The sequence below is a fragment of the Pseudomonas sp. 8(2025) genome (genome assembly GCF_052665325.1).
This window is the reverse complement of record NZ_JBQOIE010000009.1, coordinates 222,708-277,510: the sequence shown is the minus strand read 5'-3', so window position 1 is coordinate 277,510 and position 54,803 is coordinate 222,708. Positions and strand designations below refer to the sequence as shown.

Annotated in this window: 57 protein-coding genes (2 of these 57 cut by a window edge); 28 read left to right on the top strand and 29 right to left on the bottom strand. The window is 62.4% G+C overall.

Features of this window, described 5'->3' with window-relative positions:
- Together ACUXVH_RS19065 and grxD are read left to right on the top strand one after the other, a co-directional pair.
- A protein-coding gene (locus ACUXVH_RS19065; RefSeq protein WP_065365279.1) for a molybdopterin oxidoreductase family protein crosses the window boundary here: on the top strand, window positions 1-1,010 show its final stretch. 1,099 nt of this gene lie to the left of the window's left edge; only the last 1,010 of its 2,109 coding nucleotides appear in the window; its start codon lies beyond the left edge, outside the window; it ends in the stop codon at window positions 1,008-1,010.
- A 96-nt stretch (window positions 1,011-1,106) separates the two neighbouring features.
- On the top strand, window positions 1,107-1,445 hold the full coding sequence (gene grxD, locus ACUXVH_RS19060) for a Grx4 family monothiol glutaredoxin (RefSeq protein WP_011063114.1): 339 nt from the start codon (window positions 1,107-1,109) through the stop codon (window positions 1,443-1,445).
- Between the two features lie 176 nt (window positions 1,446-1,621).
- On the opposite strand, the gene bfr is transcribed toward grxD, so the two are convergent.
- Together bfr and ACUXVH_RS19050 are read right to left on the bottom strand one after the other, a co-directional pair.
- On the bottom strand, window positions 1,622-2,095 hold the full coding sequence (gene bfr, locus ACUXVH_RS19055) for a bacterioferritin (RefSeq protein WP_011063113.1): 474 nt from the start codon (window positions 2,093-2,095) through the stop codon (window positions 1,622-1,624).
- Between the two features lie 212 nt (window positions 2,096-2,307).
- Window positions 2,308-2,526, bottom strand: coding sequence for a bacterioferritin-associated ferredoxin (locus ACUXVH_RS19050; protein WP_011063112.1), 219 nt, complete (start codon window positions 2,524-2,526; stop codon window positions 2,308-2,310).
- A gap of 324 nt (window positions 2,527-2,850) precedes the next feature.
- Here ACUXVH_RS19050 and ACUXVH_RS19045 point away from each other — a divergent pair, with 324 nt between their 5' ends.
- Entirely contained in the window at window positions 2,851-3,453 is a 603-nt protein-coding gene (locus tag ACUXVH_RS19045) for a peroxiredoxin (protein WP_011063111.1), read from the top strand.
- Between the two features lie 71 nt (window positions 3,454-3,524).
- Here the strand turns inward: ACUXVH_RS19045 and rnt are convergent, their stop codons facing one another.
- Together rnt and pyrC are read right to left on the bottom strand one after the other, a co-directional pair.
- Entirely contained in the window at window positions 3,525-4,196 is a 672-nt protein-coding gene (rnt, locus tag ACUXVH_RS19040) for a ribonuclease T (RefSeq protein WP_011063110.1), read from the bottom strand.
- Window positions 4,193-5,239: a dihydroorotase gene (pyrC, locus tag ACUXVH_RS19035; protein ID WP_011063109.1), complete on the bottom strand. Its 1,047-nt coding sequence runs from the start codon at window positions 5,237-5,239 to the stop codon at window positions 4,193-4,195. Before pyrC ends, rnt begins: the two co-directional genes overlap by 4 nt.
- 156 nt (window positions 5,240-5,395) lie before the next feature.
- Between pyrC and ACUXVH_RS19030 the strand changes: the two genes are divergently transcribed.
- The 3 genes from ACUXVH_RS19030 to ACUXVH_RS19020 all read left to right on the top strand — a co-directional run bounded on the left by ACUXVH_RS19030 (window position 5,396) and on the right by ACUXVH_RS19020 (window position 8,669).
- Entirely contained in the window at window positions 5,396-6,310 is a 915-nt protein-coding gene (locus tag ACUXVH_RS19030; RefSeq protein WP_011063108.1) for a flagellar protein MotY, read from the top strand.
- Window positions 6,311-6,439: 129 nt separating this feature from the next.
- The gene (locus ACUXVH_RS19025) at window positions 6,440-7,657 is read left to right on the top strand and encodes an argininosuccinate synthase (RefSeq protein ID WP_011063107.1); all 1,218 of its coding nucleotides are present in this window, start codon (window positions 6,440-6,442) and stop codon (window positions 7,655-7,657) included.
- A gap of 385 nt (window positions 7,658-8,042) precedes the next feature.
- Entirely contained in the window at window positions 8,043-8,669 is a 627-nt protein-coding gene (locus ACUXVH_RS19020) for a response regulator transcription factor (protein WP_011063106.1), read from the top strand.
- A 147-nt stretch (window positions 8,670-8,816) separates the two neighbouring features.
- Here the strand turns inward: ACUXVH_RS19020 and ACUXVH_RS19015 are convergent, their stop codons facing one another.
- From ACUXVH_RS19015 to metG, 8 genes are all read right to left on the bottom strand, one after another.
- Window positions 8,817-8,996, bottom strand: a complete 180-nt coding sequence (locus ACUXVH_RS19015) for a PA3496 family putative envelope integrity protein (RefSeq protein WP_011063105.1) — start codon at window positions 8,994-8,996, stop codon at window positions 8,817-8,819.
- Between the two features lie 107 nt (window positions 8,997-9,103).
- The gene (gene nth, locus ACUXVH_RS19010; RefSeq protein ID WP_015636814.1) at window positions 9,104-9,742 is read right to left on the bottom strand and encodes an endonuclease III; all 639 of its coding nucleotides are present in this window, start codon (window positions 9,740-9,742) and stop codon (window positions 9,104-9,106) included.
- A gap of 7 nt (window positions 9,743-9,749) precedes the next feature.
- Complete coding sequence (locus ACUXVH_RS19005) at window positions 9,750-10,346, bottom strand: Rnf-Nqr domain containing protein (protein ID WP_041119686.1); 597 nt, start codon at window positions 10,344-10,346, stop codon at window positions 9,750-9,752.
- Window positions 10,339-10,950, bottom strand: coding sequence for an RnfABCDGE type electron transport complex subunit G (locus ACUXVH_RS19000; RefSeq protein WP_065365280.1), 612 nt, complete (start codon window positions 10,948-10,950; stop codon window positions 10,339-10,341). The genes ACUXVH_RS19005 and ACUXVH_RS19000 overlap by 8 nt, the downstream gene beginning before the upstream one ends.
- Window positions 10,947-11,939 (bottom strand): RnfABCDGE type electron transport complex subunit D, encoded by a 993-nt coding sequence (locus tag ACUXVH_RS18995; protein WP_065365281.1) that lies wholly within the window; start codon window positions 11,937-11,939, stop codon window positions 10,947-10,949. The genes ACUXVH_RS19000 and ACUXVH_RS18995 overlap by 4 nt, the downstream gene beginning before the upstream one ends.
- A complete protein-coding gene (locus tag ACUXVH_RS18990; protein ID WP_065365282.1) occupies window positions 11,926-13,131 on the bottom strand; it encodes an RnfABCDGE type electron transport complex subunit B in 1,206 nt (401 codons plus the stop codon). The genes ACUXVH_RS18995 and ACUXVH_RS18990 overlap by 14 nt, the downstream gene beginning before the upstream one ends.
- A complete protein-coding gene (locus ACUXVH_RS18985; protein ID WP_065365516.1) occupies window positions 13,128-13,709 on the bottom strand; it encodes an Rnf-Nqr domain containing protein in 582 nt (193 codons plus the stop codon). Before ACUXVH_RS18985 ends, ACUXVH_RS18990 begins: the two co-directional genes overlap by 4 nt.
- A gap of 130 nt (window positions 13,710-13,839) precedes the next feature.
- On the bottom strand, window positions 13,840-15,885 hold the full coding sequence (gene metG / locus ACUXVH_RS18980; protein WP_015636808.1) for a methionine--tRNA ligase: 2,046 nt from the start codon (window positions 15,883-15,885) through the stop codon (window positions 13,840-13,842).
- 162 nt (window positions 15,886-16,047) lie between these two features.
- Here metG and apbC point away from each other — a divergent pair, with 162 nt between their 5' ends.
- Entirely contained in the window at window positions 16,048-17,142 is a 1,095-nt protein-coding gene (gene apbC / locus ACUXVH_RS18975; protein ID WP_011063097.1) for an iron-sulfur cluster carrier protein ApbC, read from the top strand.
- A gap of 102 nt (window positions 17,143-17,244) precedes the next feature.
- On the opposite strand, the gene ACUXVH_RS18970 is transcribed toward apbC, so the two are convergent.
- The gene (locus ACUXVH_RS18970; protein ID WP_011063096.1) at window positions 17,245-18,003 is read right to left on the bottom strand and encodes an SDR family oxidoreductase; all 759 of its coding nucleotides are present in this window, start codon (window positions 18,001-18,003) and stop codon (window positions 17,245-17,247) included.
- 164 nt (window positions 18,004-18,167) lie between these two features.
- On the opposite strand from ACUXVH_RS18970, the gene ACUXVH_RS18965 reads away from it, so the two are divergent.
- The 4 genes from ACUXVH_RS18965 to groL all read left to right on the top strand — a co-directional run bounded on the left by ACUXVH_RS18965 (window position 18,168) and on the right by groL (window position 21,681).
- On the top strand, window positions 18,168-18,899 hold the full coding sequence (locus ACUXVH_RS18965; protein WP_047337666.1) for a HugZ family pyridoxamine 5'-phosphate oxidase: 732 nt from the start codon (window positions 18,168-18,170) through the stop codon (window positions 18,897-18,899).
- Window positions 18,900-18,965: 66 nt separating this feature from the next.
- The gene (locus tag ACUXVH_RS18960) at window positions 18,966-19,442 is read left to right on the top strand and encodes an FxsA family protein (protein WP_011063094.1); all 477 of its coding nucleotides are present in this window, start codon (window positions 18,966-18,968) and stop codon (window positions 19,440-19,442) included.
- A 252-nt stretch (window positions 19,443-19,694) separates the two neighbouring features.
- Window positions 19,695-19,988: a co-chaperone GroES gene (locus tag ACUXVH_RS18955; protein ID WP_011063093.1), complete on the top strand. Its 294-nt coding sequence runs from the start codon at window positions 19,695-19,697 to the stop codon at window positions 19,986-19,988.
- A gap of 49 nt (window positions 19,989-20,037) precedes the next feature.
- Window positions 20,038-21,681 (top strand): chaperonin GroEL, encoded by a 1,644-nt coding sequence (gene groL / locus ACUXVH_RS18950; protein ID WP_011063092.1) that lies wholly within the window; start codon window positions 20,038-20,040, stop codon window positions 21,679-21,681.
- A 149-nt stretch (window positions 21,682-21,830) separates the two neighbouring features.
- Here the strand turns inward: groL and ACUXVH_RS18945 are convergent, their stop codons facing one another.
- Window positions 21,831-23,780: an LTA synthase family protein gene (locus tag ACUXVH_RS18945; protein ID WP_065365283.1), complete on the bottom strand. Its 1,950-nt coding sequence runs from the start codon at window positions 23,778-23,780 to the stop codon at window positions 21,831-21,833.
- 204 nt (window positions 23,781-23,984) lie between these two features.
- On the opposite strand from ACUXVH_RS18945, the gene colR reads away from it, so the two are divergent.
- The 5 genes from colR (at window position 23,985) to ACUXVH_RS18920 (ending at window position 27,762) form a co-directional block, all read left to right on the top strand.
- Window positions 23,985-24,668, top strand: coding sequence for a two-component system response regulator ColR (colR, locus tag ACUXVH_RS18940; RefSeq protein WP_011063090.1), 684 nt, complete (start codon window positions 23,985-23,987; stop codon window positions 24,666-24,668).
- On the top strand, window positions 24,658-25,938 hold the full coding sequence (locus ACUXVH_RS18935; RefSeq protein ID WP_065365284.1) for a sensor histidine kinase: 1,281 nt from the start codon (window positions 24,658-24,660) through the stop codon (window positions 25,936-25,938). Before colR ends, ACUXVH_RS18935 begins: the two co-directional genes overlap by 11 nt.
- 198 nt (window positions 25,939-26,136) lie before the next feature.
- Entirely contained in the window at window positions 26,137-26,817 is a 681-nt protein-coding gene (locus tag ACUXVH_RS18930) for a class I SAM-dependent methyltransferase (protein WP_065365517.1), read from the top strand.
- 4 nt (window positions 26,818-26,821) lie between these two features.
- Window positions 26,822-27,535, top strand: coding sequence for a lipopolysaccharide kinase InaA family protein (locus tag ACUXVH_RS18925; RefSeq protein ID WP_011063087.1), 714 nt, complete (start codon window positions 26,822-26,824; stop codon window positions 27,533-27,535).
- 2 nt (window positions 27,536-27,537) lie between these two features.
- A complete protein-coding gene (locus ACUXVH_RS18920; RefSeq protein ID WP_041119677.1) occupies window positions 27,538-27,762 on the top strand; it encodes a hypothetical protein in 225 nt (74 codons plus the stop codon).
- 62 nt (window positions 27,763-27,824) lie between these two features.
- On the opposite strand, the gene ACUXVH_RS18915 is transcribed toward ACUXVH_RS18920, so the two are convergent.
- From ACUXVH_RS18915 to ACUXVH_RS18880, 8 genes are all read right to left on the bottom strand, one after another.
- Window positions 27,825-28,922 (bottom strand): DUF1513 domain-containing protein, encoded by a 1,098-nt coding sequence (locus ACUXVH_RS18915; protein ID WP_015636803.1) that lies wholly within the window; start codon window positions 28,920-28,922, stop codon window positions 27,825-27,827.
- Between the two features lie 2 nt (window positions 28,923-28,924).
- The gene (locus ACUXVH_RS18910) at window positions 28,925-29,989 is read right to left on the bottom strand and encodes an imelysin family protein (RefSeq protein ID WP_011063084.1); all 1,065 of its coding nucleotides are present in this window, start codon (window positions 29,987-29,989) and stop codon (window positions 28,925-28,927) included.
- Window positions 29,990-30,032: 43 nt separating this feature from the next.
- Window positions 30,033-31,454, bottom strand: a complete 1,422-nt coding sequence (locus tag ACUXVH_RS18905; protein ID WP_065365285.1) for a di-heme oxidoreductase family protein — start codon at window positions 31,452-31,454, stop codon at window positions 30,033-30,035.
- A 200-nt stretch (window positions 31,455-31,654) separates the two neighbouring features.
- Window positions 31,655-32,995, bottom strand: coding sequence for an imelysin family protein (locus ACUXVH_RS18900; RefSeq protein WP_011063082.1), 1,341 nt, complete (start codon window positions 32,993-32,995; stop codon window positions 31,655-31,657).
- Window positions 32,996-33,157: 162 nt separating this feature from the next.
- On the bottom strand, window positions 33,158-35,209 hold the full coding sequence (locus ACUXVH_RS18895) for a putative bifunctional diguanylate cyclase/phosphodiesterase (protein WP_011063081.1): 2,052 nt from the start codon (window positions 35,207-35,209) through the stop codon (window positions 33,158-33,160).
- Between the two features lie 303 nt (window positions 35,210-35,512).
- A complete protein-coding gene (locus ACUXVH_RS18890) occupies window positions 35,513-36,109 on the bottom strand; it encodes a superoxide dismutase (protein WP_011063080.1) in 597 nt (198 codons plus the stop codon).
- 176 nt (window positions 36,110-36,285) lie between these two features.
- On the bottom strand, window positions 36,286-36,888 hold the full coding sequence (locus ACUXVH_RS18885) for a LysE/ArgO family amino acid transporter (RefSeq protein ID WP_011063079.1): 603 nt from the start codon (window positions 36,886-36,888) through the stop codon (window positions 36,286-36,288).
- Between the two features lie 2 nt (window positions 36,889-36,890).
- A complete protein-coding gene (locus ACUXVH_RS18880; protein ID WP_011063078.1) occupies window positions 36,891-37,295 on the bottom strand; it encodes an ACT domain-containing protein in 405 nt (134 codons plus the stop codon).
- Between the two features lie 110 nt (window positions 37,296-37,405).
- Between ACUXVH_RS18880 and ACUXVH_RS18875 the strand changes: the two genes are divergently transcribed.
- The 4 genes from ACUXVH_RS18875 (at window position 37,406) to ACUXVH_RS18860 (ending at window position 41,310) form a co-directional block, all read left to right on the top strand.
- On the top strand, window positions 37,406-38,305 hold the full coding sequence (locus tag ACUXVH_RS18875) for a LysR family transcriptional regulator ArgP (RefSeq protein ID WP_015636800.1): 900 nt from the start codon (window positions 37,406-37,408) through the stop codon (window positions 38,303-38,305).
- A 97-nt stretch (window positions 38,306-38,402) separates the two neighbouring features.
- On the top strand, window positions 38,403-39,395 hold the full coding sequence (locus tag ACUXVH_RS18870) for an NAD-dependent epimerase/dehydratase family protein (protein ID WP_065365286.1): 993 nt from the start codon (window positions 38,403-38,405) through the stop codon (window positions 39,393-39,395).
- A gap of 106 nt (window positions 39,396-39,501) precedes the next feature.
- The gene (locus ACUXVH_RS18865) at window positions 39,502-40,341 is read left to right on the top strand and encodes a hypothetical protein (protein ID WP_011063075.1); all 840 of its coding nucleotides are present in this window, start codon (window positions 39,502-39,504) and stop codon (window positions 40,339-40,341) included.
- A gap of 123 nt (window positions 40,342-40,464) precedes the next feature.
- A complete protein-coding gene (locus tag ACUXVH_RS18860) occupies window positions 40,465-41,310 on the top strand; it encodes a cache domain-containing protein (protein WP_065365287.1) in 846 nt (281 codons plus the stop codon).
- 65 nt (window positions 41,311-41,375) lie between these two features.
- On the opposite strand, the gene ACUXVH_RS18855 is transcribed toward ACUXVH_RS18860, so the two are convergent.
- Entirely contained in the window at window positions 41,376-42,893 is a 1,518-nt protein-coding gene (locus ACUXVH_RS18855) for an MDR family MFS transporter (RefSeq protein ID WP_065365288.1), read from the bottom strand.
- A gap of 396 nt (window positions 42,894-43,289) precedes the next feature.
- Between ACUXVH_RS18855 and ACUXVH_RS18850 the strand changes: the two genes are divergently transcribed.
- Window positions 43,290-44,204, top strand: a complete 915-nt coding sequence (locus ACUXVH_RS18850; RefSeq protein WP_011063072.1) for a helix-turn-helix domain-containing protein — start codon at window positions 43,290-43,292, stop codon at window positions 44,202-44,204.
- Here ACUXVH_RS18850 and ACUXVH_RS18845 read toward each other — a convergent pair.
- Both ACUXVH_RS18845 and ACUXVH_RS18840 read right to left on the bottom strand, forming a co-directional pair.
- Complete coding sequence (locus ACUXVH_RS18845; RefSeq protein ID WP_015636796.1) at window positions 44,197-44,373, bottom strand: hypothetical protein; 177 nt, start codon at window positions 44,371-44,373, stop codon at window positions 44,197-44,199. The two genes, ACUXVH_RS18850 and ACUXVH_RS18845, sit on opposite strands and share 8 nt — an antisense overlap.
- A 141-nt stretch (window positions 44,374-44,514) precedes the next feature.
- Entirely contained in the window at window positions 44,515-45,420 is a 906-nt protein-coding gene (locus tag ACUXVH_RS18840) for a LysR family transcriptional regulator (protein ID WP_011063070.1), read from the bottom strand.
- Window positions 45,421-45,533: 113 nt separating this feature from the next.
- Here ACUXVH_RS18840 and ACUXVH_RS18835 point away from each other — a divergent pair, with 113 nt between their 5' ends.
- A complete protein-coding gene (locus ACUXVH_RS18835; RefSeq protein ID WP_011063069.1) occupies window positions 45,534-46,418 on the top strand; it encodes an MBL fold metallo-hydrolase in 885 nt (294 codons plus the stop codon).
- A 69-nt stretch (window positions 46,419-46,487) separates the two neighbouring features.
- Window positions 46,488-47,102, top strand: a complete 615-nt coding sequence (locus ACUXVH_RS18830) for an NAD(P)-dependent oxidoreductase (RefSeq protein WP_011063068.1) — start codon at window positions 46,488-46,490, stop codon at window positions 47,100-47,102.
- A 104-nt stretch (window positions 47,103-47,206) separates the two neighbouring features.
- Here ACUXVH_RS18830 and ACUXVH_RS18825 read toward each other — a convergent pair whose 3' ends face one another.
- Window positions 47,207-48,088, bottom strand: a complete 882-nt coding sequence (locus tag ACUXVH_RS18825) for a LysR substrate-binding domain-containing protein (protein ID WP_065365518.1) — start codon at window positions 48,086-48,088, stop codon at window positions 47,207-47,209.
- Between the two features lie 159 nt (window positions 48,089-48,247).
- Between ACUXVH_RS18825 and ACUXVH_RS18820 the strand changes: the two genes are divergently transcribed.
- Entirely contained in the window at window positions 48,248-49,885 is a 1,638-nt protein-coding gene (locus ACUXVH_RS18820) for a 5-guanidino-2-oxopentanoate decarboxylase (RefSeq protein WP_065365289.1), read from the top strand.
- Complete coding sequence (locus tag ACUXVH_RS18815) at window positions 49,882-51,330, top strand: aldehyde dehydrogenase family protein (protein ID WP_065365290.1); 1,449 nt, start codon at window positions 49,882-49,884, stop codon at window positions 51,328-51,330. Before ACUXVH_RS18820 ends, ACUXVH_RS18815 begins: the two co-directional genes overlap by 4 nt.
- 7 nt (window positions 51,331-51,337) lie before the next feature.
- Here ACUXVH_RS18815 and ACUXVH_RS18810 read toward each other — a convergent pair whose 3' ends face one another.
- Entirely contained in the window at window positions 51,338-52,267 is a 930-nt protein-coding gene (locus tag ACUXVH_RS18810) for an AraC family transcriptional regulator (RefSeq protein WP_015636791.1), read from the bottom strand.
- A gap of 330 nt (window positions 52,268-52,597) precedes the next feature.
- Here ACUXVH_RS18810 and ACUXVH_RS18805 point away from each other — a divergent pair, with 330 nt between their 5' ends.
- Both ACUXVH_RS18805 and ACUXVH_RS18800 read left to right on the top strand, forming a co-directional pair.
- Window positions 52,598-52,963: a putative quinol monooxygenase gene (locus ACUXVH_RS18805; RefSeq protein WP_011063063.1), complete on the top strand. Its 366-nt coding sequence runs from the start codon at window positions 52,598-52,600 to the stop codon at window positions 52,961-52,963.
- A 9-nt stretch (window positions 52,964-52,972) separates the two neighbouring features.
- Window positions 52,973-53,245 (top strand): hypothetical protein, encoded by a 273-nt coding sequence (locus ACUXVH_RS18800; protein ID WP_041119660.1) that lies wholly within the window; start codon window positions 52,973-52,975, stop codon window positions 53,243-53,245.
- Window positions 53,246-53,254: 9 nt separating this feature from the next.
- Here the strand turns inward: ACUXVH_RS18800 and ACUXVH_RS18795 are convergent, their stop codons facing one another.
- Window positions 53,255-53,884, bottom strand: coding sequence for a flavin reductase family protein (locus tag ACUXVH_RS18795; protein WP_011063061.1), 630 nt, complete (start codon window positions 53,882-53,884; stop codon window positions 53,255-53,257).
- Between the two features lie 164 nt (window positions 53,885-54,048).
- Window positions 54,049-54,423 carry a heme utilization protein gene (locus ACUXVH_RS18790; protein ID WP_065365291.1) on the bottom strand — a complete coding sequence of 125 codons (375 nt, stop codon included), beginning with the start codon at window positions 54,421-54,423 and terminating at the stop codon, window positions 54,049-54,051.
- Window positions 54,424-54,799: 376 nt separating this feature from the next.
- On the opposite strand from ACUXVH_RS18790, the gene ACUXVH_RS18785 reads away from it, so the two are divergent.
- Window positions 54,800-54,803, top strand: the beginning of a protein-coding gene (locus ACUXVH_RS18785; RefSeq protein WP_065365292.1) for a COG4705 family protein. Its footprint extends 752 nt past the window's final position; the window shows 4 of its 756 coding nt (coding positions 1-4); it begins with the start codon at window positions 54,800-54,802; its stop codon lies off the right edge, out of view.

Below are 54,803 nucleotides of genomic sequence, written 5' to 3'. Positions count from 1 at the left end.
AGTTGCCGGTGTCGGCCCTGGCAGAAGAGATGCTCACCGAAGGGGAGGGGCAGGTACGGGCGCTGATCACGGTGGCGGGCAACCCGGTGCTGTCCACGCCCAATGGCCGGCAGCTGGAGCAGGCGCTGGATGGCTTGGAGTTCATGCTCAGCATCGACCTGTACATCAACGAAACCACGCGCTATGCCGACTTGATCCTGCCGTCCACCTCGGCCCTGGAAAATGATCACTACGACACCACGTTCAATCTGTTCGCGGTGCGCAATGTCAGCCGTTTCAACCGGGCGATCCTGCCCAAGCCCGAAGGTGCACTGCACGACTGGGAGATCTTCGTCGGCCTGGCCAAGGCCTTTGCCGAGCGCACCGAAAGCTCGCTCAAGCCGACCATCGCGCCGGCGCAAATGATTGATATGGGGCTGCGTGCCGGGCCTTATGGCGACGCCTCGCCGTTCAAGCTGTCATTGGCGACGCTGGCCGAGCATCCCCATGGCATCGATCTGGGGCCGCTGCAGCCGAATCTGGCCGGGCGCCTGAAAACCGAAAACCGGCGGGTCCAGGCTGCGCCGCCGGCGATCATGGCCGACCTGGAGCGCTTTGCTGCCCTGAAGGCGCCGCAGGAGGGGGAACTGTTGTTGATCGGCCGCAGGCATGTGCGCAGTAACAACTCCTGGATGCACAACTATCACCGCCTGGTGAAGGGCAAGCCTCGTCACCAACTGCTGATGCATCCGCAGGATCTGGCTCACCGGGGTTTGCAGGACGGTCAACGGGTACGCATCAGTTCACGGGTCGGCGCGGTGGAAGTCGAGGTGCTGGCCAGTGCCGAGATGATGCCGGGGGTGGTGAGCCTGCCCCATGGCTGGGGGCATGGGCGTCCGGGCGTGCAGATGAACATAGCCACGGAGCAGCCGGGTTGCAGCGCCAATGACCTGACCGACGAGCGCCAGCTCGATGTGCTGTCGGGAAATGCGGCGTTGAACGGGGTGCCGGTCAGGGTGCAGGCGGCCTGAGATGTCTGTCGGAGAGGCCGAGCAGGGTGCTCAGGATTCCGTTACAATGCGCCACCGTGCCGACAACAGAGTCGGAAAGTTCAGCCGAGGTGTTCCATGGATATCATCGAAACTATTAAAGAGCAGATTGCCAACAACACCATTCTGCTTTACATGAAAGGCTCGCCGAATGCCCCGCAGTGCGGCTTCTCTGCCAAAGCCGCTCAGGCCGTAATGGGCTGTGGTGAGAAGTTCGCTTACGTGGACATCCTGCAGAACCCGGAAATTCGCGCCAACCTGCCCAAGTACGCCAATTGGCCAACCTTCCCACAACTGTGGGTGGCCGGTGAGCTGGTCGGCGGCAGCGACATCATGGCTGAAATGTTCGCCAACGGTGAATTGCAGAGCCTGATCAAGGCCGCTGCCGAAAAAGCCGCTGCCAAGACCGAAGCGTAAAAGCGCGCCTGCTCGCGAGGGTTTCCGGGAATCGACATGCTACTCGTGTGATTCTCGGAAACTTGCGGCAAGCACTCTGCTCCGGTTTGTTACGTGAACATATCCGCGTAATAAAAAAAGCCCCGCTCTCATAAGAGAAGCGGGGCTTTTTTATTCTTCGGGTATTACGAGTTGAGTTACTCGTCACCCATTTGCGATTGCAGATAGTTCTCGATACCCACTTTATCGATCAGGCCCAATTGGGTTTCCAGCCAGTCGATATGCTCTTCTTCGGATTCCAGAATATCTTCCAGCAGTTCACGGCTGCCGAAGTCACCAACCGATTCGCAATGGGCGATCGCGGCCTTGAGGTCGGCATGGCCGGTGCGCTCGATACGCAGGTCGCATTCGAGCATTTCCTTGGTGTGCTCACCGATATGCAACTTGCCCAGGTCCTGGACATTGGGCAGGCCTTCGAGGAAGAGGATGCGCTTGATCAGCTTGTCCGCATGCTTCATCTCGTCGATGGACTCGTGGTACTCGTGCTTGCCCAGCTTGTTCAGGCCCCAATCTTCATACATGCGCGCATGCAGGAAGTACTGATTGATCGCGACCAGTTCATTGGCAAGGATTTTATTGAGATGCTGGATGACTGTAATGTCGCCTTTCATGATGGGGTCCTGCCCTGTATTTAGTGGAACATGGGCAGAGTCTGAGCTGCATGAACATTACTGTCAAACCTAAGTTATTGAATAATATATGAAAATTAATCGGAATAAGAATGTTTGTGTTCCGCGTTTTGTCTCTAAGCGATTGAATTACAGGCATAAAAAAACCGGACGCCAGGTCCGGTTGTTTGTAACGCCGCTAATTATTGATTAAATCAGGCGACATTAAATTCCACAGGGTAGGGGATTGCCGCTTGGCTGCTCTGCAATTCGGTCAGGGTTTCGCGAACCACTTGCTTGGCCAGGCAGGCACATTTGCCGCACTGGCTGGCAACGCCGGTGGCCTGGCGTACTTCGCGGTAGCTGCAGCAACCTTCGTAGATCGCTTCGCGAATTTGTCCGTCGGTGACACCGGTGCAGAGGCAGACATACATAAGATGAGAACCGTCGCTGGTTAGGGCTCAATTGCGATGGATCTTAATGTTAACGAGAATGATTGTCAAAGTGGTTTCGACGCCCTTTGTTGCTGATTCTTGCTTGAGTGACGAACGGCTTTTCTTGGCATTAATGACAGATCATTCGCATTTTTCGCGTTGGAGGCCGGCCAGAGGAAAAACCACTAAGGACAGCTTAAAAACGCCGTGTATGATGGTCGGTCCTTGCGAAGAGGGCGCACGTCACGGGGCTGTCGCATCAGCATGGCAGGCTCGGGGCCAACCCTTCTTCTTCATTACTACGTCCACACCAGGAGATATCCAATGAGCGTACTCGTAGGCAAACAAGCCCCTGACTTCACCGTTCCGGCCGTTCTCGGCAATGGCGAAATCGTCGACAGCTTCACCCTGTCCTCGGCCATCAAAGGCAAATACGGCCTGGTGTTCTTCTACCCACTGGACTTCACCTTCGTGTGCCCGTCCGAGCTGATCGCTCTGGACCACCGCATGGCCGACTTCAAGGCACGCAACGTTGAAGTGATCGCTGTGTCCATCGACTCGCACTTCACTCACAACGCCTGGCGTAACACCCCGATCAATGCCGGCGGCATCGGTCAGGTTCAATACATCATGGCTGCTGACATGAAGCACGAAATCGCCAAGGCCTACGACGTTGAGTCCGAAGGCGGCGTGGCTTTCCGTGGCGCGTTCCTGATCGACGACAAAGGCGTTGTCCGCTCGCAGATCGTCAACGACCTGCCACTGGGCCGCAACATGGAAGAGCTGATCCGTCTGGTCGACGCTCTGCAGTTCCACGAAGAGCACGGCGAAGTCTGCCCTGCCAACTGGAAGAAAGGCGACAAGGGCATGACCGCTTCGCCAGAAGGCGTTGCTGCTTACCTGAGCGAGAACGCCGGCAAGCTGTAAGGCTTGGCGTCACGCATAAAAAAAACCGGCCTTAGGGCCGGTTTTTTTATGGGGCAAAGGAAAGCGACTATTCAGTCGTCGAAATCCTGCCAGCCGCCCATCTGTTTCCAGCGGTTGACGATGCCGCAGAACAGCTCGGCGGTCTTCTCGGTGTCGTAGCGAGCCGAGTGGGCCTCGCGACCGTCGAAGTCGATGTCTGCGCTCTGACAGGCCTTGGCCAGCACGGTCTGGCCGTATGCCAGGCCAGCCAGAGTGGCGGTATCGAAGCTGGAGAACGGGTGGAACGGATTGCGCTTCATGTCCAGGCGCGCCACGGCGGCATTCAGGAAGCCCAGGTCGAAGCTGCTGTTGTGGCCTACCAGGATGGCGCGCTTGCAGCCATTGGCCTTCAGTGCCTTGCGCACCCCGCGGAAAATATCGGTGAGGGCGGTTTCTTCGCTCACAGCCATGCGCAGGGGATGGTCAAGCTTGATCCCGGTGAATTCCAGGGCTGCAGCTTCGATGTTCGCGCCTTCGAAAGGCTCGACCCGGAAGAAGTAGGTGTGTTCGGGGAACACGAAGCCTTTTTCGTCCATGCCGATGGTGGTTGCGGCAATTTCCAGCAGGGCGTCGGTGGCCGAGTTGAAGCCACCGGTTTCAACATCGACGACTACCGGCAGGTAACCGCGAAAGCGTGCCGCCATCGGATGGCGAGGACCGCCGCTGCTACCTTCTTGTTCGTCGTCGAAATGGTCGTCACTCACGAGTGATCCTCCAGCAGGCGCCAGCGCAGTTTTTCACCGGCGCGCAGCGGAATGACAGTCAGCTCGCCAAACGGCAGGCTGGCAGGAGCGGTCCATTCTTCACGGACCAGGGTGATGCTGTCGGTGTTGGCCGGCAGGCCGTAGAAGCGCGGGCCGTTGAGGCTGGCGAAAGCTTCCAGCTGATCCAGGGCATTGCGTTGTTCGAACGCTTCGGCGTACAGCTCGATGGCGGCGTAGGCGCTGTAGCAGCCGGCGCAACCGCAAGCGGCTTCCTTGGCGTGCTGGGCGTGAGGTGCCGAGTCGGTGCCGAGGAAGAACTTCGCGTTGCCGCTGGTGGCCGCATCCAGCAGGGCTTCCTGGTGGGTGTTGCGCTTGAGGATCGGCAGGCAATAGAAGTGCGGACGTATACCGCCCACCAGCATGTGGTTGCGGTTGTACAGCAGGTGGTGCGCGGTGATGGTTGCGCCAACGTTGGCCGAAGCCTCCTTGACGAACTGCACGGCTTCAGCGGTGGTGATGTGTTCGAACACCACTTTCAGGCTGGGGAAGCGTTCAACCACACGCCGCATGTGCTCGTCGATGAAGATTTTCTCGCGGTCGAAGACGTCGACGTCGCCGCGGGTTACCTCGCCGTGGATCAACAGCGGCAGGCCGACTTCGGCCATGGCTTCAAGCACCGGGAAAATCTTGTCGATGCTGGTCACGCCCGAATCCGAGTTGGTGGTCGCGCCGGCCGGGTACAGCTTGGCGGCGTGGACGAAACCGCAGGCCTTGGCCGCGCGGATTTCCTCCGGCTGGGTACGGTCGGTCAGGTAGAGCACCATCAGTGGCTCGAAGCGGCTGCCGGCCGGGCGCGCAGCTAGAATGCGCTGGCGATAGGCGTCGGCTTCCGCGGCGTTGCGCACCGGAGGTACCAGGTTGGGCATGATGATGGCGCGGCCAAAGGTGCGCGCGACATCTGCGACTGTATTGGGCAACACGGCCCCATCGCGAAGATGAATATGCCAGTCGTCGGGACGCAGCAGGGTCAGGCGGTCGGACATTGGAGGTTCCAGGCGGGTAAAACTCGGGGGAATGCTACCGGAAAAGACTCTTCCAGGCACTCGCTATCAAGTTTTGCGACGAGCAACCGATATCCCGAAGGTATGGCGTATTAACGCCTGTCGATTTTTCTGTTGTACACGTCAGTGGAGCCTCCCGTGCGCCAGCGTTATCTAGCCTTGCTCAGTGTGTTTGCCAGCCTGCCCGCGATGGCTCTCACTTTCCAGACTCGCCTGGAGAGCATTGAGTGGACGGTCGAAGGTGACAAGTTCGAGTGCCGCCTGATCCAACCGGTTACCGATTTCGGTTCCGGCGAATTCGTTCGTCGCGCCGGCGAGCAGGCGATTTTCCGCCTCAAGAGTTTCAACCCCATGCAGGCCGGTGGTTCCGCGACCCTGCTTGCGGCCGCCGCCCCCTGGCAGCCGGGGCGTGGCGACATCAACCTCGGGGCGGTCAAGGCCGGTACCGATGGGGTGCTGTTCAACAGCAACCAGATGCAGGCCGGACGTCTGATCGTCGGTTTGCTGGAGGGGCGCAGCCCGGTGGTCCGGCACTTCTCCCGCGAAGGCGGAGTGTCCGAGGTACGCCTGTTGCCGGTGAAGTTCAGCAAGGCCTACGGCGACTATCAAAGCTGCATGGCCAAGCTGTTGCCGATGAACTATGAACAGGTCAAGCAGGCTGAGATCGGTTTCCCCGGGGGGGGCATCGACCTGGACGCCCGGGCCAAGGCCAAGCTGCAAGTGATGGTGGACTTCATCAAGGCCGACCCCACGGTCAATCATGTCGAATTGGACGGGCACTCTGATAACAGTGGCAACCGCCTGACCAACCGTGACCTGTCGCGCCGTCGTGCGCTGGCGGTCATGGAGTTCTTCAAGGCCAATGGCCTGGCGGAAAACCAGATCGTGGTGCGCTTCCATGGCGAGCGCTATCCCCTGGCCCCCAACACCAATGCGGCCAACCGGGCGAAGAACCGGCGGGTCAATGTGCATCTGGAGCGGGTCGCTCCTGCCGAAAAGCCGGCCCCAGCGCCTCAGGCGGCTTCCGGATCCAGCGCAGCGGCGACTTCCTGATACGGCTGTCGTCGTCGCTCGCTCGACATAATCTGTCGCTTGGTCGTCATAAGCTGTCGCGCCTCTGTAAATTATCCGCGTGGATCGGTAGACTTGGCGGCTTTCCGTACAACCCCGTGGAGTGATGGCATGGCGGACGTTAACAAGGTCGTTCTGGCGTATTCGGGCGGCCTGGACACTTCGGTGATCCTCAAGTGGCTGCAGGATACTTACAACTGTGAAGTAGTGACTTTCACTGCTGACCTGGGCCAAGGCGAAGAGGTCGAGCCGGCCCGCGCCAAGGCGCAAGCCATGGGCGTCAAAGAGATCTACATCGACGATCTGCGCGAAGAGTTCGTGCGTGATTTCGTCTTCCCGATGTTCCGCGCCAACACCGTCTACGAAGGCGAGTACCTGCTGGGTACTTCCATCGCTCGTCCGTTGATCGCCAAGCGCCTGATCGAAATCGCCAACGAAACCGGCGCCGACGCCATTTCCCATGGCGCCACCGGCAAGGGCAACGATCAGGTGCGTTTCGAACTGGGCGCCTACGCCCTCAAGCCGGGTGTGAAGGTGATTGCCCCTTGGCGCGAGTGGGACCTGCTGTCCCGCGAGAAGCTGATGGACTACGCCGAGAAGCACGGGATCCCGATCGAGCGTCACGGCAAGAAGAAATCCCCGTACTCGATGGATGCCAACCTGCTGCACATCTCCTATGAAGGTGGCGTGCTGGAAGACACCTGGACCGAGCACGAAGAAGACATGTGGCGCTGGACTGTCTCCCCGGAGAAGGCCCCAGATACCCCGCAATACCTGGAACTGACCTACCGCAACGGCGATATCGTGGCACTGGACGGCGTCGAGATGACCCCGGCTACCGTGCTGGCGACCCTGAACCGCATTGGTGGCGAACACGGTATCGGTCGTCTGGACATCGTCGAGAACCGTTACGTGGGCATGAAGTCCCGCGGCTGCTACGAGACACCTGGCGGCACCATCATGCTGCGTGCTCACCGCGCCATCGAGTCCATCACCCTGGACCGCGAAGTGGCCCACCTCAAAGACGAGCTGATGCCCAAGTACGCCAGCCTGATCTACACCGGCTACTGGTGGAGCCCTGAGCGTCTGATGCTGCAACAGATGATCGACGCCTCCCAGGCCCACGTGAATGGCGTGGTACGCCTGAAGCTGTACAAGGGCAACGTGATCGTGACCGGTCGCAAGTCTGACGAGTCGCTGTTCGACGCCAACATCGCTACCTTCGAAGAGGACGGCGGTGCCTACAACCAGGCGGACGCAGCTGGCTTCATCAAGCTCAACGCCCTGCGCATGCGCATTGCCGCGAACAAGGGTCGGACCCTGGTCTGATGCTTTGAGTGGTTGAAGAAAGCCCCGCGATAAGCGGGGCTTTTTTTGCCCTGGATAATTGCAGTGAGCGTCGGGGCCTAATTCAGATCAGCAAATGTCTGTTGGGCAAGGTGAGCCACTTCTTGATGGGCGAAGTACCAAGTACCGCTACTGAGAGTGCTTGTAGGTTGGAGTTTTATTAGTACGAAAAGTAGCTGATTTGACGATTGATCCTAGGCGGTTTGGATATTGAACCACTTTTATCTAGGTCGTTTTGTAAGGCAATTCGGTATTGTTTGTAAGGATCGTCCTCGTAAGGTCGTAGCCCTCTGTAGCACGGTGTCAGAGTCAATTCTCTGGGGTATTGTGCGGGCTCTAAAAAAACTCTCAGGACTGAGATGGACCTATGAAAAGAGTATTGATCGTGGATGATCACCCTGTTGTCCGTTTGGCTGTGCGCATGTTGATGGAGCGCCATGGCCTTGAAGTAGTAGCGGAAGCAGATAACGGCACGGATGCATTGAAGTTGGCTCTTGAATATGTTCCAGACATCTTGATTCTGGATATTGGAATTCCGCAACTTGATGGGCTCGAAGTTATAAACCGGCTGATGTCCAGGGGTATGTCGATCAAGATTCTGGTATTGACCCTGCAAGTTCCTGGGCCTTTCTCCATGCGCTGCATGCAGGCCGGTGCTGCCGGTTATGTGTGCAAGCAGCAGGACATCACCGAGCTGTTGAGTGCCGTGCGTGCGGTGCTTGCGGGATACAGCTACTTCCCCAACGAGGCCTTGCATACTTTTCGCTCAAGCCAGGGCATCAGCAGTGAGCAGCAGATGATCGAGCTGCTTTCAGGGCGCGAATTGATCGTATTGAAACAACTCACCAACGGCATGAGTAACAAGGAAATTGCCGAGGGGTTGTGCTTGAGCAACAAGACCATCAGTACCTACAAGCGCCGGTTGCTGGCCAAGCTCAATGCTCGTTCACTGGTTGATCTGATCGAGTTCGCTCAACGGCATCGGTTGATATGAGCCTTTAGAGCACGTGCGCATTGAGACGGTGTTGCTGGATGGGCTCGCTTGAGTGCCGACGCAGCCGGTCAGTGGGGGAGGCTGACCGGCCAGATTTGCGGCTGGGCACAGGTACAAAAAAACCTCCATGGGGAGGTTCTTTTGTGACTAGAGGTCAAAGTCGTAATCGGCCAACTGTTTTTGCAGGCGCCGTTCCTCGAGGAGATTGTCGATGGTCCGGCGCTTGCTCAGATTGGTTTTCGCTACTTCGACCACCGGTTCTGCGTCATCTGTTTCAGCTGCGACGAAATCGTCTTCTACGTCCAGTTGTTCTTTGCCAGTACTCATAAGGTCGACTCCAGGCTAGGACTGCCATTGGCGCTCCTTATATCGATATTCTCCTGGCGGGTAAAAAAGATTTTTTCAATCGATCTATCGGCAAAATCAATGCTTGCTCAATCGTCGGAAGTCTTTTGCTTGTATTCGCACAGGTCTTCGATTCGACAGCTGCCACAGCGTGGCTTGCGTGCCAGGCAAACGTAGCGGCCGTGAAGGATCAGCCAGTGATGGGAGTCCAGCAGAAACTCCTTGGGCACGAACTTCATGAGTTTCTTTTCGACCTCGACCACGTTCTTTCCCGGGGCCAGCCCGGTTCGGTTGCTGACCCGGAAGATATGGGTGTCCACCGCCATGGTCAGTTGCCGGAAAGCGGTGTTGAGGACCACGTTGGCGGTCTTGCGGCCCACCCCGGGCAGAGCCTCCAGCTCTTCCCGGGTCTGTGGCACTTCGCTGTTATGGCGTTCCACCAGCAGGCGGCAGGTCTCGATGACGTTCTTGGCCTTGCTGTTGTACAGGCCGATGGTCTTGATGTATTCGGACAGGCCTTCGACACCCAGGGCGTAGATTGCCGCTGGGGTATTGGCTACGGGGAAGAGCCTGGCAGTCGCCTTGTTGACCCCGACGTCGGTCGATTGCGCCGAGAGAATCACCGCGATCAGCAGCTCGAACGGCGAGGAATAGGCCAGCTCGGTTTTCGGTTCGGGGTTGTCTTCGTGTAGCCGGCGAAAGATTTCCAGGCGTTTGGCGGCATTCATGGGTGATTCATTTCCTCGAAGGCGGTCGGTTTAAGGTCCAGGAGCCGGCCCAGGCTCGTTTTGCGGCCAGCAGCGCACCCAGCAGGATAAAACCGCCGGGGGCGAGGGTCAGCAGGCGTAGCCCCCCATGTGGCAGCACGACCCAGCCATTGCCTGCATCCGGCTGGCCGACAAGCCAGCCCAGATGGCTGCCCAGCGTACCAGCGCCCAGCAGCTCGCGCAGGGCACCCAGGCCGATCAGGGCCACACAGAAAGCGCCGGCCAGGCGCAGTCGGTTGCGGTGCTGGAAGAAGCCCGCCTGTTCCAGTACCACGCATTGCAGGGGCAGCAGGCCCAGGTACAGGCTCAATTGCTGGTGCAGCTCATAACTCCAGGCCTGCAGCGCCAGCCACAGGCAACTGCCGAGGCTGGCGCTGAGCAGCAGGCTGGCCAGCCAGTGGTGGCGGGCCTCGATGGGCGGACGCAGCAAGCGCATGCCGGCGCCGTAGAGGCCGATCAGCAATACCCAGGCCAGGGCCAGGCCGATTGCCTTGACCCAGGAGTCCGTAGCCCCGATCAGGGGTGGCAGCATCAGCAGCCCCGGCAATGACAGCGGCTTATTCATGAGGCGTTCCAGGGAGCAGTTGTCCGCGGTGTTCGTCGAAGTAGCGCAAGGCATCATGCAAGGCACTGATCACCGCACGGGAAGTGATGGTGGCGCCGGCAATCTGATCGAACTGCCCGTTGTCCTTTTTCAAGGCCCAGGCGCTGTCGCCCGGATCATTGCGGGATTTTCCTGAAAACCCCTGGAGCCAGGCATTGGGCCAGCTGGCGATACGTGCTCCCAGCCCCGGAGTCTCATCCTGCCGGAGGGTCTTGCTGCCCAACAGGCGCCCCTGGCTGTCGATAGCGATCAGCAACTCGATGGGGCCGGCGTAGCCTGTGACCTGGCTGCGCAGCAGCACGGCGCTGGGCCGGCCATTGCGGGTGGCCAGGTAGCCATCGAGCAGGCGACTGTTGCTCAGTTGCCCATCGGCCAAGGGCAATGGCTGGTCCAGGGGCTGGTTGTCATAGCTGCCGGCGGGCAGCACATCCAACAGCTTGCGTGCCTGCAAGGCCCGTTGTTCGGCTTCTATGCGTGGAGTGGCGGCATATTGCAGCCACAGGGTGGCACCGATGCCCAGGGAGCCGAGCAGCATCAGCAGCAACAGGCTGCGAGCCCCTTTCATGAGGGGCGCTCCCCCGGTTTTTCGGAGCTCAGGCGCTCCAGGGCCGGTACCGCCAGGTTCATCAGCAGCACGGCGAATGCGAGCCCGTCGGGGTAGCCACCCCAGGTGCGGATCAGGTAGGTGAGCAGGCCAACGCCAACGCCAAACAGCAGTCGGGCCTTGGCGGCCTTGGGGCCGGATACCGGCTCGGTGACGATAAAGAACGCGCCGAGCATGCTGGCGCCGCTGAGCAGGTGGAACAGCGGCGAACCGTGGGAGTCGGAGCCGCTGCCGTTCCAGCACAGCAGGCTGATCAGCAGCAGGCTGCCAAGCATGCCCACGGGCGCTTGCCAGCCGATGACCCGCTGTTGCAGCAGAAACAGGCCGCCAGCCAGAAATCCAAGGTTGACCCACTCGGCACCACGGCCGCCGAAGTGACCGAAGGCGGGGTTGCCGGCAAAGAGTTCATCGACGGTCAGGCTCTTGTTGATCCGCAGGCTGTCCAGCGCCGTGGCCTGGGCCCAGGCGTCCGGGGGCGGGTTGCCTCCCAGGCCGAATACCTGCTGCAGCCCGCCGAGCAGGTCCAGGGCATGGGGCGCGGGCCAGTGAGTCATGGATTGCGGGAAGCACAGCAGGGCCAGTGCATAACCCAACATCGCCGGGTTGAAGGGGTTCTGGCCGACACCGCCGTACACCTGCTTGCCCAAGAGCACGGCGCTGGCAGCAGCGCTCAGCGGCAGCCACCAGGGGCAATAGGGTGGCAGGGCCAGGGCCAGCAAGGTGGCACTGACCAGCGCACTGCCATCGCTGAGGGCAGGTTGCAGGGGACGCCGCCGCAGGAACAGCACCAAGGCTTCCATGGCCAGGGCCCCACTGGCTGCCAGCAGTAGATTCAGCAGTGGCCCCCAGGCATACAACCACAGCAGTACCAGCAGCCCCGGCAGCGTGGCCAGCAGCACGCGCTGCATGGCCTGGCGCAGGCGCGGGTCGACTGTTTCAGGGCACGTCATGGGCGTTTACCTGGCGCTCGGCTTCGCTCAGGCGGGCTTGGGCCTGGGCCAGTTGTTCGCTGCTGGTATCGGTCTGGCGTTGCAGTTTGCTCAGTTCGGCTCGGGCGTAGGCCAGTTCGGTCTTCAGTTGTCGCAGTTGTGGGGCGATCGGGCGTTTCTCGATCCGCTCCAGTACTGGTGCCGGTTTGCCACTGGCGTCTTCCGCGGCGTGCAGCGCCTGTTCGGCCGCCGCCAGGGCCGCGGCCAGGGTTTGCAGTTCGGCTTCGGGGGCTGCTGCGGCCTGGGCCTTTTTCAGTTCGGCGCGGCGCATCGCCAACTGGATCTTGGCTCGCTTTAGGTCGGCATCCCGGGCCACCGGCGCGGTCGGTGGAGGCGCCTGGGCTTCCAGTTGGGCCAGTGCCTGCTCCGCTACTTCGAACTGGCGCTGCAGGACGATCAACTGCGATTGCTGCTCGAAGGTCGGCGGATGACCGAAGGCCTTGAGGGATTTGTGCAATTGGGCGCGACTCATGGCCAGCTCGATCTTGGCCTTTTTCAAGGCGGCATCGGCCGCCGCGGCTTTCTGTGCGCGGACCCGCTCGATAGCCGACTGAACCGGATCCTGGCTGGCGTCGCTGGCCTGGGTGGCGCGCTGGGCCCTGGCCTGACGTTCGGCCAGGCGCCGGGCCTCTTCGCGCTGCAAGCGATCATTGCGCTGCTCGAAGCGGCGCCGGGCGTGATCGCGTTTGGCGGTGCGAGCCTGCAACTGCTCGGGGCTGCTGGCCAGGCCGCCGACAATGGGCAGCACTCGGGCCATGGGCAACTGCAGCATGTCGATGCAATCCACCGGGCAGGGCGCCACACAGAGGTCGCAGCCGGTGCATTCGTCGATCAATACGCTGTGCATGAGCTTCGCCGCGCCGACGATGGCGTCCACCGGGCAGGCCTGGATGCACTTGGTGCAGCCGATGCATTCGGCCTCGCGGATATGGGCGATCTGCGCCGGGGCTTCGCCACGGCTGTGGTCCAGTTCCACCACCGGCAACTGGAGCAGTTGTGCCAGGCCGGCGATGGTTTCCTGGCCCCCTGGCGGACACTTGTTGATGGCCTCGCCACTGGCGATGCCCTGGGCGTAGGGTTTGCATCCGGCGTGGCCGCACTTGCCGCATTGGGTCTGGGGCAGAAGGGCGTCGATGCGTTGAATCAGACTCATGTCTTGAGCAGTCCGTTGAAGCCGAAAAACGCCACTGCCAGCAGGCCGGCGCTGATCAGGTCGATCGGCAGGCCTTGCCAGGGCAGGGGAATATCGTTGGTGGAAATACGCTGGCGCAGGTCATTGAACAGGCTCAGTACCAACCAGAAGCCCAGCCCGGCACCCAGGCTCATGGCGCCGAGGGGTGCCAGCCCAAGGTTTTCCCCGCTGGCGATCAACAGCAGGCCGAGCATCCCGGCATTGGCCAGCAACAAGGGCCAGAGGCCATCGAATGGCAAACTGGGCAGGGCCCGGGGCAGCCAGTGTAGCGCCGGCCCGATCAGCAGCACACTCAGGGACAGCCAGGCAAACAGCTGCAATGACTGCAGCCCCGAGGGCACCAGCACACCACGATAGAGAACATGGCCGAGTACGCAACTGACCAGCATCAAGACCGTCGTTGCCAGGCCCAGCGCATGGATCCGAAGCCGAGCGCCATCGGCTGGGGCCTGCAGCAGCGGGTCGACGCCCAGCGGCCACTGCAACACGAAGTTGTTGATCAGGGCAGTGCTGACAAGGGCGAGGAGGAAGTCGGTCATGGTCGGGGCCGGTACGGGCAGGCTGTCCTTCAAGAGTAGGCAAACTCCAGCGTCGGCGCAGGGCCCGCCAGATATGCAAATCCCCCCGCTGCGCCGGGCGCAACGGGGGGATGGGGTCCAGCCTGCAGCCTTACTTGATCCGCTGGCCGGGCTTGGCGCCGCTGTCCGGGCTCAGCAGGTAGATTTCTTCACCGCCAGGGCCGGCAGCCATCACCATGCCTTCGGAGATGCCGAACTTCATTTTCCGTGGCTTGAGGTTGGCGATCATCATGGTCAGGCGGCCATCGAGCTTGGACGGATCAGGGTAGGCGCTCTTGATGCCGGAGAACACGTTGCGCTGTTCGTCGCCGATATCCAGGGTCAGGCGCAGCAGCTTGTCGGCACCTTCCACGGCTTCGGCCTTGACGATCAGGGCGACACGCAGGTCGATGGCGGCAAAGGCATCGAAGTCGATTTCCGCGGACAGCGGGTCCTTCACCAGTTCACCGTTGCCTTTAGGGCCACCGGTGTCGGTCTGGCTGGCGGCCAAGTCTTCCTTGGAGGCATCGGTCATGGCTTGCACTTTTACCGGGTCGATCCGCGTCATCAGCGGCTTGAATTCGTTGAGCTGATGGTTGGCCAGCAGTTGCTGGTGGTCGTTCCAGGTCAGCGGGGCCACGTTGAGGAAGGCCTCGGCATCGGCAGCCAGCAGTGGCAGCACCGGTTTGAGGAAGATCACCAACTGGCGGAACAGGTTGATGCCAGTGGCGCAGATGGCCTGGACTTCATCCTGCTTGCCTTCCTGCTTGTTCAGCGACCATGGAGCCTTGTCGGCGATCCAGGCGTTGGCGCGGTCGGCCAGGCCCATGATCTCGCGCATGGCCCGGGCGAAGTCACGGGCTTCATAGGCGTCGGCGATGCTTGGCGCCGCGGCCAGGAAAGCCTCGGTCAGCTCGGGGGCGGCATTGCTGTCCACCATCACCCCGGCATTGCCCTTGTGGATGAAGCCGGCGCAACGGCTGGCGATGTTCACCACCTTGCCCACCAGGTCGGAGTTGACCTTCTGCACGAAGTCTTCGAGGTTCAGGTCCAGGTCGTCGACACCACGGCCCAGCTTGGACGCGTAGTAGTAGCGCAGGTATTCCGGTGACAGGTGCTCCAGGTAGGTGCGGGCCTTGATGAAGGTGCCACGGGACTTGGACATCTTCTGGCCATTGACCGTCAGGTAGCCGTGGACGTTGATGCCGGTCGGCTTGCGATAGCCGGCGCCTTCGAGCATGGCGGGCCAGAACAGGGCGTGGAAGTTGACGATGTCCTTGCCGATGAAGTGATACAGCTCGGCGGTGGAGTCCTTGCCCCAGAAGGCGTCGAAATCCAGTTCCGGACGACGGCTGCAGAGGTTCTTGAAGCTGGCCATGTAGCCGATCGGCGCGTCCAGCCACACATAGAAGTACTTGCCCGGCTCATCCGGGATCTCGAAGCCGAAGTACGGTGCATCGCGGGAGATGTCCCACTGCTGCAGGCCGGCGTCCAGCCACTCGGCGATCTTGTTGGCCACGGCGTCCTGCAGGGTGCCGCTGCGGGTCCAGCTCTGCAGCATCTGCTGGAAGTCCGGCAGCTTGAAGAAGAAGTGCTGGGAGTCCTTGAGCACCGGAGTGGCGCCGGAGATCGCCGACTTAGGATCCTTCAGGTCGGTCGGGGCATAGGTGGCACCGCATTTTTCGCAGTTGTCGCCGTACTGGTCCTCGGTGCCGCATTTCGGGCAGGTGCCCTTGATGAAGCGGTCGGCCAGGAACATTTTCTTTTCCGGGTCGAAATACTGGGTGATGGAGCGCGTGGCGATGTGCCCGGCGTCCCGCAGCTTGAGGTAGATCTGGCTCGACAGCTCACGGTTTTCTTCAGCGTGAGTGGAGTGGAAGTTGTCGAAATCCACCAGGAACTCGGCAAAGTCGGCGCAGTGTTCAGCCTGCACGTTGGCGATCAACTGCTCCGGGGTGATGCCTTCCTTCTCCGCGCGCAACATGATGGCCGAGCCGTGTGCGTCGTCCGCGCAGACATAGATGCATTGGTTGCCGCGTAGCTTCTGGAAGCGCACCCACATGTCGGTCTGGATGTACTCAAGCATGTGGCCAAGGTGGATGGAACCATTGGCATAGGGCAGGGCGCTGGTGACGAGGATCTTGCGTGGCTCGGACATGGGGCTCGGCTACTTGATGAAACGGAGGTCGGCCACTATAAAGCGCCGGAGCGGAATTTTCACCCTTCCAGGCACATTGTGCGCAGCAAGCTTTCTCGCCACGAAGGAGTCGGCGGCGTAGGATAGCCGGCTGATTTTCCTGTCTTGTTATCGGAGTTGCCCATGAGCGCCGTCAATCGCGCAGCGGTGGAAGCCGTCCTTCGTCAATACACCGACCCTTACCTGAACCAGGACCCGGTCAGCGCCGGCTGCGTGCGGGACATCGAGGTCCAGGGCGACCGGGTTACGGTCCGCATGGAACTGGGTTATGCCGCCGGCCTGTTCAAGAGTGGCTGGGCGCAGATGCTGCAACTGGCCATCGAGGGCCTGGACGGCGTGAGCTCGGCCAAGGTCGAGATCAGCAGCGTCATTGCCGCGCACAAGGCCCAGGCGCAGATCCCGGGCCTGGCCAACGTCAAGAACGTGGTGGCGGTGGCTTCCGGCAAGGGCGGTGTGGGCAAGTCCACCACCGCGGCCAACCTGGCCCTGGCCCTGGCCCGCGAAGGCGCCAAGGTGGGGATTCTCGACGCCGACATCTATGGCCCGAGCCAGGGCATCATGTTCGGCATCGCCGAAGGCACCCGTCCGAAGATCAAGGACCAGAAGTGGTTCGTGCCGATCGAGTCCCACGGCGTGGAGGTCATGTCCATGGCCTTCCTCACCGATGACAACACGCCGATGGTCTGGCGCGGTCCTATGGTCTCCGGGGCCTTGCTGCAACTGGTGACCCAGACCGACTGGGGCAACCTGGACTACCTGGTGATCGACATGCCGCCAGGCACCGGCGACATCCAGCTGACCCTGGCGCAGAAAGTCCCGGTGGCCGGTGCGGTGATCGTCACCACGCCCCAGGACCTGGCTCTGCTGGATGCGCGCAAGGGCGTGGAGATGTTCCGCAAGGTCAATATCCCGGTGCTGGGCGTGGTGGAGAACATGGCGGTGCACATCTGCTCCAACTGCGGCCATGCCGAGCACCTGTTTGGCGAAGGCGGTGGCGAGAAGCTGGCCAGCCAGTACGACGTCGAGCTGCTGGCCTCGCTACCACTGTCGATGCTGATCCGCGAGCAGGCCGACGGCGGCAAGCCGACGGTGATCGCCGAGCCGGAAAGCCAGATCGCCATGGTCTATCAGGAGTTGGCGCGGCATGTGGGCGCGCGCATTGTCTTGCAAGAAGCGGCCGCCCCGGCGATGCCCAACATCACCATCAGCGACGACTGAAGCCCCAGGCGGGTGAGTCATGCTAGGAGCCGGCTTGCCGGCGAAGGCGTCCTCAAGATCGCTTTCGCCGGCAAGCCGGCTCCTCCCGTTGCGACGGCAGGATCAGACCCGCAGGCCGCCGTCCATTTCCAGGATGCGCCCGGTGTAGTAGTCGTTCTCGAAGATATAGGCCGCCGAGTGGGCGATCTCTTCCGGCTTGCCCATGCGCTTGAGGGGAATACCGGCAGTCATCTTTTCCAGGGCCTCGGGCTTCATGCCCAGGGTCATTTCGGTTTCGATAAAGCCCGGGGCGATGCCCGCCACGCGGATACCGTAACGCGCGAGCTCCTTGGCCCAGGTGACCGTGGCTGCCGCGACCCCGGCCTTGGCTGCGGAATAGTTGGTCTGGCCGATATTGCCGGCGCGGGAGATCGAAGAAATGTTGATGATCGCGCCGTTGTTTCCGAGCTCGATCATCTTCGCCGCCACTTCCCGGGTACAGAGGAAGACCCCGGTCAGGTTGACGTCGATCACCGCCTGCCACTGGGCCAGGCTCATCTTGGTCATCTGGCCGTCCTTGACCTTGACCAGCAGGCCGTCGCGCAGGATCCCGGCGTTGTTGATCAGGCCGTGGATGGCGCCAAAGTCCTCGGCCACCTGGGCCACCATGTGGTTCACCTGCTCTTCATCGGCGACGTTGCACAGATAGGCACGGGCTTCGACGCCGTGGGTCTTGCACGCCGCGACAGCCTGGTCGAGCTTTTCCTGGTTCAGATCGACCAACGCCAGCCGCGCGCCCCTGGCTGCGAAATACTCGGCCATGGAGCGGCCCAGACCTTGGCAACCGCCAGTGATAATGATTACTTTGTCAGTGAGTTGCATTCGCATGTCCCGCTAGCTGGTCTTGAGGGGAGTCCTTTTCGGGAACCCTCGCTCGGCTGCCGGACCTGGCCTGGCTGCAGATGAGAATTGCCCTGTTGGCGTAGCTGGAGCAATGCTCCAGGCGCCCGTCCGTTTTCGACGGATTCTACATAAGGAGTCATAAAGTGAGCGTTGAAGCTGCCAAGAATGCACGAGAACTGCTGCTCAAGGAATATCGCGGGGTGCTGTCCACTCACTCCAAGGCCATGCCGGGATTTCCCTTCGGGTCCGTGGTGCCCTATTGCCTGGACGCCGAGGGCCGGCCGCTGATCCTGATCAGCCGTATCGCCCAGCACACCCACAACCTGCAGAAGGATCCCAAGTGCTCGCTGCTGGTGGGTGAGCGCGATGCCGATGACGTGCAGGCAGTCGGTCGCCTGACCTACCTGGCCGAGGCTGAGAAGCTCGAGGACGAGGCCGCCATCGACGCCGCAGCCGAGCGTTACTACCGTTACTTTCCCGAGTCGCAGAACTACCACAAGGCCCATGACTTCGATTTCTGGGTGCTCAAGCCGGTACGCCACCGCTACATCGGCGGCTTCGGGGCGATCCACTGGGTCGACCAACTGACCCTGGCCAACCCCTTCGCCGGAAAGGCCGAGCTGAGCATGGTGGAACACATGAACAGCGACCATGCCAAGGCCATTGCCCACTATGTCCAGTTGACCGGGTTGCCGGACAACGCGCCGGCGCAGATGGCCGGGATCGATACCGAAGGCATGCATCTGCGCATCGGCCAGGCGTTGTATTGGCTGCCCTTCCAGGCGCCTTGCAATACGCCGACACAAGTACGCGAGGCCCTGGTTTTCCTGGCCCGAGCTGATCAATGGCCGAAAAATCCGCCCCTGGGTGCTTGAATTCACGAATTGGCGACGTCATTTACGGTCTACTGGAAGGCATTCTTCCGCAGAGGAAACCATTTGATGCGCCCTTTTCTGTTGCTCTTTTTACTTTTCCCGGTGCTCGAGCTGTTCGTCTTCGTCAAGGTCAGCGCGGCCATCGGGTTTTTCCCGGCGCTGCTGCTGATCATTCTCGGTTCGATGCTCGGTGTGCTGGTGTTGCGCGTGGCCGGTCTGGCCACGGCACTGCGTGCCCGTGAAAGCCTCAATCGCGGTGAGCTGCCGGCCCAGCAAATGCTCGAGGGCCTGATGCTGGCCCTGGGTGGTGGTTTGCTGATCCTGCCGGGTTTCATCAGCGATGTGTTCGGCCTGCTGATGCTGTTGCCGATCAGCCGTCGCCTGCTGGCCAATAAAATGCGCCAGCGTGCCGAGGAGCAGGCCCTGCGCCAGCGCGCCTTTGCCGACGACATGCGTGCCGCCCGTGGCGGCCCTGCGCCCCAGCAGCCGCTGGGCCGCGAGCCCAACGTGATCGAAGGCGAATTCGAGCACCGCGACTCCTGAGTCAGAAGCTCACGTCTCACGGCACCTTCGGGTGCCGTGTTCGTTTTGGCGCCAGCGATGTAAAAAATTTCATCGGCCAGCCCTTGTAATAACCTTATGCGCCCTTATGTAACGGTCACCGCAAGGTTTCTGGTGCTGACACCAGACAGACTTCCGCGGCTCGCTTGTCGAGCCGCACCCGGCAAAGCCGGATTTGCTAACCCGCCGGTATCGACACCGGCCGTTGAAAACCACAATTAGGAGAGATCGACAATGAAGCTTCGTCCTCTGCATGACCGCGTCGTCATCCGTCGCAGCGAAGAAGAATCGAAAACTGCCGGCGGTATCGTTCTGCCTGGTTCGGCTGCTGAAAAACCTAACCGTGGCGAAATCGTCGCTGTAGGTACCGGCCGTGTGCTGGACAACGGTGAAGTACGTGCGCTGGCCGTGAAAGTGGGTGACAAAGTGGTGTTTGGCCCGTACTCCGGCAGCAACACCGTGAAAGTCGATGGCGAAGATCTGCTGGTAATGGCCGAGAACGAGATTCTCGCTGTTATCGAAGGCTGATTTCCCGCGTATTTTCCCGCTACTACACAGTATTTAAGGAATATCGATCATGGCTGCTAAAGAAGTTAAATTCGGCGATTCCGCCCGCAAGAAAATGCTCACTGGTGTCAACGTTCTGGCTGACGCAGTAAAAGCGACCCTGGGCCCGAAAGGCCGTAACGTGATCATCGAGAAGAGCTTCGGCGCTCCGACCATCACCAAGGACGGCGTTTCCGTTGCCAAAGAAATCGAGCTGAAAGATCGCTTCGAAAACATGGGCGCGCAGCTGGTCAAAGACGTTGCCTCCCGTGCCAACGATGACGCTGGCGACGGCACCACCACCGCTACCGTTCTGGCTCAGTCGATCGTCAACGAAGGCCTGAAAGCCGTCGCTGCCGGCATGAACCCGATGGACCTGAAACGCGGTATCGACAAGGCGACCATCGCCATCGTCAAAGAACTGAAGGGTCTGTCCAAGCCATGCGCTGACTCCAAAGCCATCGCTCAGGTCGGCACCATCTCCGCCAACTCCGACAACTCCATCGGCGACATCATTGCCGAAGCCATGGAAAAAGTCGGTAAAGAAGGCGTGATCACCGTTGAAGAAGGCTCGGGCCTGGAAAACGAACTGTCTGTCGTAGAAGGCATGCAATTCGACCGCGGCTACCTGTCCCCTTACTTCATCAACAAGCCGGACACCATGGTCGCCGAACTCGACGGCCCGCTGATCCTGCTGGTGGACAAGAAGATCTCCAACATCCGCGAAATGCTGCCAGTGCTGGAAGCCGTTGCCAAAGCCGGCCGCCCACTGCTGATCGTGGCTGAAGACGTTGAAGGCGAAGCCCTGGCGACTCTGGTTGTGAACAACATGCGTGGCATCGTCAAAGTCGCTGCCGTCAAGGCACCTGGCTTCGGCGACCGTCGCAAGGCCATGCTGCAGGACATCGCCGTTCTGACCGGCGGTACCGTCATCTCCGAAGAGATCGGCCTGAGCCTGGAAAGCACCACCCTGGAGCACCTGGGTAACGCCAAGCGAGTGATCCTGTCCAAAGAAAACACCACCATCATCGACGGTGCTGGCGTTGAAGCGGACATCCAGGCTCGTGTGACTCAGATCCGTCAGCAAGTCGCCGACACTTCGTCCGACTACGACCGTGAAAAACTGCAAGAGCGTCTGGCCAAGCTGTCCGGCGGCGTTGCAGTGATCAAGGTTGGCGCTGGCTCCGAAGTTGAAATGAAAGAGAAGAAGGCCCGCGTTGAAGACGCCCTGCACGCTACCCGTGCAGCCGTTGAAGAAGGCGTGGTACCTGGCGGTGGCGTAGCCCTGATCCGTGCTCTGCAAGGCATCAACGACCTGAAAGGCGACAACGCCGACCAGGACGTGGGTATCGCTGTACTGCGTCGCGCTATCGAAGCTCCACTGCGCCAGATCGTTGCCAACTCCGGTGACGAGCCAAGCGTTGTCGTGGACAAGGTCAAGCAGGGTGCCGGCAACTTCGGCTACAACGCTGCTACCAGCGAATACGGCGACATGATCGAAATGGGCATCCTGGATCCAACCAAGGTAACCCGTTCCGCGCTGCAAGCAGCTTCGTCCATCGGCGGTCTGATCCTGACCACCGAAGCCGCTGTTGCTGAAATCGTGGAAGACAAGCCTGCAGCTGGCGGCATGCCAGACATGGGCGGCATGGGTGGCATGGGCGGCATGATGTAAGCCAGCCTTACCCCTGTACTGAAAAAGCCCCGCCGGTGAAAGCCGGCGGGGCTTTTTTATGCCTGGGATATGGGGACAGCTCCTTCGCGGGCAAGCCCGCTCCTACAGCGATGCAACTGGTGTAGGAGCGGGCTTGCCCGCGAAAGGCCTCAGCGCTGGCTCAGCTCGGCGGCCGAGGCCTTGGGCGCCTTCCAGCCCAGCAATTGCTGCTTGAAGCCATAACTGGCGCTCTGGTAGTAGCTGATGCCGCGCTGGATCAACGGATCGCTGTCCGCTACCCGGGATTCCTGGCTGGCGCCCAGGGCCTGGTCATGCCGGCGCAACCCCTGGCGCGGGCTGAGAATCGCCAGGTCCTGGCCGTCGAACAGGCCCAGGTGCTGATAGTTGCCCACCAGCACCCGGGGAGGCAGGGGGTTGTCCTGCAGCAGGTTGCGTCCGAAGAAGGTCGACTCGTAGTCCAGGTTCAACAGGCCCAGCAGGGTTGGCGCCAGGTCGATCTGGCTGGCCAGCTGTGCATTTTCCCGCGCCGGAATCAACTTGGGCGCATAGATGAACAACGGAATCTGATAGTTGCTGATGGGCAGGTCTTCCTTGCCCGCGCTGCCTGCGGTGTGGTCGGCGACAAACACGAAAATGGTGTTGTCGAACCAGGGCTTCTGGCGGGCTGCCTTGAGGAACTCGCCAATGGCGTAGTCGGTGTATTTGACCGCGCCGTCCCGGCCCTTGCCGGACTTGATGTCGATCCGGCCATCGGGATAGGTGTAGGGGCGATGGTTGGAGGTGGTCATCAGTTGCAACAGGAAGGGCCGCTGCTGTGCGTAGTCGGCGTCCGCCAGCTTCAGGGTCTGGGTGTAAAGGTCTTCGTCGGCCATGCCCCAGGCGTTCTTGAAGTGGATCTCGGATTCCTCGACGCTGCTCTGGTCCACCACGCGGTAGCCGTTGCCGCTGAAGAAGGCGTTCATGTTGTCGAAGTAACCCCGGCCGCCATAGACAAACACACTGTCGTAACCCACGGACCGCAGTTGCTGGCCAAGGCTGGCGAAACCACTTTCACGACCGATGCGCTTGACGATGGAGCGCCCCGGGGTGGGGGGAATCGCCAGGGTGATGGCTTCCAGGCCGCGGTCGGTGCGGGTGCCGGTGGCGTAGAAGTTGTTGAAGTACAGGCTCTGTGCGCGCAACGCATCCAGGTTCGGGGTCAGGTTGCGGTCGTCGCCGTTGCTGCCCATGTATTTGGCGCTGAAGCTCTCTATGGTCACCAGGACGATGTTGGGGGTGCGTGGAGCCCCCGGGTTGTCGATGGCGCGCCGGATATCCAGCGGGTCCTTTCCGATGAAGCGGGCATTGGGTTCATTCAGTTCGGCGCGCATCTGGCGGGCCACCACATCGGCGGGCAGGCTGCGATAGAACTGCTGGTAGTCCAGTTCGTTGTTACGAAAGGCGGCAAAGAACTGATAGGGGCCGTTGCTCGCCAGTTCGTTCTGATAGGCGTTGCCGCCCTGGCTGCGCGGGCTGTCCTGGCTGAGCAGTTGCAGGCTGGCGCCGACCACCAGCAGCAGGCCGAGGGCACTGAGCAGGCGGCCACGCGGAGGCGGCAAGGGCGCATCCAGCGCAGCCTTCAGGGGCTTGCGCAGGGCCAGGCTCAGGGCGATTGCCGCCAGGGCCAGCAGGCTCATGTAAAGGCCGATCGGGTAGGACTCGAGAATGTTGTTGAGGACCTCGTCGGAGTACACCAGGTAATCGACGGCGATGAAGTTGAAGCGCACGCCGAATTCATCCCAGAACAGCCACTCCGCCACGGCCGTGAACAGCATGGCGAACAGGCTCAGGCTGAACAGGCCCTGCAACAGCCAGCGGTGGCCGCGTCGACGCCACAGGGCGGGTGGGCAGAGCACCAGGTACAGGCCCAGGGGCAGGGCGGCATAGGCCAGGAAACCCAGGTCGTAGAGCAGGCCGACGCCAAATAGCGGCAGCCAGCCGCTACCGGCTTCGTCGAGGTGGGTGAGCAGCAAAATGCCGCGGGTCAGCAGGAAAATCGCCAGCCAGGTGCTGGTCAGCAGCAGCACGAAACGCGCCGGAGCTGTCTTGAGAAGATCCATCAGAGGGTGTTCCTTGGGGGCAAATGGCCCGCAGTCTGAGGTTGTCCCTGTAGTCAGCTTGTGAACCGCTGGTGAAAATATTGTTAAGCCCCCAGGCTCGGGAAAACTCTGCCAGGCACCGGCCGACAAGGCTGGCGGCGAGCCGGACTTGGCCTTAAGCTGCGCGAGCCAAGATGGCCGTAACCCTGTACGGAGAGAGTGCCGATGCGAATTCTACTGGTTGAAGACAACCGCGATATTCTCGCCAACCTGGCTGACTACCTGGGGCTCAAGGGCTATACCGTGGATTGCGCCCAGGATGGCCTGTCCGGGTTGCACCTGGCGGCCACTGAGCATTACGACCTGATCGTGCTCGATATCATGCTGCCGGGAATCGATGGCTATACCCTGTGCAAGCGCCTGCGCGAAGACGCCCGGCGTGATACTCCGGTGATCATGCTCACCGCCCGCGACCAGCTCGACGACCGCCTTCAGGGCTTCAAGTCCGGGGCGGATGACTACCTGCTCAAACCCTTCGCTCTCTCGGAACTGGCGGCGCGTATCGAGGCGGTGATGCGCCGTTCCCAGGGTGGTGGCCGTCGGTCGCTGCAGGTTGGCGACCTGAGCTACGACCTCGATACCCTGGAGGTCACCCGCGAAGGCCGCTTGCTCAAGCTCAACCCCGTGGGCCTCAAGCTGCTGGCGGTGCTGATGCAGAAAAGCCCCCATGTACTGCGTCGGGAGATCCTCGAAGAAGCCCTGTGGGGCGACGATTGCCCGGACAGCGACAGCCTGCGCAGCCACGTTCACCAATTGCGCCAGGTGATCGACAAGCCGTTCGCCAAGCCGCTGCTGCACACCGTGCACGGTGTCGGGTACCGCCTGGCCGAGGGCCGAGATGGAGTTTAAGCAGAGCCTTGCCCAGCGCATCATCATCGCCTTTGCGTTGATGAGTGCACTGGTGGCGGGGGCGTTCGCCATGGGCATCGTGGCGACGGTGCACCTGGTGGAGGAGAAGCTCATCTCCGCAGGCCTGGGCGGTGACCTGCAACGCCTGTTGCTGATGGATAACGTCGGCGACTGGAGTCACCGTCCCGAGCCCGACCAGTTGTTCTACTACAGTGGCGGGCGCGGCGACTTCGAGCTGCCCAAGGATTTGCGCCATCTGGATCCGGGTTTCCACGAGGTGTTCCGCGAGGAGTTGTCCTATCACGCCATGGTCGAGGTGGTGGACGGTCGGCGCTATGTGCTGCTGCAGGACCAGAGCGATTTCGAAGAGCGCGAGCGGGTGCTGTTCGCCGTGGTGCTGGTAGGTTTTGTCCTGAGCCTGGCGCTGGCGGTGTTTCTCGGCTGGGTCCTGGCTCGCCGAGTGATGGCGCCGGTGGTCCGCCTGGCCCGCCAGGTGCGTCACCGGGACCAGTTGCTGGGGCTGGCCCCGCCCTTGGCGCCGGATTATGCCGCGGACGAGGTCGGCGAACTGGCCATCGCCTTTGACGCAACCCTGGGGCGCTTGCGCCAGGCCTTGAGCCGCGAGCGGCTGTTCACCAGTGACGTCAGTCATGAGCTGCGCACGCCATTGATGGTGCTGGCCACCTCCTGCGAACTGCTGCTGGAAAATCCTGGCCTGGATCACCGTGGCCGGGCCCAGGTCGAACGCATAGCCCGCGCCTGTGAAGAAATGCGCGAACTGGTTCAGACCTTCCTGATGTTGGCGCGGGCCCAGCGTGAAGACGCCAGCATGTCGCCGCAGTTGACCCTGAGCCAGGCGGCCAGCGACTTGATCGGGATCTGGAGAGAAGCCATCGAGGCCAAGGGAATCGAACTGATCTTCGAGCCGGGAACTCCGGGTGACAGTCGTTACAACGCGACCTTCCTGCATGCGGTGATGGGCAACCTGCTGCGCAATGCCCTGCATTACACCGAGCAGGGGTTCATTCGCCTGACCCTGCTGCCGGAAGGCTTCGTGGTGGAGGACAGCGGCGTGGGCATTCCCGAGGAGAAGCGCGAGGCAATGTTCCAGCCGTTTGTGCGGGGCGATGAAAAGCGTGGGGAAGGCCTGGGGCTGGGGCTGTCCCTGGTGCAGCGGATCTGTGAGAACCAGGGCTGGACTGTCAGCCTCACTACCATGACGCCCAATGGCTGTCGTTTTTTCGTTCAACTGAACTCGGCCAAGGCCTGATTGTTCTTTCCCGGCCCTGTTCTACGGGGCCGGTCACTTGTCGTTTTTTCCTCTTAAGTGGCCCCAGGCCACTGTCCTCAGCCTGTAAAACCCTGAAATATTTCCTCGTTGGACGGTACGAAGTTTTCACAAAGGGATGACCTGTCGCTGACACGTCGCTGCTTAAGGTGGCGCCATCAGTTACAGGAGACTTTGATGATGGCTACGCCGATCAAGCTGGAATTTTCCGACAAATACGATGCCCAACATGCCCAGGAATACCTGCTCAAGCATCAGGATGGCCTGGCGCGGCAGTTGTCTCACAAACGTGACGAACAATTGGCCCGTACTGCGCTGTCTCTGGCGGGAGAACCCGGGCTGGTGCTGGACCTGCCCTGCGGCGCCGGACGTTTCTGGCCTCTGCTGGCAGAAAAAACCAATCGAGTGATCATTGGCGCTGACAATTCAGCAGCTATGCTGAGTACCGCCACGGTGGCCCAGCCGGCCGATGTGGTAAAACGGGTACGGCCCTTGCAGACCTCTGCGTTTGCCATTGATTTGCCGGACAACGCCGTGGACTGCATTTTCTCCATGCGTTTATTGCACCACATAGGCCAGGCGGAGCACCGCATGGCGCTGCTACGGGAGTTTCAGCGGGTCAGCCGTGATAGCGTGATCATCTCGTTGTGGGTCGATGGCAACTTCAAGGCCTGGAAACGCAAGCGCATGGAGCGCAGGCGCCAGGCTGAAGTTGGGCAGGAGGGTTACCAGAATCGTTTCGTGTTACCGGCGGCCACGGTCGAAGAAGAATTCAGGCAAGCCGGCTTTCGTGTCCAGGAACACCTGGACTTCTTTCCGCTCTACGCCATGTGGCGGGTCTACGTATTACGCAAGAGGTAAAAGGATGGCTGTTGAATGTGCTTCGGAACTGGATGCCGCGCCCACAGATTGCTTCGAATACTTCTGGAACAAACAAGGTGAATGGGTCGAGGAACCCAATCAGCGTCGAGGCGGCGAGAGCGGCGTCCAACGCATTCAAAGCAGTAGCGGCGGCCTGCTCTATGCCAAGCGGCAGATCGGGCACATTCATCGCAGTTGGTTGCACCCTTTCGGGCGACCGACGGTCCTGCGTGAGCGCGAAGCTCTGCAAGGCCTGCGCCTGCTGGACGTAGAGGTCCCGGAACTGGTGTTCTGCGGGGCCCGACGTGGCCCGGAGCGACAATGGCAGGCGTTGCTGGTCACCGCAGCGCTGGAGGGCTTCATGGAGGTCGACAACTGGTATGCCGCCGGTGGGCGCGAGCGCCACGGTGAAGCCTTTCATGATCGTTTGTTGCAGGCAGTGGCTGCGACCCTGGCGCGCATGCACAAGGGGCGCTGGCAACATGGTTGCCTGTACGCCAAGCACGTTTTCGTACGGGTGGACGGCGAGGGCGAGCAGGCTCAGGTGCGAGTCGCACTGCTGGATTTCGAGAAATGCCGCCAGCGCTTGAGCAGCCGCCGGGCTGCGGCCCATGACCTCAAGCAACTGCGTCGCCATTCGTCGTGGAATGACGCGGACTGGCAAAAGCTCTACTACTTTTACAAGACGGTGTTTGGCAGCCCCATCAAAGGTTTATAGCGATGAAGCTAGAAATTGCACGAGGTTTGTTCCTGGCAGGAGCCTTGGCAGTCGCTTCTTTGGCCGTAGCTGCCTGGGAGCAGCCGCGCACGCAGGTCCTGAGCGCCCAGGGAGACGCCCATTGCCCGTTGCCGCGGGTGGCCAAAGCCTCTGTGGCGGTCAAGCCCGATCATGACCTGTTGCTGTTCATGTTCGGCATGGCTCAAGGATTGAAACCCCAGAGTTGAAGCTTGTTCAGCCCCTAGAAAAAGGCCTCGCAATGCGAGGCCTTTTGTTTGCCCGGAAATGATCAGATCAGATGCAGGTGGTTGTCCCACAGGCCCGCTGGAAGGTCCAGGGGCTTGGCCACGATCTGCGTCTGGCGGCAGTCGTAGAAACGGCAGCGACCTTGTCCCGAGGTCACCACGAAGCCATCGGCTACCGCTCCGACACCGGCGCAATCGGGCAGCGGGGCGTCGACCCGCACGGCACCGCTGTCCAGGTCCCAGATAAAGAAGCGGTTGCCCCGGGGAGCGGTCAGGGCCACCAGCCGCAGGTCGCTGTGCACTGCCACGCTGGCGGTGTAGTGCCCCATGGCCTGCAATTGTTCCTGGGCTACCGGGAAGGGGGCGAAAGGCTGGCCGGGACGCTTGATCGCCAACAGTTCCGAGGATTCGTGGGCGGCGCCCATGAACTGCTGGCCGGTGACTATGGTGCCGTCGCCGGCAATGCCCATGTGGCGCACGCTGTTCATCTGCTGGGCCAGGGTTTCCTTGCTCAGCAGCGTGCCATCGCGCTGCATCAGGACCAGGCTCGGTTCCATGGCGTCAAGGTTCATCTCCACCCGGCTTTCGGCTTCGGTACGGATACCGCCGTTGGCCACCACCAGGGTTTCCCCGTCGGGCATCCATGACACCTGGTGGGGGCCGATGCCATGGGTGGACAGCTCGCCGCTGTGCACCAGGCGCTCACCCTCGAAGCGGTAGACACCCAGCAGGCCCCGGCCCGGGTCCCGGGTATCGTTCTCGGTGGCGTACAGCCATTCGCCGCTCTTGTGGATCACCGCATGTCCGTAGAAATGCCGGTCCGGTTGCGCGGTCAGGGTCTGCAGGAGCGCGCCGTTGCGCAGGTCGATCAGGTAGCTTTCGGTGCCCGGGCGCCGCGCCACGAACAGGGCGATGGGCAGTTGCGGGTGGTTGATGATGTCATGGCAACGTTGGCCGACCTGGGTGGCAAACACCTGTTTACCGTCCAGTTGATAACCGACGGCGTAATGCTTGCCGTCACCATCGTCCCTGGCCGAAAGCAGCAGGGGCTGTTTGCCCTTTTGCTTGAACAGCGTCCAGCCGCCCAAGGTCACCGCACTGAGCAGCAGGCTGCCCAGCGCCAAAGCCTGACGTCGCAGCATCATCAGTCACCGTCGTTGGCGTTGAAGCCCAGTTGGATCCCCAGCGCCTTGGCCAATTCGCCTTCATGCAGGCGGTGGACCACGTTGAGGCTGTCATACAGGTCGTTGAGTTGCTGGCGGCCAGCGTCGTCACTGAGCATTTCGGTCAGCGAGCGCTGGGTGCTGGCGAAGAGTTTCAGCGAGGCGGCGTAGGCGGCGTCGATCTTGTCGGCCAGAGGCTTCTGATCGGCAGGCAACAGGCCGCGCAGGCCCTTGTTGTCGACCCCGGCCCAGACCGTCTGGGCAGCGCTGAGGCTGGCTTCCAGGCCCTGCAGGGACGACTGGCTGCGCCAGGCATCGGCCTGGAACGGCTGCGGGATGCCCTTGGTCTGACGGCCCATCGGCGTGCCGAGCTTCTTCTTCAGGGTATCCAGAGCCGTGACCTGGACCCGCAGCAGGTCGGCGATGGCCTCGTGGGAATCGGCGTACCGCTGGTTGGGGAACTTGCTCATCTGCGCGAGCATGCCGTCGTTGGTGTTCCAGCTCGACAGGATTTCTTCGGCCAGTTGTTTCTGGCGCTCACCAATGGCAGTCAGCAGCGGGCAGTAGCGGGCTTTCTGCGCGCTGTCGGCCATGTCGATCTTGCTGTCGAAGAGGATGTATTCGTAGGCCGACAGTCCCTGCACCACGACGCTGGACTTGGCCAGGGCGGCGGCATCGATCTGCGGGTTGGCGGTGACCAGTTGCTCCACCTGACGGCCCACCAGGTTCTTCTTGTCCGGCCAGAACTGGACCTGCCAGGAGCGGTTGCCCTCGGCCAGTGGGCCGATCAGCAACGGCTGGAGCTCGGCCCAGGCTTTTTGCGCATGGAGGAAGTCGGCCCGGGCGGTGTCCAGGCTTTCCTTGCCTTCACAGAAGGCCAGGGCACTAATGGCCAGCTGGCGGTCGGCGTCGACCCAGCGACTGTAGGTCGGCAGGATGACCTGCTTGGCGATGGCCGCCGAGGTCACGGCTTGTGGATCCTGGGGCGAGCAGGCGCCCAGGGCGAGTGCGGCAAGGCTGGTGAACAGCAGTTTGGGGCGGAACATGTTCGGGCTCCCTTTATTGTGGAGAAAACGTGTGAGTCGAGCGTTATAGAGAATTCAGGAATGCCAGCAACGCGGCGCGCTGCTGGGCATTGAAGGTCAAGACCTGTTGTTTCGCGCCTTCGGCTTCGCCGCCGTGCCAGAGCACCGCCTCCATCAGGTTGCGGGCGCGGCCGTCATGCAGGAACTGGGTGTGGCCGCTGACGGTTTCGGTAAGGCCGATGCCCCACAGCGGCGCGGTGCGCCAGTCGCGGCCACTGGCCTTGAACTCCGTGCGGTGGTCCGCCAGGCCTTCGCCCATGTCATGCAGCAGCAGGTCGCTGTAGGGGCGTATCACCTGGTTGGCCAGCTCGGGTTCGGCGGCGTTGGCTGCGGTGGTGAAACTTGGGGTATGGCAGGACTGGCAGCCGGCCTGGAAGAACAGGTTCTTGCCGGCCAGGACCTGGGGCGAGTCGACATCGCGACGTGCCGGCACCGCCAGGTTGCGGGTATAGAACAGCACCAGGCGCAGGATGTTGTCGCTGACCTCCGGCTCGCCATCCGGGCCCTTGCCATTGGGGGCCTGCTTGCAGGCGGTTTGCGCGTCGGTGCAGTCATCGAAGGGTCTCAGACGGGTGGTCAGGCCCATATCACCAGAAAACGCGTGAACATTTTGTTGATTGAGGTTGGGTTGCCCGGCTTTCCAGCCAAAACGCCCGAGTACGGTCTTTTGCAGGGCGTCATCCCAGACCCAGTTGGGCCGGCCGGCGATGGCATTTTTATTCGCCGGCCTGGCATTGGCCAGGATCGCCTCTTCGGGAATGGCTTCCAGCAGCCCCAGGCCGATCATCGGTGGCGCCACCCGGGCGGAAAAACGCGTGTCCGGGTGCATAGGCCCGTAGCCCAGGTCGGTGATCTGCAGCTTGGGTTTGCGCAGCTCCACTTGAGTGCCGTCCTGGAAGCGTACCGGCAGGGGATCGTAGTCCACCCGTACCCGGCCTTCCGGAGCGACCCCGGGAATGGCCATGTCCTGCAACTGGCCGCCGTACACCGGCTCCGGAACGATGCCTGCCTGTTCGATGAGCCTGGCAAAGGCCGGATCGTCGGGGATCGACAGGCGCACCAGCATCGACACTGCGTTCAGCGCATCCGGCGCCGGGGGATGGCCGCGCCCGTCCTTGACGTGGCAGTTCTGGCAGGCGTTGGTGTTGAACAACGGGCCGAGGCCGTCGCGGGCGGTGGTGGTGGAGGGGGCGATGACCCAGGGGCTGCGGAAGAAACTGTTGCCGACGCTGAAGTCCAGGCGCCGGGTGGGTGGCAGGTTGGCCGACGGCAGGGAGAAGGCATTGCGATCGCTCTTGTTGACCGTGGTCGCGCCGCCCGCCCGGGCTTCTCCAGGTTCGGCCTGGGTAAAGCGCGGCGCGTCATCGCAGGCACTCAGGCTCAGGGCCATGAACAGAGCGGACCAGCGAAGCAGCAACGAGGGCATCGGACATCCTGCAAGACGAGCAAAACAAGGGCGCAAAGTCTAACAGGGCGGCCTGGATTGAATAAGAGGAATTATCGTTTGGTTTGACCCAGGACAAGCTGGACGGGGCGCAGGCAACGATGTTGCAGGTTGTGCAAACGGCTGCGGCGGGCACAAAAAAGGCGACCCGAGGGTCGCCTTTCTGCCTGGCGCAATGCGGATCAGAATTCGTGATCGGCGTTGTCCGGGTTCAGGTCGCTGATGCCCAGCTTGCCGGCGGCCTGCTCGATCGAGCCGGTCTGCTTGACCAGGGCGGCGATGGCGTCACGCACGATCTGGTTGCCGGACTCGTTGCCCGCCGCAATCAGCTGGTCGTAGTGCTCGCCCTTGTTGGCGTGGTCGACCATGACCTGGATCTTGGCTTCGGTGGCCGCCAGGTCGGCTTTCAGGGCCGCGTCGGCGGCCGGGTCGGCCTTGGCCACCAGGGACGACAGGCTGGCGCCGCTCATCTTGGTGCCGTCGGTACGGGTGTACTCGCCCAGGTAGACGTTGCGGATGCCCTTGGCGTCGTAGAAGTGCGAGTTGTGGGTGTTGTCGCTGAAGCAGTCCTGCTCGTCTTCAGGGGAGTTGGCTTCCAGGGAAACCTTCATCCGCTCGCCGGCCAGTTCACCCAGGGACAGGCTGCCCATGCCGAACAGCATCTTGCGCAGGCCGGTCTCGGCCGGCTCGGCTTCCAGGGTGGCGCGGTAGTTGTCGGCCACGTCCGGCTTCCAGTTGCCGACCATTTCTTCCAGGTCGTTGACCAGCAGTTGGGTCACGGCCTTCAGGTAGGCACGACGACGGTCGTTGTGGCCGCCGGTGGCACCGGCACCTTCCAGGTAGTCCGAAGCAGGGCGGGCGCCGGCGCCAGGGCCGGTGCCGTTGAGGTCCTGGCCCCAGAGCAGGAATTCGATGGCGTGGTAGCCGGTGGCGACGTTGGCCTCGGCACCGCCCAGCTCGTTCAGGCTGGCGAGTTTTTCCGGGGTGATGTCTTTCACGTCGACCTTGTCTTCGCCGACCTGGATCTCGGTGTTGGCGATGATGTTGGCGGTGGCACCCGGGTTGCCCAGTGCGTGCTCGTAGCTCTTGTCGACGTAGTCGATCAGGCCTTCGTCCAGGGGCCAGGCGTTCACCTGACCTTCCCAGTCATCGATGATGGTGTTGCCGAAGCGGAACACTTCGCTCTGCAGGTAAGGCACGCGAGCGGCGACCCAGGCAGCCTTGGCGGCTTTCAGGGTGTCGTCGTTGGGCTTGGCGAGGAAGGCATCGATGGCGGTCTGCAGGGTTTTCGCGGTGGATTCGGAGTCGCTGTATACGGCGAAGACCATGTCGGCGTAATGCGCGACCACGGCCTTGGCAGCCGCTTCGTCGACCTTGCCGGCTGCATCGGCCGCTGGGGTGGCAGTGCTGGTGGCCGGGGTCGGCGCTTGGGCGGCAGCCTTGTCGTCTTTACCTTCGCCGCAGCCGGCGAGGGAAATTGCGATGGCCAACAGACTGGCGGTAGCCAGAGGCATACGAATCATGGCGAACATCCTGCTTCGAGAGGGGAGTGGACGGCGCGGGGGCGCGCAAAAGCTGCGACATAATGCGAAAGATTTGCATTATGTGTAAAGGGTTGTGCCTGGAAATATTTCTTATTCAACAGGGGATTGCGCTGGGTCAGGTTCGCCAGCGCCGTGCCTGGCTCAGAGGATTGCCGCATTGCTGCGCTGGGCCTGTTTCAGGTAGGCCCCCAGCTCCCGGGCGGGCAGGGGTTTGCTGTAGTGGTAGCCCTGACCTTCGTGGCAGCCTTCGGAGATGATGTAGGCCTCCTGCTCGGCAGTTTCCACGCCCTCGGCGATCACCTGCATGCCCAGGCTCTTACCCAGCTGGATGATCGCGCGCACGATGGTGGCATCGTCGTCGTCATCCAGCAGGTCCTGGACGAAGCTCTTGTCGATCTTGATCTTGTCCAGGGGCAGGCTCTTGAGGTAGCTCAGGGACGAGTAGCCAGTGCCGAAGTCGTCGATGGCAATCAGGGCGCCGGAGCGACGCAGGCTCAGCAGGTGCTGGGCGGCGGTGCTGATGTCTTCCATCAGGCCGGTTTCGGTGACTTCCAGCTCCAGGCTGCGGGGCGGCAGGCGGTAGATCTGCAACAGATTGTTGACCACCCGTGGCAACTCGGCGTGGTGCAGTTGCACGGTGGACAGGTTGACCGCCATGCGCAGGTCGCTGAAGCCCATGTCGTGCCATTCCCGCAGTTGGCGGCAGGCCTGGTCCAGCACCCATTCGCCGATGGCGATGATGGTGCCGTTCTGTTCCGCCAGGGGAATGAACAGGTCTGGCGGCACCAGGCCATGCTCGGGGTGCTGCCAGCGGATCAGCGCTTCGACGCCCACCACACGGTGGTCGCGATAGCTGATCTGCGGTTGGTAGACGAGGAAGAACTGATCCCGGGCCAGGGCCTCGCGCAGGTCTTTTTCCAGCTCGCGGCGGCGACGCATCTCGCTGTCGACGCTGGCGATATAGAACTGATACCGATTGCGTGACCGGGTCTTGGCCAGGGTCATGGTCTGTTCGGCTTTTTGCAGGAGCTTTTCCGTGCTGTCGCCGTCCTCCGGGAACAGGGTGATACCGATGGTGGCACGCAGGCGGATTTCCTGGTGATCCAGGGCGAAGGTGGCCTCCAGGTCATCGAGGATGCTCTGGGCCAGTTCCGCAGCTTCGTAAGGCTGTTCGATATCGGCCTGGACCAGGGCGAACTGATCGCCCCCCAGGCGCGCCAGGGCGCCAAGCCGGCCGCTGTGGCCGCGCAGGCGGTCGGCCAGGGCCAGCAACAGCTGGTCGCCGGTCTGGTAGCTGAACTGTTCGTTGATGCCCTTGAAATCATCCAGGCCGACACAGAGCACCGCCACCCGGCGTTGCAGGCGCCCGGCGTCCACCAGGATCTTGTCCAGTTGCTGTTGCAACTGCTGGCGGTTTGGCAAGCCGGTGAGGAAGTCGTACTGGGCCATGCGCAACAGGCTGTTTTCCGCCTCGTGACGCAAGTGGGTGTTGCGTTCGATGGAGGCCAGCAACTGGTTGGCGGTATTGATCCAGATCCCCAGCTCGTTCTTCTCGTGGCCCTTGAGCAGGGGCAACTGGTGTTCGCTGGGGCGGTCGGGGTTGATGGTGGTCAGGTGCTCGATGATTCGCGACAGCGGCTTGGTCAGCAGCCAGTGATAGACCAGGTACAGCACCAGGCCCATGGCCAGGGCCCGCAGGACTCCGGAAATGAAGATGATCACCGAACTGACGATGAAGCCCTGGCCATAAGTGGCGGTGTCGAGGGTGATGCTCAGGTCGCCGTAATATTCGCTGTAGGGGCCACGGCCCACCAATTGCGTAGTGAAGGTGCGTTCCTGACCGAGGATCAGGTCGGTCAGCCAGCGGCTGGAGGATTTCTGCAGGTCGCGGGATTTCTCCGCGAGCATGGTCTCGTTCGGGTGGCCAATGGAGGCCATGCGCACAGCGTCATCCTGGAACAGGCCTTCAATGACTTGCATGCCCATTTCCCGGTCCAGGCTGTAGACCGCCTGTGTCGATGGGTCGCGAAACATGTCGAGAATGCGCTGGGCATCGCTAGCTACCGCCTGCCGAGTCTTGTAGGCATCGAAGACGATCTGGGCGCAGCTCAGGACCACGCCCACTATGAGTGCCGACAGCAGCACAACCCGGAGCAACTTCACCGACAAGCTGTTTTTGAGTTCCAGCTTCAAAGGGCTATTCCTTGTTCCGTGCGTGTAGCGTCAAGTTGCCATGAGTATTGGCAATCCCGTGATGGCCGTCAAAGTGACATTAGTGCCGAGAACAGGATGTCTGCGGGCCAGGCCCGGGTGATCAGAATCAGGATTGCTCGTGCTGTGGATAGTGTGTCGGTAGCGACGCCTTGCAACTTGAGGGGTGGCGTTGTTTTTTACCTGCCATGAATCTTAGCGCTTCAGGTGGGCGGGACAAGATCCCGGCTTTGCCACAGGCAAAAAAAACCCGGCCAGGCCGGGTTTTTTACACTGCAAACGGACTTAAGCGACGAAGTTCTTGCCTTCGAACTGCTCAGCCACGAATTTCCAGTTGACCAGGTTCCAGAACGCTTCGACGTATTTTGGGCGAACGTTGCGGTAGTCGATGTAGTAGGCGTGTTCCCAGACGTCGCAGGTCAGCAGCGGGGTGTCGCCGCTGGTCAGCGGGTTGCCGGCGCCGATGGTGCTGGCCAGGGCCAGGGAACCGTCAGCCTTTTTCACCAGCCAGCCCCAGCCGGAACCGAAGGTGCCAACCGAAGTCTTGGTGAATTCTTCTTTGAACTTGTCGAACGAACCGAACGCAGCGTTGATGGCTTCAGCCAGGGCGCCGGTAGGTTGGCCGCCGGCGTTTGGCGCCAGGCAGTTCCAGTAGAAAGTGTGGTTCCAGACCTGGGCTGCGTTGTTGAAGATGCCGCCCGAAGAGGTTTTGACGATCTCTTCCAGAGTCTTGCCTTCGAACTCGGTGCCTGGCACCAGGTTGTTCAGGTTCACGACGTAGGTGTTGTGGTGCTTGTCGTGGTGGTATTCCAGGGTTTCCTTGGAAATGTGCGGCTGCAGAGCGTCGTGTGCATAGGGCAGCGGCGGCAATTCGAAAGCCATGATGATTCTCCTAATCAGGTCAGTTGCGGTGAGCGCAAGGCCGATCACGGGCGGCCAGACAAGCGCCGGGGAGTTTGTACTCTTTGCGGCGCAGGGTTCGGATCATAGCACCGGGGGTGCGGCTTAACCACGCAACAACTGTGTGGGATAGAGGTTCCAGAGCCTTTTGGAATAAGTCACGCGGCGCTGATCAACTGCAGGGCGACGCTGAACATCATCACCGCCACCAGCAGGTCGAGTATCCTCCAGGTGCTCGGGCGCGCCAGCCACGGAGCCAGCCAGGCGGCGCCCAGCGCCAGGGTGAAGAACCACAGCAGCGAAGCGCTCGCGGCCCCCACCACATAGGCGCCCGGTTCGGTCTGCTGGGCCCCCAGCGAGCCGATCAGCAGCACCGTGTCCAGGTACACGTGGGGGTTGAGCAGGGTCACCGCCAGGGCGCTGAGCATCACCGCCCGCAGCGAACGCACGGTCTGTCCTTCGCCCTGCTGCAGGCTCTGTTTCGAGCAGGCACGGCGCAATGCCTGGGCGCCATACCAGATCAGGAATGCCGCGCCGCCCCAGCGTGCCACCGCCAGCAGCATCGGGCTCTGGGTGAGCACGGTGGCCAGGCCGAACACGCCGGCCGCCACAAGCAACGCATCACAGGTGACGCACAGCGCCGCCACCGGCAGGTGGTGCTCGCGGCGCAGGCTCTGGGCCAGGACGAAAGCGTTCTGAGTACCGATGGCCATGATCAGGCCGAAGGCCACCAACAGGCCATTCACATAGCTTTGCCACATGGTTATTGCTCCTCGCCGGCGGCCAGTTGTTGCAATACCTGCATGGCCCGCCCGGCATCCGCCTGGCCGACAAACAGGTGGTCGTGGTAGTAGCCGGCGATCACGTTGCAACTGATCCCGGCCTTGCCCAGGGCCCCGGCGAAGGCAGCGGTCAGGCCCACGGCTTCGAGCGCCGAATGCACGTTGAGGGTGATCCAGGCGGCTACATAGTCAAAGCCCAGGCCCAGGCGCTCGGCCTGCTGGCGCGGGAGAATCACGGTCAGGCCTTCGCGCTCGCGAAAACTGCCCAGCACTTCGCAGTCCTGCAGCAGGCTGCGGTCGGGGAGGGAGCAGAACACGTACTCGCCGTCATTGAGCTGCGGGCTCATGCTGCGCAGCAGGGTTGCGAGGGAGGTTTCACCGGCCATGAACGGAATCCTTGAACGAAGAGGCATTGCTGAGGCTTTACGCTGGCTATTTTCCCGGCCCGGGTTGTATAAGAAAAACCAATATTGCTGATCTCTCATTAGGAAAACTGATGTTCGACTACAAGTTGCTCTCGGCCTTGGCCGCAGTGATCGAGCAGGCAGGGTTCGAGCGGGCGGCCCAGGTGCTGGGTTTGTCACAGTCGGCGATTTCCCAGCGGATCAAACTGCTGGAGGCCCGGGTCGGCCAGCCAGTGCTGGTGCGGGTGACGCCGCCGGCGCCGACGGAAATCGGCCGGCGCCTGCTCAACCATGTGCAGCAGGTGCGCCTGCTGGAGCGCGACCTGCAAAGCCTGGTGCCGGCGCTGGACGAGGAGGGCCTGCCGGAGCGCTTGCGCATCGCCCTCAACGCCGACAGCCTGGCCACCTGGTGGGCTGGCGCAGTGGGCGATTTTTGCGCCGAGCACCATCTGCTCCTGGACCTCGTGGTGGAAGACCAGACCGTCGGCCTCAAGCGCATGCGCGCCGGGGAAGTGGCGGCCTGCGTCTGTGCCAGCGAGCGCCCGGTGGCCGGGGCCCGCAGCCTGCTGCTGGGGGCCATGCGCTACCGGGCCATGGCCAGCCCGGAATTCATCGCCCGGCATTTTCCCCAGGGCGTGCGTGCCGAGCAGTTGCCGCGCACACCGGCGCTGGTGTTTGGCCCCGACGATTTCCTGCAGCATCGCTACCTGGCTTCCCTGGGCGTGGACGGTGCTTTCGAGCATCATCTGTGCCCGTCTTCCGAGGGCTTCATTCGCCTGACCGAGGCCGGCCTGGGCTGGGGGCTGGTGCCCGAGTTGCAGGTCCGCGAGCAGCTCGAGCGGGGCCTGCTGTTGGAACTGTTGCCGGATAAACCCATCGATGTGCCGCTGTACTGGCATCATTGGCGCAACGGCGGCCAATTGCTGGGGCTGCTCACCGAGCACCTGGCACGTTTGTCGGCACAATGGCTGGTGCCCTGGGAGCAGCCGTAAGCGTCAAGCGACAAGCTGCAAGTAGACAGCTTGCGCACTGATTTTTAACTTGCAGCTTGTAGCTCGTAGCTCGTCACTGCTTTCTTAGGAATATTTCATGAAGATTCTGGTTACCGGCGCAAGCGGCTTCATCGGCGGGCGCTTCGCCCGCTTTGCCCTTGAGCAGGGCCTGGAGGTGCGGGTCAATGGCCGTCGCGCCGAAGCCGTGGAGCATCTGGTGCGCCGTGGCGCTGAGTTCGTCCAGGGTGACCTGAGCGATGCGGATCTGGTGCGCGAGCTGTGCCGCGACGTCGACAGCGTGGTGCATTGCGCCGGTGCCGTGGGCTTGTGGGGGCGCTACCAGGACTTCCACCAGGGCAATGTGCTGGTCACCGAGAACGTGGTCGAAGCCTGCCTCAAGCAGCGGGTGCAGCGGCTGGTGCACCTGTCTTCGCCCTCGATCTACTTCGACGGCCGGGATCACCTGGGGTTGACCGAGGAACAAGTGCCCAAGCGCTTCCGGCATCCTTATGCGGCCACCAAGTACCTGGCCGAGCAAAAGGTCTTCGGCGCCCAGGAGTTCGGCCTTGAAGTGCTTGCCCTGCGCCCGCGCTTCGTCACCGGCGCCGGCGACATGAGCATCTTCCCGCGGCTGTTGAAGATGCAGCGCAAGGGCCGCCTGGCCATTGTCGGCAACGGCCTGAACAAGGTCGATTTCACCAGTGTGCACAACCTCAACGAGGCGCTGTTCAGCAGCCTGCACGCCAGCGGCTCGGCCTTGGGCAAGGCCTACAACATCAGCAACGGCACACCGGTGCCTTTGTGGGATGTGGTCAATTATGTGATGCGCCAGATGCAGGTGCCGCAAGTCTCCCGTTATCGCTCCTTCGGCCTGGCCTATGGCGTGGCGGCGCTCAACGAAGGTTTCTGCAAGCTCTGGCCGGGGCGACCGGAGCCGACTCTGTCGCGCCTGGGAATGCAGGTCATGAACAAGAATTTCACCCTGGATATCAGCCGTGCCCGGCATTATCTCGGCTATGAGCCCAAGGTCAGCCTGTGGGCGGCCCTGGATGAGTTCTGCGCCTGGTGGAAAGCCCAGGACATAAGCTGAAACCAAAGACTGAACCGAGTTTGCCCGGCCCGGTCCATTGGCCGGGCGAATTAGCGGTTTATACTCGCCGCACTCAGCCACCACCGCGTTTCACAAAGGTTGCCCCATGCGTAACGATGCAAACGATGACTTCGACGACGTTCCCAGTCTGCGCGCCGATCCTCTCGACGACGATGTCTTCCCCACCACCAGCGCTGCCCGCGAGCGTACCTCCGTGCATTCGCGCGGCACGCCGGTAGTCAAGGTCAAGAGCCCCAGCACCGGCCCGCTCTGGGCATTGGTGGGCGCCTTGTTCTTTGCCTTCATCGGCCTTGCCTGGTGGAGCTTCCAGCAGATTTCGCTGATGGAACAGCAATTGGTGGCGACCCAGGAAAGCTTCGCCAGGATCAGTGAGGAAGCGGCCGGACGCCTGCAGGACATCTCCGGCAAGGTGGTGGCCAGCCAGACCAATGTCACCACCGACAGTGAAGCGCTGAAGCTGCAGATCAAGCAACTGGAGAGCCGCCTGCAGGACCAGAGCCGACAGCAGCAGGGCGTGGCGGGGCAGGCCACCGATCTGGACAAGCGCCTGGCGCAGATGAGCGCGCAGACCGCCGAACAGCAAGCAGCCAACAGCCAGTTGCAGGCTCAGGTGAAAGCCTTGAGCGGTGAACTGGCGAGCCTGAAAAGCGCCCAGACCGACAATGGCAAGGTCGATGCCCAGCTCAAGAGCCTGGGCGCCGACCTGGCCACGCTGAAGAAACAGGGCAATCCGAGCGCCGCCATCGAGCGTCTGGAACAGGACCTGATCGTGCTCAAGAGCCAGCAGGACAACCGTCCCGCCGCTGCGCAAAACGGTGCCAGCACTGCCGAGTTCGACGCCTTTCGCGGCCAGGTGACCCGCAACATCAACACGCTGCAAAGCCAGATCCAGAACCTGCAGCAGCAGATCAACACCCGCCCTTGATGGGGGCCGCCTTCCCACGCCTGGCGTGGGAAGGCGTCGGTTCACCCCCCGTGTGCTGAATGTTTCCGCATATCCTGCAGCCGTCTACGCTCTTCGAACGCCAACACGAACGAGGAGCGGGCGATGAGACTGTGGCTTGGAAATACCTGGGTGGGCTGGCTGCTGCTGTTGTGCTTGGGCCCGCTGCAGGCGGCGCCGTCGGTGGATGATGGCGCGGCGGCCCGGGCGCTGCTGGAAAAGGCCCTGGGCTACTACCACGATCAGGGCGACAAGGCATTCGCTGCCTTCAGCCGCCAGGGCGAGTTCGTCGACCACGACCGCTATGTGTTCGTGGTGGATACCCAAGGCGTGATGCTGGCCAGTGGCGGTCCCTCGTCGGCGTTGATTGGCCGTGATGTGTCGCAAGTCCTGGGGCCGGACCTGCGCAAGGCGTTCAAGCAAGCGTTGAAGACGCCCGAGGGCAATGGCATCCAGCAGGCCGAGTACCGCTGGCAGAACTGGGCCGACGGCAAGATCGAGCGCAAGCATGTGTATTTCCAGCGGGTCGGCGAACGCATCCTGGCGGTGGGTTACTACCAGCCCCGGGCGTCGGCCGAGCAGGCCAGGGCATTGCTGGAGAGGGCAGCCACGGCCCTGAGCACGGACCGCAACGGCACGCTCAAGGCGATCAACCAGTTGCAGGGCGGTTTTCTTGAAGACGATCTGTACGTGTTCGTGGTGGACATGGACAGCCGGCGCTACCTGGCCCATGGCACCAACCTGCGTTTGCTCAACACCGACTTCGCCAAGATCAAGGATCCCGAAGGCAAGCCGGTGGGCGAGCCGATGCTGGCGCTCATGGCTCGCGAGGATCAGGGCGAATACCAATACCGCTGGAAGAACCCGGTGACCGGCAAGGTGGAGGACAAGCACGCCTACCTGCGCAAGTTAGGGAATCTGCTGGTTGCGGTGGGCTACTACAGCCCTTGATCATGCTGTCCTGCAGCCGCTGCCGCAGGCTGTCGACCAAAGCGGCTACAGGAGCCCGGGGCGGGTCAACGCGCCTTGTCTTCACGACCGCGCAGCAGGCGATTGGGCATGGCGATCGCCGCTGCCAGCCCCAGCAGGGATACCCCGGCACTGACCAGCAACAGATGCTTGAAGGTCGTCAGCAACTCGGCTCGCAAGGCGTCCCGCGCCGGGCCGGGGGCGGCGTTCAGGCCTTCCAGCAGGGCATTGCCGGAGTGCCCTTCAACCATCAGCCCGGCGCCACCGAGATGGGCCAGGCTGGAATCCTGGAGCAAGGCCAGCAGCAACGCCGACATCAGCGCCACGCCCACCGCCCCGCCGAGGGCGCGGAACAGGTTGGTGGTGCTGGTGGCCACGCCGATATCCCGTTGCTCCACCGAGTTCTGCGTGCCCACCAGGGAGGTGGGGAACTGCATGCCGCCGGCGATCCCGCAGAGCAGCATGAACAGGCCGCTGAGCAGCTCCGACTGCGGCGGCACCAGGGCCATGCCGAGGATCGACAGCGGCATCAGCAGCGCGCCACTGAGGATCATCGGCTTGTAGCGCCCGGTGACCGAGGTCAGGCGCCCGGCACAATAGGCGCCCATTGGCAGACCCATGGCCAGCGGCAGCAGGTGCAGGGCGGCACTGTCGGCCCCGGCGCCGGTGATGCTCTGGAAGCGCAGCGGCATCAGCACGATCAGGGAAATGGCCTGGAAGCTGGTGAAGAAGATCGTGCACCAGCACAGCAGCGCGTTGCGGTTGGTGAACAGGTGCATCGGCAGCAGGGGTTCCCCGGCCCGGCGCTCATGCCAGACGAACAGCGCCAGGACGATGACCGCGATGGCCAGCAGCTCGAGCACTTCGGCGCTGCGCCAGGAATAGCCCTGGCCTACCTGGGTGATACCCAGCAGCAGGGCGGTCAGGCCGATGATCATCAGCACGGTACCGAGGTAGTCGATGATCGGCTTGCGCTGGGGCACCGGCAGCCCGATCAGAGTGCGATGCGCCACCCACCAGGCGCCCAGGCCCAGAGGCAGGTTGATCAGGAACACCCAGCGCCAGGAAAGGAATTCGGTCATGTAGCCGCCCAGCACCGGGCCGGCGACGCTGGCCACTGCGTACATGCTGCTGAAGTAGCCCTGGTAGCGACCGCGCTCCCGAGGCGGAACTATGTCGCCAATGATGGCCTGGCTCACGGAGATCATGCCGCCGGCGCCGATACCCTGAAAAATCCGCGCCAGTACCAGTTGCTCCATGTTCTGTGCCAGGCCGCAGAACAGCGAGGCCAGGGTGAACAGCCCCATGCCGAACAGCATCAAGCGGCGGCGGCCGTAGAGGTCGCCGAGCTTGCCGTAGATGGGCACTGCCACGGTCATCGCCACCATGTAGCCGGAGATCACCCAGGCCAGCAGGCCGACGTCCTTGAACTGGGCGGAAATGGCCGGCATGGAGACGGCGACAATGGTCTGGTCCAGGGCGCCGAGAAAGATCGCCAGCATCAGGGCGATCAGCACGCTGCGAATGGCCGGTTTGGGCGAGACGGGCTGTTGAAAGTGGGTCACGAAAGAACCTGCGGGCAGAGATTGACCCGGCGGAGCAAGGCCGGTGGAAGTGCGCTTCAGTGTACTAGATAGGAGCCTACTAGATAGCCATACAAGGAAGTCTCCGGGGATTTTTCATCTGGGCTTAACTGATGGGAACGATGCTCTGTGAAGACCTGGGCGGTCAGACGAAAGCACAGATTATTCGGTGGGAATTAGCTGCTAATGGGACGCATTCTGTATAGTGCCCGGCACTGGGTCGGTGCTCTGAACACCGGCCCGGTCAATGTCCATTGATGTTGCTGTTGCTTGCATTTCGCCCGGGCGTATTCGTTTATCGAAGAGCCCTGGCGGTTGTCTGATGGTTCGCCCGCTGGCGCCCCCGTCGCCCGTCACACTGAGGCCTGGACTGTAGTGATGAACAAGCCTGCCCTTGCGTCGATTCCGGTGTTCAAGCTCTATGGCGAGAGCCTGGACTGGCCCACCCCGGACCTGCTTCATTGCGAGCCCATCAGCCAGCGCAGCCGCGAGCACCATTGGGAAATCAAGCCCCATCGGCATGCCGACCTCTGCCAGTTGCTGTTTGTATACCGTGGGCAGGCGGAACTGGAGATCGAAGGCCAGCGTACCCTGCTGGACAAATCGATGGTCCAGGTCCTGCCGCCGCTGTCGGTCCATGGCTTCCGGTTTTCCGAAGACATAGAAGGTTATGTGGTGACGCTGGCAGCGCCGCTGGTAAGCCATCTGCAAACCCAACTGGGGCAGGGGCAAAATACCCTGGCCAGGCCCGAGGGATATCCGACGGGGGCAGACGAGGCGTACCTGAACGGTTTGTTCGCCGCCTTGCAGCAGGAGTACCAGGGGCAGCAGCCGGCCCGGGAAATGCTCATGCATGCGCTGGTCAGCATGATTGTGGTCTGGGTCGGGCGCCAGGCGTTGCAGCGCAGCAGTGCCAGCCGGCGTCCCCAGCGGGCCCGTGAGTATTTCAATGGCTTCATCCAGTTGGTGGAAGCCCATTACCGCGAGCATGTGAAGGTCGAGGACCTGGCCCACAAGCTGGGCATTTCAGTGTCGCACCTCAACGGCACCTGCCGTGAACTGGCAGGGCAGCCCGCGCTGCAGATCATGCACGAACGCCAGCTACTGGAAGCCAAGCGGCTGCTGACCTACACCGGGATGACCATCTACGAGATTTCCGCGGACCTGGGGTTTTCCGACCCCACCAACTTCACCCGGCTGTTCCGGCGCCGGGAGGGGATCTCGCCCAAGGTATTTCGCGATCGCCTGAAGGCCGATCAGGCCGGAGACGCCGATTCGCTGACGCTCACCTGAGGGCGTTCAAGGTGGCGTTGTGGGGCATGCAGCGCTCCAGGTTGCAACTGGCGTAGTTGCGCGGTTGCATGCGCGCCTGCTCCACGCGATAAGCGGCAGTACCGTATAGCGCCAGGGTCACGGTGCAGGTCATGAAGATGGCCAGGTACCTTCTTGTCTTGACGTTCATGGCAACGACCTCTGAACCCATACCCCTTTGGTTTAAAGGGGTACTGTTATCAGCATAGGTCAGTTGCGGGGGCTTGCCCGGCCTGTTTGGCAGGGTATTCAGCAGTTGGATCGAGCAGCCCGGCCAGCGCCGTGCATCTATCTACAAACCTTCGTCCCAGAGCGGTTGCTGGGGAAACCTGAGGACCAGGAAGTCGAGCATGCTGCGCAAGGTCGCCGGCATGTGCTTGCGCGAGGCATAGACCGCGTACATGTTCATCGTGCGCGGTTCGGCGTGGGGTAGCAGGCGTACCAGCTCTCCACGCTTGATGTACTCACCGGCCTGGTAGCTGGGCAGCATGGCGATCCCGGCGCCGGCCATGGTGGTGCGCAGCAGCGTGCTGGCCTCGTTGGCGCTGATGTTGCCCTGCACCGGCACCGATACCTGTTCGCCATCCTGTTCGAAATGCCACAGGCTCTTGCCGAAGTAGGAGTGGGTCAGGCAGTTGTGCCGGTTCAGTTCCTCCACCCGCTGGGGCGCGGGGTGCTCTCGCAGATAGGCCGGCGAGGCGCAGATCACCGAGCGGCAGACCGTCAGGCGCCGGGCGATCAGGTTCGGGTCCAGGTCATTGCTGGTACGGATCGCCAGGTCAATGCGTTCATCCACCAGGTTCACCGTGCGATCGAGCATCTGCAGGTCGATGCTGACCCCCGGGTAGCGCTTGACGTAGTCGGCCACGGCATCCGCCAGTTGCGACTGGCCGAACGAGGTACTGACGCTGATGCGCAGCAGGCCGCGGGGTGCATCGTCCGGCTCGCCAACCGCGGCCTGCATGTCGCTGGACAGCTCCAGCATCTGCCGGCAGCGGGGCAGGATCTCACCGCCGGCGGCGGTCAGGCTGAGCTTGCGCGTGGTTCGGTGCATCAGCCGGGCGCCGACCCAGTCCTCCAATTCCGCCAGATAACGTGACACCACCGGACGCGACAGGTCCAGGTGATCGGCGGCGGCCGACTGGCTGCCCAGGTCGACGACGGTGACGAAGACCCGCATTGCTTGGAGACGATCCATGATTTGCCCGCTTTCAGAAACAAACTATGTTCAAGCATCGCATTTTTTGTAACGAGTCTGGCAACTAAGCTCTGTCCATCCCAACCCAGCCAACAGATGCCGGAGCTGCCCTCATGATCGGATTCACTTCACTCAAACGCTTGCTGCTGGCCACTGCCACCCTGGGCTTTGCCGCCCATGCCGCGGCCGCCGAGCCGACCCTGAGCCTGGATGTCTACAACCCGGGCGCCAACGCAATCTTCCCGGTGACCTCGGTGCTGGTCAGCGGCAAGAAGGACGCGATCCTGGTGGACGCCCAGTTCGGCAAGTCCCAGGCCCAGCAACTGGTGGACAAGATCCGCGCCAGCGGCAAGCACTTGACCACCATCTACATCAGCCATGGTGACCCGGACTACTACTTCGGCCTCGACACCCTGACCGCCGCCTTCCCCGACGCCAAGGTGGTGGCTTCGCAGCCGACCGTGGATCACATCAAGGCCACGGTGGATGGCAAGCTGGCGTTCTGGGGCCCGAAAATGGGCGCTGACGTACCGGCCAAGACCATCGTGCCGGGCGTGCTCAAGGGCCACAGCCTGACCCTGGAAGGGCAGAAGCTCGACGTCATTGGCCTGGACGGCAAGCAGCCGGACCGCAGCTTTGTGTGGATCCCGTCGATCAAGGCGGTGGTCGGTGGCGTGGTGGTCGCGGAAAACATCCACGTGTGGATGGCCGACACCCAGACCCCGCAGTCCCATGCGGACTGGCTGGCTACCCTCAAGACCATCGACAGCCTGCAACCCAAGACCGTGATCCCCGGGCACTTCCTCGGTGACAGCGCGCGTTCCCTGGCCCCGGTGCACTTCACCGCGGACTACATCAAGGCCTTCGACGAGGAAACCGCCAAGGCCAAGGATTCCGCCGAGCTGATCGCGGCCATGAAAAAGCGTTACCCGGACCTGGGCGAGGACAGCTCCCTGGAGCTGAGCGCCAAGGTCGCCAAGGGCGAAATGAAGTGGTGAAAACGGTTTGACCCGCTCCCTTGTGGGGGCGGATGCCTCTGTACTCTCTTAGCCAACTGGAGACATGTCATGAGCAAGATCGCAATCATTGGTGCCACCGGCCGTGCCGGTAGCCAACTGCTGGAAGAAGCCCTGCGTCGCGGCCACAGCGTGACCGCCATCGCCCGCAACACGGCGAAGATCGGTTCGCGTGCCGGCGTGGTCAGCCGCGATGTGGATGTGGCCGACAGTGCCGCGCTGCAAGCGGCGGTGGCCGGTCACGATGTGGTGATCAGCGCGGCGCATTTTTCCAGCATCGCTGCCAATGCCATCATCGACCCGGTGAAAAAGGCCGGGGTCAAGCGCCTGCTGGTGGTAGGCGGTGCCGGTTCGCTGTTGCTGCCGGGTGGCAGCAAGGTCATCGATAGCCCGGGCTTCCCGGAGGAATACAAGGCCGAAGCCAGTGCCGGCGGGGTGTACCTGGAGACCCTGCGCAAGGAGCAGGACCTGGACTGGACCTTCCTTTCGCCATCGGCGGAGTTCGTCGAGGGTGAGCGTACCGGGCACTTCCGCCTGGGCCAGGACGACCTGCTGGTCAGCGCAGAGGGCCGCAGCTGGATCACTTTTGCCGACTACGCCATCGCCATGCTCGACGAGGTGGAAAAGCCGGCTCATAGCCGTCAGCGTTTCACCGTCGGCTACTGATCACTGGCCGATTGACCCGTTAGCCGCCTGTTGCAGGCGGCTAACGGGGTGTTCCGGCAAGCGTTGAAGGCCCCTCGCGGGGCTTTTCTCTGCCTGCCGGTATTTCAGCGCTGCCGGGCCTGTTCCACCAGCCAGTCCAGCAGTTCCTGCAGGGCCGGCGAAGGCCCCGGGCGCTCCGGGTACACCAGGTAATACGCCTGCCCTGTCGGCACCTTCAATTCAAAGGGCATGACCAGCCGCCCGGCACTCAGGTCATCGCCAATCAATGCCCAGTCGCCAATCGCCACGCCTGTGCCCTGGGAGGCCACGGACATCGCCAGGTCCAGGGTCTCGAAGTGCTGGCCCTTGCCCAGGGTGTCCAGGGGCGTGCCAGCGGCCTTGAGCCAGGTTTGCCAGTCCCGCTGATCATGGGAGGGGTGCAGCAGCAGGTGCTGTTGCAGGTCTCTGGGGCTCGTCAGCGGCACCGGGCCTTCCAGCAGGGGCCGGGAACAGACCGGAGTCAGCTGTTCATTGAACAGGTGTCGCGAGCCCAGGGTCGGTGCCGGTGGCGCGCCGTACATGACCGCGGCGTCGAACGGCTCGCGGCCGAAATCCACGCCATGGGCAATGGTGGTGGTCAGTTGCACCGGCACATCGGGGCGCTCCTTCTGCCACTGCAGCAACCGCGGCAGCAGCCAGCGCATCACGCAGGTCGGGGCCTTGAGCCGCAGGTTGCGCTTCTGGCCGCCGATCTCGTCCACCGCGCCATTGATCATTTCGAACACCTGCTGCACCCGTGGCAGCCATTCCAGCCCCTCGGCGGTGAGGCTCAGGCCCCGGGCCTGGCGCAGGAACAACGGATAGCCCAGGTGACTTTCCAGCCCGGCGATCTGCCGGCTCACCGCTCCCTGGGTGATGTGCAACTGCTCGGCGGCGCGAGTGAAGTTGCGGCACTGGGCGGTGATCAGAAAAGTGTGCAGCGCGGGTAAGGGAGGAAGGCGTTTCATGGCTGGCCGAGGCATGACGTGGGGACATGGCTAGTATGACTTTTTATCCATTGTTGCGGCTACAGGCCCACCGTTCCAATAGCCCCTCTATCGGCGCCCGCAGGCGTTTTCCAGCCTGTGGTCGACGTGCGGTTTTCCTCCAATAAGAAGGGCGATGAGATGGCGACGTGCGGTGAAGTACTGGTCAAGCTACTGGAAGGTTATGGCGTCGAGCAGGTGTTCGGCATTCCCGGGGTACACACCGTGGAGCTGTATCGCGGCCTGGCCCGTTCGCCCATCCATCATGTGACTCCGCGCCACGAGCAAGGCGCCGGCTTCATGGCCGACGGCTACGCCCGAACCAGCGGCAAGCCCGGTGTGTGTTTCATCATCACCGGCCCCGGCATGACCAACATCACCACCGCCATGGGCCAGGCCTACGCCGATTCGATTCCCATGCTGGTGATCTCCAGCGTGCAGGCCCGCAGCCAGTTGGGGGGCGGGCGCGGCAAGCTTCACGAGCTGCCCAACCAGAGTGCGCTGGTCAGTGGCGTGGCGGCGTTTTCCCACACCCTGATGTGTGCCGACGAGTTGCCAGCGGTGCTGGCCCGGGCCTTTGCCCTGTTCCAGGCCGGGCGCCCACGCCCCGTGCATATCGAGATTCCCCTCGATGTGCTGGTCCAGGACGCCGACCACCTGCTGACCAGCGAGCCGGTGCAGATCGCCCGCGCCGGCGCCGCCCCGGCCGCTGTCGCGCAGATGAGCCAACTGCTGGCCAGTGCCAAGCGGCCGCTGATTCTCGCGGGCGGGGGCGCCATCGATGCCGCTCCGGCCCTGACCCGCCTGGCCGAGCTGTTGCAAGCGCCGGTGGCCCTGACCATCAATGCCAAGGGCATGCTGCCTTCGGCGCATCCGCTGCTGATCGGTTCCACCCAGTCCATGGTGGCGACCCGGGCCCTGGTGGCAGAGGCCGATGTGGTCTTGGCCATTGGCACCGAGCTGGCGGAAACCGATTACGACGTGACCTTCGCCGGTGGTTTCGAGATTCCCGCTACCCTGCTGCGTATCGATATCGATGCCGACCAGACCGTGCGCAACTATCCGCCGAAAGTGGCACTGGTGGCCGACGCCCGGATCGCTGCCGAAGCGCTGCTGGCGCAACTTGCCGGGCTGGAACTGGCAGCGCGTCGCAGCGACTGGGGCCAGGCCCGCGCCGCCGCCTTGCGCAGTGAACTGAGCCAGCTCTGGGACGGCCCGACCCAGGCCCAGACCCTGTTTCTGCAGACTGTGGTCCAGGAACTGCCGGAGATTGTCCTGGTGGGCGATTCCACCCAGCCGGTGTACAGCGGCAACCTGACCTTCAACCCCGAGCAGCCACGACGCTGGTTCAACTCCTCCACCGGGTACGGCACCCTGGGTTATGCCTTGCCGGCGGCCATTGGCGCCTGGCTCGGCGGCGGTTCGCACGCCAGCCAGCGACGGCCGGTGGCCTGCCTGATCGGCGATGGCGGTTTGCAGTTCACCCTTTCGGAACTGGCCTGCGCGGTGGAGGCTCGCACCCCGATCATCGTCCTGCTGTGGAATAACCAGGGCTACGAAGAGATCAAGAAATACATGGTCAACCGCGCCATCGAGCCGGTGGGCGTCGACATCTACACCCCGGATTTCATTGCCGTGGCCAAGGGCCTGGGCTGCGCCGCCGAGCGCATCGACAGCGTCGAGCAACTGCGCGCGGCGCTGCGCTCGGCGGCGGATCGCCAGGGCCCGACCCTGATAGAGGTCGATCAGAACCGCTGGACCCAAGGAGTACAGGCATGAGCGTGCAACCCCTGTTGAACGGGCTGTACATCGACGGCCAATGGTTGGCGGGCAGCGAGCATCTGCAGGTGATCAACCCCAGCACCGAGGGCGTACTGGCCCAGGTTGCCGGTGGCGGTCCCGAGGCCGTGGAGCAGGCGCTGTGCGCTGCCAGCGCCGGCCTTGCGCGTTGGTCGCACAGCAGCGGGGCTGAACGTGCCGCGGTCCTGCGACGGATTGCGGCCGGGGTGGCCGAACGCCGGGAGCAACTGATGCACCTGCAGTCGAGCAACAACGGCAAGCCGCAATTCGAGGCCGCCATGGATGTGGACGATGTGATTGCCACCTTCGAGTACTACGCCGGGCTGGCCGAAGGCCTGGATGCCGCTCAGGACGCCAACGTGGCACTGCCCAGCGAGGCCTTCAGTGCCCGCCTGCGCCGCGAGCCCTGTGGCATCGTCGGGCTGATCGTGCCGTGGAACTTCCCCATGGTCACCACCGCCTGGAAGCTCGCTCCGGCCCTGGCCGCCGGTTGCAGCGTGGTGCTCAAGCCTTCCGAAGTCACCCCGTTGCCGGAGCTGGAACTGGCGGCAATCATCGCTGGCAGCGGCTTGCCCCGGGGCGTGTTCAACCTGGTCTGCGGCACCGGCCTGGCAGTGGGCGCGCCCCTGGCAGCCGACCCGCGAGTGGCGAAAATCTCCTTCACCGGCAGCAACGCCGTGGGGGTCCAGGTGATGCAGCGCGCGGCGGAAACCGTCAAGGGCGTGAGCCTGGAGCTGGGGGGCAAGTCGTCGTTGCTGGTGCTGGCGGATGCCGATCTGGATCTGGCGGTGGAGCTGGCCTGTGGCGGCGGCTTCTTCAACGCCGGGCAGATGTGCTCGGCCACCAGCCGGGTGCTGGTGGCCGATGAGTTGGCCGATGAGTTCCTGTTGCGCCTCAAGGCCCGGGCCGAAGCCATTCGTGTGGCCGACCCGTTCGACCCCGAGGTGGAAATGGGCGCGCTGGTCAATCAGGCGCAATACCGGCGGGTGCAGGCCCATATCGAGGAAGGCTTGAATGTGGGGGCCAAGCTGGTCTGCGGCGGTGGCCGCCCGGCCGGCTTGCAGCAGGGGTATTTCATTCAGCCCACGGTGTTCACCGAGGTGCCGCTGGACAGTGCGCTATGGCGTGAGGAGATCTTTGGCCCGGTGCTCTGCGTACGCAGTTTCAGCAACGAGCAGCAGGCCATCGAAATGGCCAATGACAGCGAGTTCGGCCTGGTGGCCAGCGTAGTGGGAGCGGATGCAGCGCATGCCGAGCAAGTGGCCAATGCCCTGCAGGCCGGTCTGGTGTGGATCAATGCGCCACAGGTGATCTTTCCCCAGACGGCGTGGGGCGGCTACAAGCAGAGCAGCATCGGTCGTGAACTGGGGCCCTGGGGGCTACAGGCCTTTCAGGAAATCAAGCATGTGATCCGCGCTCGTTAGGCAGGCCTCAGTTGCTCACCCGCAGGCGCGCCATATCCCGCAACGGCGGCGCGCCGAACAAGCGGCTGTACTCGCGGCTGAACTGCGACGGGCTTTCATAACCCACCCGATAGCCCGCCACCGAAGCCTCCAGCCCCTCGGCCAGCATCAGCCGCCGGGCTTCTTGCAGGCGCAACTGTTTCTGGTACTGCAGCGGGCTCATGGCGGTCATGGCCTTGAAGCGGTGGTGCAGGGTCGAGACGCTCAGGTTCACCTCCCGGGCCAGATCATCGATGCGCAACGGGTGCACGAAATTGCCGTTGAGCCACTTGATGGCCTGGTTGACCCGGTGGCCCTGGCTGTTGGCAGTGGCGATCTCATACAGGCGGTGGCCCTGGGGGCTGCGCAGCAGGCGATAGAGAATTTCCCGGCGTACCAGCGGCGCGAGCATGGCGATGTCTTTCGGGGTGTCCAGCAGGCGGGTCAGGCGCAGCACCGCGTCGAGCATCGCCGGGTCCAGGCGTTCCACGTACAGGCCGCGCCCGGTAGGCCGGGCGGGTACGCCGATGGGGCCGGCATCGGCAATCAATGCATTGATTTCCCCGGGGTCGATGTCCAGGCGCAGGGCCAGGATCGGCTCCTCTGGTGAAACGATCGCCACCTTGCCGCTCAGGGGGACGGAAACCGAGACCACCAGGTAATTCAAGGGGTCGTAGTTGTAGCTTTCATCGGCCAGGCGTACTTCCTTGCGGCCCTGGGCCATGATGCACAGCGCCGGCTGTGCCAGCACCGAACCGAATTGATGAGAGCTGCTGTGGCGCGAGACGAACAACGAGTCGATGGCCGTGGCGTAGCTGCCGTCCTCGGCGGTGTTGCGTGCAATGATCGCGGCCAGTTCCACGCGCTGCCGTTCCATCTCCGGGGCCAGGGGCGGTGGCGGGGTTTCCAGTGATGGCATGGGGCAGCCTCCGAGTGTTTGCAGTCGGCACAGCTTAAGTTTGTGCAAGAAGCGCGGGTAGGCGAATCCTGCGTAAAACTTGCCTGATCCTGCTGCTTGCGCACGCGATAGGCAAGATCAGCCGATGCTCCTGAGCTTCACTTGCTTGAAACACCGTTGTCATGCTTTTGCCCAATGGCGCGGAGTCGGGGAGGGAGCAAAGGGCTTGTCGCAGGATTGGGCAAATCAACGGCAGAAATCGACTAACGCGCGCGAGGGCCTGCCCCGTATCGTTGATCCTGTCGCAGCCCGTCCCATGGCTGCCTCGACAACACCCTGGGAGGGTCGCACATGTCCACGCATATTCCCGTCAGTCACATGGCCTTTGTCCGAGCCCGGGCCGGGCGTTCCAAGGAGCTGGGTGCGCGCTTGAGCAGCCTGATCGAACCGTCCCGCCAGGCCTGTGGTTGCCTGCATTTTGCCCTGCAGCATTCGCAGTGCGATGCCGACCTGTGGCTGGTGTCCGGTTTCTGGAGCAGCCAGCAGGCGATGACGGCCTATTTCAATTCCCCGGCCATGGCGATCTTTGCCGAGCTGGTGCAGGACCTGGTGGTCAACAGCCTGGATTTTCATACCTTCAGTACCGTGTCGGCGCTGCAAGCCCATGGCGAATATCCGCAACTACAGCAGGCGCCGGTGCACAAGCTGGCCAGTTGAAGGTTTAGAATGGCCGACTTTTCATTGGCCAGGACTCGCAACATGGCACGCAAAGAGTTTGCACACTACGAAGCAGTTTCCGCTGTGGTTCCAGGGGAGGGGGGATACAGCGCCGCCATTGCCGTCAAGGCTCTCGGCGCATCAAGCGCACCACGCTTTCATAAAGTCCTGGATGAGCAGAAATTCAAGACGGCGCATGACGCCGACCAGGCTGCCGCACAACAACTCGAACAGTTGGCCGACGTCGATCAGGACGGCGAATTGAGCTGGAAGAGCTACTGAGTCCAAGCGCTATTTGACTGCCCCTGGGCGGTGCATCCTGAACAGAGCCTCTGGCCCCAGTTGGAAGTAATCCGCCGGCCCGCCGCCGCGCAGAATCGGCTCTGCCGCGGCGGTGTCGTAGATCCCGTCCTTGAGCAGCCACTTGGCGATATGCACGGCGACCACTTCGCCGAGGATCAGCCAGCTCGGCACCAGTTCCTTGTCCGCCCGCTGCAATTGAATGATCTGGGTGACCTTGCACTCGAAGGACACCGGGCTCTCGGCTACCCGGGGCACGCTGATGACTTTCGACGCCACGGGGGTCAGGCCGGCCAGTTCGAACTCGTTTACCTCGGCCGGGACTGCGGCGCAGCTCTGGTTCATCTGCTCGGCCAGAGGTCGGGTGGCCAGGTTCCAGGCGAACTCGCCGGTCTGCTCGATATTATTCAGGCTGTCTTTGCGCCCGACGCTGGAGAAACCGATGATCGGTGGAATGTAGTTGAAGGCGTTGAAGAAGCTGTAGGGCGCCAGGTTCAGGCGCCCCTCGCGATCCTGGGAAGAGATCCAGCCGATGGGGCGCGGGCCGACGATGGCATTGAACGGGTCGTGGGGCAGGCCGTGGCCCAGGGCAGGTTGGTAAAAGTGGATATCGTCGGGCATGGCTCAAGGTTCCTGCTTGGGGCGGGGTAAGGGCGTCATAGTGCAGTGCGCAATCGCCCAATTCCAGCGTCCTGGCCCTTGAGCGTTCCACGTTGTGGGTGTTTTCCCCTGGCCAGAAACGACTAAGCCCGGCCAAGGCCGGGCTGTGGTGTCAGGTGCATCAATCAGCTGATGCTGGCGGAGCCGGTGCGGTCGTAGCCATCAGCGGCGAAGGTAGCGGAACCGGTGCGGTCGTAGCCATCGGCGGCGAAGGTAGCGGAACCGGTGCGGTCGTAGCCATCAGCGGCGAAGGTGGCGGAACCGGTGCGGTCGTAGCCATCAGCGGCGAAGGTGGCGGAGCCGGTGCGGTCGTAGCCATCGGCAGCGAAGGTGGCGGAACCGGTGCGGTCGTAGCCATCAGCGGCGAAGGTGGCGGAACCGGTGCGATCGTAGCCATCGGCGGCGAAGGTAGCGGAACCGGTGCGATCGTAGCCATCAGCGGCGAAGGTGTTGGCAGCCAGTACCGAGAGGGTCAGGGCGAGGATCAGTTTGCTTTTCATGATGGTGACTCCGGGTTCGTTGAGATGAATGCGTTGGGCTTGGGATGAATCCTACTCCGGTAAAGTTGATATAAAAGCGCAAATTAATGCTTATAAATATCTGCTTTATCGATGCTTATGAGGTCAGCCCTCGCCGCCAAATACCGCGTTCAAGCCTCACTGCATAGAAGAGCCAAGTACCCACTTGGATTCATTAGCAGGCTATGCATTCAGCATTAACTGATCATTAATTGAGCAGATTGCTTGTAAGAAAATATTTCAACGATTTTTTCATCCGCGCCTTACCTGTTTTTCACCCCTTGACGTTCAGCCTCCGCGCAGGCCTGCAGTCCATAGACAGGCCGCCTTGAATGCGACCTTTGGAGCACCTTTGCGAATGA

Bases quoted from the DNA above. Each gene is read 5' to 3' on its own strand.
- grxD (WP_011063114.1), top strand. From the start codon at position 1,107: ATGGATATCATCGAAACTATTAAAGAGCAGATTGCCAACAACACCATT.
- bfr (WP_011063113.1), bottom strand. From the start codon at position 2,095: ATGAAAGGCGACATTACAGTCATCCAGCATCTCAATAAAATCCTTGCC.
- ACUXVH_RS19050 (WP_011063112.1), bottom strand. From the start codon at position 2,526: ATGTATGTCTGCCTCTGCACCGGTGTCACCGACGGACAAATTCGCGAA.
- ACUXVH_RS19045 (WP_011063111.1), top strand. From the start codon at position 2,851: ATGAGCGTACTCGTAGGCAAACAAGCCCCTGACTTCACCGTTCCGGCC.
- pyrC (WP_011063109.1), bottom strand. From the start codon at position 5,239: ATGTCCGACCGCCTGACCCTGCTGCGTCCCGACGACTGGCATATTCAT.
- ACUXVH_RS19025 (WP_011063107.1), top strand. From the start codon at position 6,440: ATGGCGGACGTTAACAAGGTCGTTCTGGCGTATTCGGGCGGCCTGGAC.
- ACUXVH_RS19020 (WP_011063106.1), top strand. From the start codon at position 8,043: ATGAAAAGAGTATTGATCGTGGATGATCACCCTGTTGTCCGTTTGGCT.
- ACUXVH_RS19015 (WP_011063105.1), bottom strand. From the start codon at position 8,996: ATGAGTACTGGCAAAGAACAACTGGACGTAGAAGACGATTTCGTCGCA.
- nth (WP_015636814.1), bottom strand. From the start codon at position 9,742: ATGAATGCCGCCAAACGCCTGGAAATCTTTCGCCGGCTACACGAAGAC.
- ACUXVH_RS19005 (WP_041119686.1), bottom strand. From the start codon at position 10,346: ATGAATAAGCCGCTGTCATTGCCGGGGCTGCTGATGCTGCCACCCCTG.
- ACUXVH_RS19000 (WP_065365280.1), bottom strand. From the start codon at position 10,950: ATGAAAGGGGCTCGCAGCCTGTTGCTGCTGATGCTGCTCGGCTCCCTG.
- ACUXVH_RS18995 (WP_065365281.1), bottom strand. From the start codon at position 11,939: ATGACGTGCCCTGAAACAGTCGACCCGCGCCTGCGCCAGGCCATGCAG.
- ACUXVH_RS18990 (WP_065365282.1), bottom strand. From the start codon at position 13,131: ATGAGTCTGATTCAACGCATCGACGCCCTTCTGCCCCAGACCCAATGC.
- ACUXVH_RS18985 (WP_065365516.1), bottom strand. From the start codon at position 13,709: ATGACCGACTTCCTCCTCGCCCTTGTCAGCACTGCCCTGATCAACAAC.
- metG (WP_015636808.1), bottom strand. From the start codon at position 15,885: ATGTCCGAGCCACGCAAGATCCTCGTCACCAGCGCCCTGCCCTATGCC.
- apbC (WP_011063097.1), top strand. From the start codon at position 16,048: ATGAGCGCCGTCAATCGCGCAGCGGTGGAAGCCGTCCTTCGTCAATAC.
- ACUXVH_RS18970 (WP_011063096.1), bottom strand. From the start codon at position 18,003: ATGCAACTCACTGACAAAGTAATCATTATCACTGGCGGTTGCCAAGGT.
- ACUXVH_RS18960 (WP_011063094.1), top strand. From the start codon at position 18,966: ATGCGCCCTTTTCTGTTGCTCTTTTTACTTTTCCCGGTGCTCGAGCTG.
- ACUXVH_RS18955 (WP_011063093.1), top strand. From the start codon at position 19,695: ATGAAGCTTCGTCCTCTGCATGACCGCGTCGTCATCCGTCGCAGCGAA.
- groL (WP_011063092.1), top strand. From the start codon at position 20,038: ATGGCTGCTAAAGAAGTTAAATTCGGCGATTCCGCCCGCAAGAAAATG.
- ACUXVH_RS18945 (WP_065365283.1), bottom strand. From the start codon at position 23,780: ATGGATCTTCTCAAGACAGCTCCGGCGCGTTTCGTGCTGCTGCTGACC.
- colR (WP_011063090.1), top strand. From the start codon at position 23,985: ATGCGAATTCTACTGGTTGAAGACAACCGCGATATTCTCGCCAACCTG.
- ACUXVH_RS18935 (WP_065365284.1), top strand. From the start codon at position 24,658: ATGGAGTTTAAGCAGAGCCTTGCCCAGCGCATCATCATCGCCTTTGCG.
- ACUXVH_RS18930 (WP_065365517.1), top strand. From the start codon at position 26,137: ATGGCTACGCCGATCAAGCTGGAATTTTCCGACAAATACGATGCCCAA.
- ACUXVH_RS18925 (WP_011063087.1), top strand. From the start codon at position 26,822: ATGGCTGTTGAATGTGCTTCGGAACTGGATGCCGCGCCCACAGATTGC.
- ACUXVH_RS18920 (WP_041119677.1), top strand. From the start codon at position 27,538: ATGAAGCTAGAAATTGCACGAGGTTTGTTCCTGGCAGGAGCCTTGGCA.
- ACUXVH_RS18915 (WP_015636803.1), bottom strand. From the start codon at position 28,922: ATGCTGCGACGTCAGGCTTTGGCGCTGGGCAGCCTGCTGCTCAGTGCG.
- ACUXVH_RS18910 (WP_011063084.1), bottom strand. From the start codon at position 29,989: ATGTTCCGCCCCAAACTGCTGTTCACCAGCCTTGCCGCACTCGCCCTG.
- ACUXVH_RS18905 (WP_065365285.1), bottom strand. From the start codon at position 31,454: ATGCCCTCGTTGCTGCTTCGCTGGTCCGCTCTGTTCATGGCCCTGAGC.
- ACUXVH_RS18900 (WP_011063082.1), bottom strand. From the start codon at position 32,995: ATGATTCGTATGCCTCTGGCTACCGCCAGTCTGTTGGCCATCGCAATT.
- ACUXVH_RS18890 (WP_011063080.1), bottom strand. From the start codon at position 36,109: ATGGCTTTCGAATTGCCGCCGCTGCCCTATGCACACGACGCTCTGCAG.
- ACUXVH_RS18885 (WP_011063079.1), bottom strand. From the start codon at position 36,888: ATGTGGCAAAGCTATGTGAATGGCCTGTTGGTGGCCTTCGGCCTGATC.
- ACUXVH_RS18880 (WP_011063078.1), bottom strand. From the start codon at position 37,295: ATGGCCGGTGAAACCTCCCTCGCAACCCTGCTGCGCAGCATGAGCCCG.
- ACUXVH_RS18875 (WP_015636800.1), top strand. From the start codon at position 37,406: ATGTTCGACTACAAGTTGCTCTCGGCCTTGGCCGCAGTGATCGAGCAG.
- ACUXVH_RS18870 (WP_065365286.1), top strand. From the start codon at position 38,403: ATGAAGATTCTGGTTACCGGCGCAAGCGGCTTCATCGGCGGGCGCTTC.
- ACUXVH_RS18865 (WP_011063075.1), top strand. From the start codon at position 39,502: ATGCGTAACGATGCAAACGATGACTTCGACGACGTTCCCAGTCTGCGC.
- ACUXVH_RS18860 (WP_065365287.1), top strand. From the start codon at position 40,465: ATGAGACTGTGGCTTGGAAATACCTGGGTGGGCTGGCTGCTGCTGTTG.
- ACUXVH_RS18850 (WP_011063072.1), top strand. From the start codon at position 43,290: ATGAACAAGCCTGCCCTTGCGTCGATTCCGGTGTTCAAGCTCTATGGC.
- ACUXVH_RS18845 (WP_015636796.1), bottom strand. From the start codon at position 44,373: ATGAACGTCAAGACAAGAAGGTACCTGGCCATCTTCATGACCTGCACC.
- ACUXVH_RS18840 (WP_011063070.1), bottom strand. From the start codon at position 45,420: ATGGATCGTCTCCAAGCAATGCGGGTCTTCGTCACCGTCGTCGACCTG.
- ACUXVH_RS18835 (WP_011063069.1), top strand. From the start codon at position 45,534: ATGATCGGATTCACTTCACTCAAACGCTTGCTGCTGGCCACTGCCACC.
- ACUXVH_RS18830 (WP_011063068.1), top strand. From the start codon at position 46,488: ATGAGCAAGATCGCAATCATTGGTGCCACCGGCCGTGCCGGTAGCCAA.
- ACUXVH_RS18825 (WP_065365518.1), bottom strand. From the start codon at position 48,088: ATGAAACGCCTTCCTCCCTTACCCGCGCTGCACACTTTTCTGATCACC.
- ACUXVH_RS18820 (WP_065365289.1), top strand. From the start codon at position 48,248: ATGGCGACGTGCGGTGAAGTACTGGTCAAGCTACTGGAAGGTTATGGC.
- ACUXVH_RS18815 (WP_065365290.1), top strand. From the start codon at position 49,882: ATGAGCGTGCAACCCCTGTTGAACGGGCTGTACATCGACGGCCAATGG.
- ACUXVH_RS18810 (WP_015636791.1), bottom strand. From the start codon at position 52,267: ATGCCATCACTGGAAACCCCGCCACCGCCCCTGGCCCCGGAGATGGAA.
- ACUXVH_RS18805 (WP_011063063.1), top strand. From the start codon at position 52,598: ATGTCCACGCATATTCCCGTCAGTCACATGGCCTTTGTCCGAGCCCGG.
- ACUXVH_RS18800 (WP_041119660.1), top strand. From the start codon at position 52,973: ATGGCCGACTTTTCATTGGCCAGGACTCGCAACATGGCACGCAAAGAG.
- ACUXVH_RS18795 (WP_011063061.1), bottom strand. From the start codon at position 53,884: ATGCCCGACGATATCCACTTTTACCAACCTGCCCTGGGCCACGGCCTG.
- ACUXVH_RS18790 (WP_065365291.1), bottom strand. From the start codon at position 54,423: ATGAAAAGCAAACTGATCCTCGCCCTGACCCTCTCGGTACTGGCTGCC.